The organism is Erwinia magellanica, assembly GCF_039023495.1.
GTDB lineage: Bacteria > Pseudomonadota > Gammaproteobacteria > Enterobacterales > Enterobacteriaceae > Erwinia.
The window spans coordinates 288358-344274 of the sequence record NZ_JBCHVC010000003.1; the positions used below are offsets into that span (position 1 = coordinate 288358).

General features: G+C 50.5%; 64 protein-coding genes and 1 pseudogene (1 of these 65 only partly in view). 24 read left to right on the top strand and 41 right to left on the bottom strand.

The genetic code is table 11. The features are described 5' to 3' along the window. Together AAH450_RS13010 and AAH450_RS13015 are read right to left on the bottom strand one after the other, a co-directional pair. A protein-coding gene (locus tag AAH450_RS13010) for a UxaA family hydrolase (RefSeq protein ID WP_342910604.1) crosses the window boundary here: on the bottom strand, window positions 1-409 show its 5' portion. It extends 1082 nt beyond the left edge of the window; the window shows 409 of its 1491 coding nt (coding positions 1-409); it begins with the start codon at window positions 407-409; the stop codon falls past the left edge of the window. A gap of 10 nt (window positions 410-419) precedes the next feature. Next, a complete protein-coding gene (locus AAH450_RS13015) occupies window positions 420-1868 on the bottom strand; it encodes a tagaturonate reductase (protein ID WP_342910605.1) in 1449 nt (482 codons plus the stop codon). A gap of 578 nt (window positions 1869-2446) precedes the next feature. Between AAH450_RS13015 and AAH450_RS13020 the strand changes: the two genes are divergently transcribed. From AAH450_RS13020 to AAH450_RS13055, 8 genes are all read left to right on the top strand, one after another. Beyond that, window positions 2447-3124 carry a DedA family protein gene (locus tag AAH450_RS13020; protein WP_342910606.1) on the top strand — a complete coding sequence of 226 codons (678 nt, stop codon included), beginning with the start codon at window positions 2447-2449 and terminating at the stop codon, window positions 3122-3124. A 71-nt stretch (window positions 3125-3195) separates the two neighbouring features. After that, window positions 3196-3510, top strand: coding sequence for an EnvZ/OmpR regulon moderator MzrA (gene mzrA, locus AAH450_RS13025; RefSeq protein ID WP_463322732.1), 315 nt, complete (start codon window positions 3196-3198; stop codon window positions 3508-3510). A gap of 156 nt (window positions 3511-3666) precedes the next feature. After that, window positions 3667-4041, top strand: coding sequence for a DUF1090 domain-containing protein (locus AAH450_RS13030; protein ID WP_342910608.1), 375 nt, complete (start codon window positions 3667-3669; stop codon window positions 4039-4041). Between the two features lie 46 nt (window positions 4042-4087). Then, entirely contained in the window at window positions 4088-4393 is a 306-nt protein-coding gene (locus AAH450_RS13035; RefSeq protein ID WP_342910609.1) for an ElaB/YgaM/YqjD family protein, read from the top strand. A 2-nt stretch (window positions 4394-4395) separates the two neighbouring features. Continuing rightward, window positions 4396-4788: a phage holin family protein gene (locus AAH450_RS13040; protein ID WP_318788600.1), complete on the top strand. Its 393-nt coding sequence runs from the start codon at window positions 4396-4398 to the stop codon at window positions 4786-4788. Further along, entirely contained in the window at window positions 4788-5069 is a 282-nt protein-coding gene (locus tag AAH450_RS13045; RefSeq protein WP_342910610.1) for a YqjK-like family protein, read from the top strand. Before AAH450_RS13040 ends, AAH450_RS13045 begins: the two co-directional genes overlap by 1 nt. Window positions 5070-5313: 244 nt before the next feature. Next, window positions 5314-5706, top strand: coding sequence for a DoxX family protein (locus AAH450_RS13050; RefSeq protein WP_306208300.1), 393 nt, complete (start codon window positions 5314-5316; stop codon window positions 5704-5706). Between the two features lie 77 nt (window positions 5707-5783). After that, complete coding sequence (locus AAH450_RS13055; protein ID WP_342910611.1) at window positions 5784-6770, top strand: glutathione S-transferase family protein; 987 nt, start codon at window positions 5784-5786, stop codon at window positions 6768-6770. Between the two features lie 103 nt (window positions 6771-6873). Here AAH450_RS13055 and AAH450_RS13060 read toward each other — a convergent pair whose 3' ends face one another. Then, window positions 6874-7776, bottom strand: a complete 903-nt coding sequence (locus AAH450_RS13060) for a LysR family transcriptional regulator (RefSeq protein WP_342910612.1) — start codon at window positions 7774-7776, stop codon at window positions 6874-6876. A gap of 124 nt (window positions 7777-7900) precedes the next feature. Between AAH450_RS13060 and AAH450_RS13065 the strand changes: the two genes are divergently transcribed. After that, complete coding sequence (locus AAH450_RS13065) at window positions 7901-8605, top strand: pirin family protein (RefSeq protein ID WP_342910613.1); 705 nt, start codon at window positions 7901-7903, stop codon at window positions 8603-8605. A gap of 161 nt (window positions 8606-8766) precedes the next feature. Here the strand turns inward: AAH450_RS13065 and AAH450_RS13070 are convergent, their stop codons facing one another. Beyond that, entirely contained in the window at window positions 8767-9339 is a 573-nt protein-coding gene (locus AAH450_RS13070; protein WP_342910614.1) for a UPF0149 family protein, read from the bottom strand. Window positions 9340-9533: 194 nt separating this feature from the next. Between AAH450_RS13070 and AAH450_RS13075 the strand changes: the two are divergent. Further along, window positions 9534-9734 (top strand): annotated as a pseudogene (locus AAH450_RS13075) (glutathione S-transferase family protein); the annotation flags it as partial. Window positions 9735-9824: 90 nt separating this feature from the next. Here AAH450_RS13075 and fliR read toward each other — a convergent pair. The 13 genes from fliR to fliF form a co-directional block, all read right to left on the bottom strand. Then, window positions 9825-10604 carry a flagellar biosynthetic protein FliR gene (fliR, locus tag AAH450_RS13080; RefSeq protein WP_342910615.1) on the bottom strand — a complete coding sequence of 260 codons (780 nt, stop codon included), beginning with the start codon at window positions 10602-10604 and terminating at the stop codon, window positions 9825-9827. Between the two features lie 3 nt (window positions 10605-10607). Continuing rightward, window positions 10608-10877, bottom strand: a complete 270-nt coding sequence (gene fliQ / locus AAH450_RS13085) for a flagellar biosynthesis protein FliQ (protein WP_342910616.1) — start codon at window positions 10875-10877, stop codon at window positions 10608-10610. 12 nt (window positions 10878-10889) lie between these two features. Next, the gene (fliP, locus tag AAH450_RS13090) at window positions 10890-11546 is read right to left on the bottom strand and encodes a flagellar type III secretion system pore protein FliP (RefSeq protein WP_342910827.1); all 657 of its coding nucleotides are present in this window, start codon (window positions 11544-11546) and stop codon (window positions 10890-10892) included. A 92-nt stretch (window positions 11547-11638) separates the two neighbouring features. Then, on the bottom strand, window positions 11639-12040 hold the full coding sequence (fliO, locus tag AAH450_RS13095; RefSeq protein WP_342910617.1) for a flagellar biosynthetic protein FliO: 402 nt from the start codon (window positions 12038-12040) through the stop codon (window positions 11639-11641). Beyond that, on the bottom strand, window positions 12040-12444 hold the full coding sequence (gene fliN / locus AAH450_RS13100) for a flagellar motor switch protein FliN (protein WP_342910618.1): 405 nt from the start codon (window positions 12442-12444) through the stop codon (window positions 12040-12042). Before fliN ends, fliO begins: the two co-directional genes overlap by 1 nt. Before the next feature lie 3 nt (window positions 12445-12447). Further along, a complete protein-coding gene (gene fliM / locus AAH450_RS13105) occupies window positions 12448-13446 on the bottom strand; it encodes a flagellar motor switch protein FliM (protein ID WP_342910619.1) in 999 nt (332 codons plus the stop codon). A gap of 5 nt (window positions 13447-13451) precedes the next feature. Continuing rightward, window positions 13452-13961: a flagellar basal body-associated protein FliL gene (gene fliL, locus AAH450_RS13110; RefSeq protein ID WP_342910620.1), complete on the bottom strand. Its 510-nt coding sequence runs from the start codon at window positions 13959-13961 to the stop codon at window positions 13452-13454. A gap of 147 nt (window positions 13962-14108) precedes the next feature. Then, on the bottom strand, window positions 14109-15383 hold the full coding sequence (locus tag AAH450_RS13115) for a flagellar hook-length control protein FliK (RefSeq protein ID WP_342910621.1): 1275 nt from the start codon (window positions 15381-15383) through the stop codon (window positions 14109-14111). Next, window positions 15380-15829, bottom strand: coding sequence for a flagellar export protein FliJ (gene fliJ / locus AAH450_RS13120; RefSeq protein ID WP_342910622.1), 450 nt, complete (start codon window positions 15827-15829; stop codon window positions 15380-15382). The genes AAH450_RS13115 and fliJ overlap by 4 nt, the downstream gene beginning before the upstream one ends. Window positions 15830-15849: 20 nt before the next feature. Beyond that, on the bottom strand, window positions 15850-17211 hold the full coding sequence (fliI, locus tag AAH450_RS13125; protein ID WP_342910623.1) for a flagellar protein export ATPase FliI: 1362 nt from the start codon (window positions 17209-17211) through the stop codon (window positions 15850-15852). Next, entirely contained in the window at window positions 17208-17927 is a 720-nt protein-coding gene (locus tag AAH450_RS13130; protein ID WP_342910624.1) for a flagellar assembly protein FliH, read from the bottom strand. The genes fliI and AAH450_RS13130 overlap by 4 nt, the downstream gene beginning before the upstream one ends. Next, window positions 17914-18900, bottom strand: a complete 987-nt coding sequence (fliG, locus tag AAH450_RS13135; protein ID WP_342910625.1) for a flagellar motor switch protein FliG — start codon at window positions 18898-18900, stop codon at window positions 17914-17916. Before fliG ends, AAH450_RS13130 begins: the two co-directional genes overlap by 14 nt. Beyond that, window positions 18900-20555 (bottom strand): flagellar basal-body MS-ring/collar protein FliF, encoded by a 1656-nt coding sequence (fliF, locus tag AAH450_RS13140; protein WP_342910626.1) that lies wholly within the window; start codon window positions 20553-20555, stop codon window positions 18900-18902. Before fliF ends, fliG begins: the two co-directional genes overlap by 1 nt. Before the next feature lie 280 nt (window positions 20556-20835). Between fliF and fliE the strand changes: the two genes are divergently transcribed. The 8 genes from fliE (at window position 20836) to AAH450_RS13180 (ending at window position 28144) form a co-directional block, all read left to right on the top strand. After that, a complete protein-coding gene (gene fliE / locus AAH450_RS13145; RefSeq protein WP_342910627.1) occupies window positions 20836-21168 on the top strand; it encodes a flagellar hook-basal body complex protein FliE in 333 nt (110 codons plus the stop codon). A 200-nt stretch (window positions 21169-21368) separates the two neighbouring features. Next, entirely contained in the window at window positions 21369-22232 is an 864-nt protein-coding gene (locus tag AAH450_RS13150) for a CheR family methyltransferase (RefSeq protein ID WP_463322727.1), read from the top strand. Then, entirely contained in the window at window positions 22229-23275 is a 1047-nt protein-coding gene (locus tag AAH450_RS13155; RefSeq protein WP_342910628.1) for a protein-glutamate methylesterase/protein-glutamine glutaminase, read from the top strand. The genes AAH450_RS13150 and AAH450_RS13155 overlap by 4 nt, the downstream gene beginning before the upstream one ends. Before the next feature lie 88 nt (window positions 23276-23363). Continuing rightward, window positions 23364-23753, top strand: a complete 390-nt coding sequence (gene cheY, locus AAH450_RS13160; protein WP_342910629.1) for a chemotaxis response regulator CheY — start codon at window positions 23364-23366, stop codon at window positions 23751-23753. A gap of 3 nt (window positions 23754-23756) precedes the next feature. Next, the gene (gene cheZ / locus AAH450_RS13165; protein WP_342910630.1) at window positions 23757-24398 is read left to right on the top strand and encodes a protein phosphatase CheZ; all 642 of its coding nucleotides are present in this window, start codon (window positions 23757-23759) and stop codon (window positions 24396-24398) included. A 106-nt stretch (window positions 24399-24504) separates the two neighbouring features. After that, window positions 24505-25650 (top strand): flagellar biosynthesis protein FlhB, encoded by a 1146-nt coding sequence (gene flhB, locus AAH450_RS13170; RefSeq protein ID WP_342910631.1) that lies wholly within the window; start codon window positions 24505-24507, stop codon window positions 25648-25650. Next, on the top strand, window positions 25650-27746 hold the full coding sequence (gene flhA / locus AAH450_RS13175; RefSeq protein ID WP_342910829.1) for a flagellar biosynthesis protein FlhA: 2097 nt from the start codon (window positions 25650-25652) through the stop codon (window positions 27744-27746). The genes flhB and flhA overlap by 1 nt, the downstream gene beginning before the upstream one ends. A gap of 8 nt (window positions 27747-27754) precedes the next feature. After that, entirely contained in the window at window positions 27755-28144 is a 390-nt protein-coding gene (locus AAH450_RS13180) for a flagellar protein FlhE (protein ID WP_342910632.1), read from the top strand. Between the two features lie 43 nt (window positions 28145-28187). Here the strand turns inward: AAH450_RS13180 and fliT are convergent, their stop codons facing one another. From fliT to fliD, 3 genes are read right to left on the bottom strand one after another with little or no spacing between them, the layout of a single operon-like run. Next, window positions 28188-28514 carry a flagellar protein FliT gene (fliT, locus tag AAH450_RS13185; protein ID WP_342910633.1) on the bottom strand — a complete coding sequence of 109 codons (327 nt, stop codon included), beginning with the start codon at window positions 28512-28514 and terminating at the stop codon, window positions 28188-28190. 2 nt (window positions 28515-28516) lie between these two features. Continuing rightward, window positions 28517-28915, bottom strand: coding sequence for a flagellar export chaperone FliS (fliS, locus tag AAH450_RS13190; protein ID WP_342910634.1), 399 nt, complete (start codon window positions 28913-28915; stop codon window positions 28517-28519). A gap of 60 nt (window positions 28916-28975) precedes the next feature. After that, the gene (gene fliD, locus AAH450_RS13195; protein WP_342910635.1) at window positions 28976-30427 is read right to left on the bottom strand and encodes a flagellar filament capping protein FliD; all 1452 of its coding nucleotides are present in this window, start codon (window positions 30425-30427) and stop codon (window positions 28976-28978) included. Window positions 30428-30874: 447 nt separating this feature from the next. Between fliD and AAH450_RS13200 the strand changes: the two genes are divergently transcribed. Beyond that, on the top strand, window positions 30875-31696 hold the full coding sequence (locus AAH450_RS13200; protein WP_342910636.1) for a flagellin N-terminal helical domain-containing protein: 822 nt from the start codon (window positions 30875-30877) through the stop codon (window positions 31694-31696). A gap of 679 nt (window positions 31697-32375) precedes the next feature. On the opposite strand, the gene cheW is transcribed toward AAH450_RS13200, so the two are convergent. The 18 genes from cheW to flgB all read right to left on the bottom strand — a co-directional run bounded on the left by cheW (window position 32376) and on the right by flgB (window position 50064). Further along, entirely contained in the window at window positions 32376-32885 is a 510-nt protein-coding gene (gene cheW / locus AAH450_RS13205) for a chemotaxis protein CheW (RefSeq protein WP_342910637.1), read from the bottom strand. Window positions 32886-32906: 21 nt separating this feature from the next. Beyond that, window positions 32907-34940: a chemotaxis protein CheA gene (gene cheA, locus AAH450_RS13210; protein WP_342910638.1), complete on the bottom strand. Its 2034-nt coding sequence runs from the start codon at window positions 34938-34940 to the stop codon at window positions 32907-32909. Beyond that, on the bottom strand, window positions 34927-35913 hold the full coding sequence (gene motB, locus AAH450_RS13215; protein ID WP_342910639.1) for a flagellar motor protein MotB: 987 nt from the start codon (window positions 35911-35913) through the stop codon (window positions 34927-34929). The genes cheA and motB overlap by 14 nt, the downstream gene beginning before the upstream one ends. Then, complete coding sequence (gene motA / locus AAH450_RS13220; RefSeq protein WP_342910640.1) at window positions 35910-36800, bottom strand: flagellar motor stator protein MotA; 891 nt, start codon at window positions 36798-36800, stop codon at window positions 35910-35912. The genes motB and motA overlap by 4 nt, the downstream gene beginning before the upstream one ends. A 248-nt stretch (window positions 36801-37048) precedes the next feature. Next, window positions 37049-37393, bottom strand: a complete 345-nt coding sequence (gene flhD / locus AAH450_RS13225) for a flagellar transcriptional regulator FlhD (protein WP_342910641.1) — start codon at window positions 37391-37393, stop codon at window positions 37049-37051. 20 nt (window positions 37394-37413) lie between these two features. Beyond that, on the bottom strand, window positions 37414-38166 hold the full coding sequence (locus AAH450_RS13230; protein WP_342910642.1) for an RNA polymerase sigma factor FliA: 753 nt from the start codon (window positions 38164-38166) through the stop codon (window positions 37414-37416). Window positions 38167-38339: 173 nt separating this feature from the next. After that, window positions 38340-40034, bottom strand: coding sequence for a methyl-accepting chemotaxis protein (locus AAH450_RS13235; RefSeq protein WP_342910643.1), 1695 nt, complete (start codon window positions 40032-40034; stop codon window positions 38340-38342). A gap of 87 nt (window positions 40035-40121) precedes the next feature. Next, window positions 40122-41042 carry a flagellar hook-associated protein FlgL gene (gene flgL / locus AAH450_RS13240; RefSeq protein WP_342910644.1) on the bottom strand — a complete coding sequence of 307 codons (921 nt, stop codon included), beginning with the start codon at window positions 41040-41042 and terminating at the stop codon, window positions 40122-40124. A gap of 44 nt (window positions 41043-41086) precedes the next feature. Then, the gene (gene flgK, locus AAH450_RS13245) at window positions 41087-42730 is read right to left on the bottom strand and encodes a flagellar hook-associated protein FlgK (RefSeq protein WP_342910645.1); all 1644 of its coding nucleotides are present in this window, start codon (window positions 42728-42730) and stop codon (window positions 41087-41089) included. 107 nt (window positions 42731-42837) lie between these two features. Then, the gene (gene flgJ / locus AAH450_RS13250) at window positions 42838-43782 is read right to left on the bottom strand and encodes a flagellar assembly peptidoglycan hydrolase FlgJ (protein WP_342910646.1); all 945 of its coding nucleotides are present in this window, start codon (window positions 43780-43782) and stop codon (window positions 42838-42840) included. Continuing rightward, entirely contained in the window at window positions 43782-44903 is a 1122-nt protein-coding gene (locus AAH450_RS13255; protein WP_342910647.1) for a flagellar basal body P-ring protein FlgI, read from the bottom strand. The genes flgJ and AAH450_RS13255 overlap by 1 nt, the downstream gene beginning before the upstream one ends. Window positions 44904-44913: 10 nt before the next feature. After that, window positions 44914-45657 carry a flagellar basal body L-ring protein FlgH gene (locus tag AAH450_RS13260; RefSeq protein WP_342910648.1) on the bottom strand — a complete coding sequence of 248 codons (744 nt, stop codon included), beginning with the start codon at window positions 45655-45657 and terminating at the stop codon, window positions 44914-44916. Window positions 45658-45713: 56 nt separating this feature from the next. Next, entirely contained in the window at window positions 45714-46496 is a 783-nt protein-coding gene (gene flgG / locus AAH450_RS13265; RefSeq protein ID WP_342910649.1) for a flagellar basal-body rod protein FlgG, read from the bottom strand. Between the two features lie 24 nt (window positions 46497-46520). After that, window positions 46521-47276 carry a flagellar basal body rod protein FlgF gene (locus tag AAH450_RS13270; RefSeq protein WP_342910650.1) on the bottom strand — a complete coding sequence of 252 codons (756 nt, stop codon included), beginning with the start codon at window positions 47274-47276 and terminating at the stop codon, window positions 46521-46523. 12 nt (window positions 47277-47288) lie between these two features. Next, complete coding sequence (gene flgE, locus AAH450_RS13275) at window positions 47289-48494, bottom strand: flagellar hook protein FlgE (protein ID WP_342910651.1); 1206 nt, start codon at window positions 48492-48494, stop codon at window positions 47289-47291. 36 nt (window positions 48495-48530) lie between these two features. Next, on the bottom strand, window positions 48531-49220 hold the full coding sequence (locus AAH450_RS13280; protein WP_463322728.1) for a flagellar hook assembly protein FlgD: 690 nt from the start codon (window positions 49218-49220) through the stop codon (window positions 48531-48533). A gap of 11 nt (window positions 49221-49231) precedes the next feature. Further along, complete coding sequence (gene flgC / locus AAH450_RS13285; RefSeq protein ID WP_342910652.1) at window positions 49232-49636, bottom strand: flagellar basal body rod protein FlgC; 405 nt, start codon at window positions 49634-49636, stop codon at window positions 49232-49234. 8 nt (window positions 49637-49644) lie between these two features. Continuing rightward, window positions 49645-50064, bottom strand: a complete 420-nt coding sequence (flgB, locus tag AAH450_RS13290; RefSeq protein ID WP_342910653.1) for a flagellar basal body rod protein FlgB — start codon at window positions 50062-50064, stop codon at window positions 49645-49647. Between the two features lie 282 nt (window positions 50065-50346). On the opposite strand from flgB, the gene flgA reads away from it, so the two are divergent. From flgA to AAH450_RS13315, 5 genes are all read left to right on the top strand, one after another. Continuing rightward, window positions 50347-51054: a flagellar basal body P-ring formation chaperone FlgA gene (gene flgA, locus AAH450_RS13295; protein WP_342910654.1), complete on the top strand. Its 708-nt coding sequence runs from the start codon at window positions 50347-50349 to the stop codon at window positions 51052-51054. Between the two features lie 108 nt (window positions 51055-51162). After that, the gene (gene flgM / locus AAH450_RS13300) at window positions 51163-51462 is read left to right on the top strand and encodes a flagellar biosynthesis anti-sigma factor FlgM (protein WP_342910655.1); all 300 of its coding nucleotides are present in this window, start codon (window positions 51163-51165) and stop codon (window positions 51460-51462) included. 16 nt (window positions 51463-51478) lie between these two features. Further along, window positions 51479-51922, top strand: coding sequence for a flagella synthesis protein FlgN (locus AAH450_RS13305; protein WP_342910656.1), 444 nt, complete (start codon window positions 51479-51481; stop codon window positions 51920-51922). Between the two features lie 286 nt (window positions 51923-52208). Further along, entirely contained in the window at window positions 52209-53258 is a 1050-nt protein-coding gene (locus tag AAH450_RS13310; RefSeq protein WP_342910657.1) for a methyl-accepting chemotaxis protein, read from the top strand. 174 nt (window positions 53259-53432) lie between these two features. Continuing rightward, window positions 53433-54509: a glycosyltransferase family protein gene (locus AAH450_RS13315; RefSeq protein ID WP_342910658.1), complete on the top strand. Its 1077-nt coding sequence runs from the start codon at window positions 53433-53435 to the stop codon at window positions 54507-54509. Window positions 54510-54876: 367 nt separating this feature from the next. On the opposite strand, the gene AAH450_RS13320 is transcribed toward AAH450_RS13315, so the two are convergent. The 3 genes from AAH450_RS13320 to AAH450_RS13325 are packed head-to-tail and all read right to left on the bottom strand — an operon-like array spanning window position 54877 to window position 55418. Beyond that, on the bottom strand, window positions 54877-55128 hold the full coding sequence (locus AAH450_RS13320) for a hypothetical protein (protein ID WP_342910659.1): 252 nt from the start codon (window positions 55126-55128) through the stop codon (window positions 54877-54879). Window positions 55129-55149: 21 nt separating this feature from the next. Next, window positions 55150-55275, bottom strand: a complete 126-nt coding sequence (locus tag AAH450_RS21145; RefSeq protein WP_463322729.1) for a hypothetical protein — start codon at window positions 55273-55275, stop codon at window positions 55150-55152. Then, entirely contained in the window at window positions 55251-55418 is a 168-nt protein-coding gene (locus AAH450_RS13325; protein WP_342910660.1) for a hypothetical protein, read from the bottom strand. Before AAH450_RS13325 ends, AAH450_RS21145 begins: the two co-directional genes overlap by 25 nt. Window positions 55419-55917 lie beyond the last annotated feature (499 nt).

The window sequence follows — 55917 nt, forward strand, 5'->3', positions numbered from 1 at the left end:
TACCGTTTACGCAACCTACCGTTGGCAGTATCCACAGCTCGTTACGGATCCCCACATCGCCATTTTTCCGACGGAAAATCTGCACCTCACGGTCGCCAGCCTGAGGCGGTAAGGTGGCGAAATCGGGTTGATAGCTGTACTCATCCAGATCGTTCAGATTGGTGCGGGTGTTATGCGAATGCAGCATTTCACCAGCGGCTACCGGCACGGTGGCATGTCCGATGGGCAGGCCATATTTAACAACCAGGCTGCCCACGGCCAGCGGCTGAAGAGCGCACTTATGCCCCCGCTCCATGCTCTGCTTGAGGATGACCTCTTCTCCTTCAAAGCTCAGACTCTCGCCTTCAGCGAGATCGGTCAGGGCGACCGCCACGTTATCGTTTGGATGAATTTTAATGTAACGCTGCATCTGTTGCTCCTCAGTTCAAACGAATCAATGCCTGACGCATACCGTCACCGACAATGCGCTGCACATGTTCAGTCAGCGTGGCGGTTAAGCCGCTAACGCCGTTTAAGTCTTCGCCCCAGTGGTCCGACACGCTCAGTACCGCTTCCACCAGCTGTTGCGGTGCCATTTTTCCACTATCAACCTGCTGCCACAGCGTGGCGAATGTTGTCAGCCAGGCTTCATCATCCTGCAAAGCAAAGCTCTCCTGCCCCCGTTTGCCGCGGTAATAAGCCAGCAAGGCGGCAAAAGTAAAGGTGAGACGCGCAGGCGGTTCGCCATGCAACTGACAGTGCTTCAGGATTTGGGGCAGTAAACGGGTGCGAAACTTGGTCATGCTGTTCAGGGCGATAGCCTGTAACTGATGATGGATAAAAGGATTACGGAAACGGCTCAGCACCGCATCGGCAAAGCTGTTTAGCGCATCCGGATGCTGGGAAAGGGTGGGAATAATCTCCTCTCTCAGCGTGCTGTTAACGAAAGCGGCAATATCAGCATCGGCCATCGCTTCCCCAACCGTATCCAGCCCGGCAAGGTAAGCGACCGGCATCATTGCCGTATGTGCCCCGTTGAGGATTGCTACCTTCTGCTCTTTATAGGGTTTGATATCCTCCACCAGCCGGATATTAAGCGGGAGCTTGTCCAGGCAAAGCGCCTGTTCAAGCCAGGCAGGCCCCTGGATTGCCAGCAGGTAATAGAACTCTCCCGCCACCAGGTACTCATCCTGATAACCAAGCTGCTGCTGGATTTCAGCGGCTTCCTGCGGATAGCCAGTGACAATTCTGTCGACCAGCGTTGAGCAGAAGGTATTGTGCTGCTCAAGCCACTGTACAAAGGCAGAGGGGAGCGCCCACTCGTGCGCGTAGCGCAGCACCAGTGCCTTCAGCGCTTCGCCGTTGTCATCAATCAGCTCACAAGGCAGCATCACCCAGCCTTTATCGCTGGCACCGGAAAAGTGCTGCCAGCGGGCAAACAGCAGCTGCGTCAGTCTGGCGGGAAAACTGGCGGGCGGTCTCTCTTCCAGCCGATCGTTTGCATCGTAGTAAATACCGGCTTCGGTAGTATTAGAGAAAACGAAGCGGATCCCCTCCTCTTTTGCCAGCGCCATAAACGCTTCGTATTGCCGCCACGGATGGATCTCGGCATTCACTGCGCGGATTAACCGGGGTTCGCTCACCACTTCCCCCTGTTCATTCACACCCCGGATCAGGGTGGTATAAAGCCCATCCTGCGAATTAAGGCTCCGCGTGGTCTGGCTGTTGCGCGGGCGCACCACGACAATACCGGCGTCAAGGTCGGTATGTTCATTTAACAGGTCAATTTGCCAGCCTGTGAAAGCGCGCAGGAAATTGCCTTCACCAAACTGAATGATTTTTGTGGGGTGAGTCCGCCCTGGGAAATTCCTGCGGTTCAATGCTGACATAGCCACATCCTTTACCTGAAAGCTGAGAATGAGTCAGCGCTGAAGGAGGGCCGACGAATGGCTTCATGTTTAAAAGGTAGCAGCAGGGTTGTCCCTCTCCGCGCCGGGTAATTGCAGGATTGATCACACATTAAGGGTTTAATTGTGTATAAAAACCCGGTCAGCCACGATTTTCGCCAGCAGCAAATAAGAGGAATCAGCCACAACGTTAAAAATAAGCCACTCAGGGCTTTTTTTAGCTCAAAGGTTGATAAATCGCATTTTAAGAAAAATCGTCCCCCCTCAACTCTTTGCAAAACAGACGCTATAATGTCAGCCTGTGTAAAACTTCTTTTACCTGCCCTCCTGGCCCTGTAAAACAAGGTTGGCGACGAGTTTCTCCTGTCTCATTCGCCGCTATTTTGTTACAGTTAAACGCCTTTTCTTACCCGTTAAACGGGTATTCAGGGGGCGTTCCGTTTTGCCTGTTAACCATAATACTGCCTGTGTTCAGACTGGTGCCGCGCTCATAATAACGATTAACTCTTTGCGTCGGCCTCGTGCAGAACACCGTAAACAATGATGTTCGGGAACACCCAATGGATATTTTTAAAGCCCTGGTTCAAGCGCTTTGGCAACAAGATTTTGTCACCCTTTCCGACCCTACTCTGGTCTGGGCCATCTATTTTGTCCTGTTTATGATCCTTTTTCTGGAAAATGGCCTGCTTCCGGCGGCTTTCCTGCCTGGCGACAGCCTGCTGGTATTAGTGGGCGTACTGATTGCTAAAGGGACCTTAACCTTCCCTATGACCTTGTTTATTCTTACCACGGCGGCAAGCCTGGGCTGCTGGGTCAGCTATTTACAGGGAAAATGGCTGGGCAACACCCCTACCGTGCAAAAGTGGCTGTCGCACCTGCCCGCACAATATCATCAACGTGCTCATCAACTTTTCCATAAACATGGTCTTTCTGCTCTGCTTGTCGGCCGCTTTATTGCCTTTGTCAGAACGCTGCTGCCCACTATTGCAGGCCTTTCCGGCCTGAGTAATGCCCGCTTCCAGTTCTTTAACTGGATGAGTGCGCTGCTGTGGGTGCTGATTCTGACGGTGCTGGGCTTTGCGTTGGGCAAGACCCCTATTTTTCGCAAATATGAAGACCAGCTGATGTTTTGTCTGATGCTGCTGCCGCTGGTACTGCTGGTCTTTGGTTTGGTTGGCTCACTGGTCGTGCTCTGGCGCAAAAAGCGCAGCACGAACAATGAGAAAGGAAACTCATAATGCTGGCTCTGCTCAAACCTTATCTCTCTGTGCGGGTGTTATCCATCCTCACACTCTCTGTTGCCGCGCTGATGCTGGTGATATTTCTTCCTTCGCTCTTTCGTAACGAGACGGCGCTGCAAATTCGCGTTTCACGACAGGGCACCACGCTGCCTGATGGTTTTTATGTTTATCAGCGGCTTAATGCCGAGGGGATCCCTATCAAAAGTATTACGCCGGACAATAACTCGCTGGTGATACGTTTTGATACTCAAGAACAGAGCATTGCGGCGGAGAAAGTCCTGCATCAGATGCTGCCTTATGGCTTCGATATCAGCCAGTTCAATCCCCCCGGCTCCTCACAGCTCATGAACCGCCTCAGCCTGCGAAAGCAGTCGGTAGGCTAGTTTTTAGCCGGATCGGCAAGCTATCTCTAAGAATCTTCACTCTTTTTGAGCTTTTCAGGTTTTCTGACTATGCTTATCAGGCCAGAGAGACCCGATTCGTTTTTCAGGAATAGCGGGTCATATAGCGACCCAACACAATGGAAGGTAAAAATAAGCATGAAATACCGCACACTCCTCGGACTCAGCCTGTTTACTCTGACCACTTTTGCCACTGCTGCGGACACGCTCTGTCTGCAAAAAGAGCAGGAAATTCAGCATGAAATCGACCTGGCCAAAAAACATGACAATCAACGTCGTGTCACTGGCCTGGAGCGCGCGCTGACGGAAGCGAAAGCGGGCTGTACCGATGAAAAACTGAAAGCGCAGCATCAGGAAAAGATTGCTGAACTGAAGGAAAAAGTGGCCGAGCGGCAGAAAGAGCTGGCGGAAGAAAAAGCGGACGGCGATGACAGTAAAAAAATTGCCAAGCGTGAAAGAAAACTGGCAGAAGCAGAACAAAAACTGAAGGAAGTTCAGGCTGCACCTTACTGAGTAAGTGGCGCCGGACTCTCATTACTGACCATCAAAGGAGTTTGTCATGTCAAAAGATACTACGTCTGAACATCTGCGTGCAGAACTGAAAACCCTGGCGGATACGCTGGAAGAAGTGCTGAGCAATACTGGTGACAAATCCAAAACCGAGCTGGACAAGCTGCGCAGCAAAGCTCAAAGCGCGTTGAGAGATACGCGTGCACGCCTGGGCGACTCTGGTGAGCGTATTGCTCAAACCTCACGTGAAGTAGCCGATCAGGCAGACGTTTACGTGCGCGAAAACCCCTGGACCAGTGTAGGAATTGGTGCCGCCATTGGTGTGGTACTGGGTGTCCTGCTGACGCGCCGTTAATTATGGCAGACTCTCAACAACGCCACGGCCCCGGCAAAGGGGTCATTGATATCGGACAGCGTATCGTCACCACCATTGTGGGGATTGTGGAAACGCGTGTGCGGCTGGCCGTCGTCGAGCTTGAGGAAGAGAAAGCTAATCTGATCCAGATGCTGATCATGATTGGTCTTACCATGCTCTTCACCGCGTTCGGTCTGATGAGCCTGATGGTGCTGATCATCTGGGCAGTCGATGCACAGTATCGCCTGATGGCGATTGGCGTGACCACGGGCGTGCTCTTCGCTCTGGCCCTTATCTTTGGGTTGTGGACGCTGGCCAAATCACGCCGCTCCACGCTGTTAAGCGTCACCCGTAAAGAGCTGAAGTCCGATCGGAAGCTGCTGGAGGATGAGTAATGAGCCGCGAGCGTGATGAACGCAAAGCCGGGCTGCTGCGTGAAATCCAGCAGCAGCGGCTTGACCTGAGCGCCAGTAAAAAGCGTTTTCTGGCCAGCACGGCCCGCTATGACCACGGCTGGCTGACGCTGGTTGGTCTGCGACGCTATGTGGCGGTGGGAAGCGGTCTGATGGCTATCTGGTCAGTTCGCAACCCCCGCTTTATTACCCGCTGGGCGAAGCGCGGCATTGGCGCGTGGAGCACCTGGCGCATGGTTCGTGCCTATCTTCCCCGCCGTTAGCCCCTTCAGCCCTCGCTGAGAGGGGCTTTTTTATTCCCCGCCCTTTCAGTACCCAGCAACATCTGGCCCGATCCCGCCATTCAATTTTCCTGAAAAACTTCGACAGTTTATCTCGCTTACAATAGTTCCCTTTCGCGAATATTATCTTCTGCAACGACCGGCACTGAGCGGTAAACACGCGTCAGGCCTGAATAAAACGCAGCAGGTGAGATTGCCTGCCTGATAAAACTTGTTAGGGTCAATCATGAAAAAATTAGAAGATATCGGCTTTTTAGTTGCGCGCATTCTGATGCCAGTGCTGTTTATTGTGGCGGGTTGGGGAAAAATTAACGGCTATGCCGGTACTCAGCAATATATGGAACATATGGGCGTTCCGGGCTTTTTCCTGCCACTGACCATCCTGCTTGAATTTGGCGGCGGCCTGGCAATTCTGTTCGGTCTTCTGACTCGCTTCACCGCGATTGTGACCGCTCTGTTTACTCTGATTACCGCGTTTGTCTTCCACGCTGATTTCTCTGTGGATGGTAACTCAATCAACTTCATGAAAAACCTGAGTATTGCCGGTGGCTATCTGCTGCTGTTTATTACCGGCCCTGGCGCAATCAGCCTGGATCGCATCCTGAATAAAAAGTGGTAAGAAACACCCGCTATACTCAGTAGCATCGAAGCGAGGAGACGATATCCTCGCTTTTTCATTTGCAGGAGGAAGGGATCATGGGACAACTGATTGACGGTGTCTGGCACGATAACTGGTACGATACCAAATCCACAGGCGGACGCTTCAAGCGCTCGGAATCGGCATTCCGCAACTGGGTAACCGCTGATGGCGAAGCAGGCCCGACCGGTAACGGCGGCTTTCGTGCTGAAGCAGATCGTTATCACCTCTATGTTTCTCTGGCCTGCCCCTGGGCGCATCGCACGCTGATTATGCGCTCGCTGAAAGGCCTTGAATCACTTATTTCCGTTTCTGTGGTTCATCCACTGATGCTGGAAAATGGCTGGACGTTCGATGATAACTTCCCGGCAGCCACGGGCGACAGCCTCTATCAAAACGAATACCTTTATCAGCTCTATCTGCATGCGGACAAAGAGTATACCGGCCGCGTGACCGTCCCCGTGCTGTGGGACAAGCAGCAAAATACCATCGTCAGCAATGAGTCTGCCGATATCCTGCGCATGTTTAACAGCGCTTTTGATGCCGTTGGAGCAAAAGCGGGAGATTACTATCCTGCCGATCTGCGCAGCAAAATTGATGAGGTGAACAGCTGGGTTTACGACACCGTGAATAACGGCGTCTATAAATCTGGTTTTGCCACTTCCCAGCAAGCTTATGATGAAGCGGTTACCGCGCTGTTCCGCTCGCTGGACCGCCTTGAGCAAATGCTCGGTCAGCACCGCTATCTGACCGGCGACAGGCTGACGGAAGCCGATCTGCGGCTGTGGACGACCCTGGTAAGATTTGACCCGGTCTACGTGACGCATTTCAAATGCGACAGACACCGTATTGGGGATTACCTGAATCTGAACGGCTTCCTGCGGGAAATCTATCAGATGCCGGGTCTGGCAGAAACGGTCAATCTGCCGCATATCCGCCATCACTACTATTGCAGTCATAAAACGATCAACCCATCCGGGGTGATCTCTCTTGGCCCTGCCTTCAACTGGGATGAGCCTCACGGCCGCGACGAGCGCTTCCGTTAAGCTTGATGCTCCCGGCAGAAACGAAAACGGCCTCCTGTTACAGGGAGGCCGTTTTTTCTGGCTGGATGCGCTGTTTCACCCGCATGTTGGCGGAACGCGCGGCTTAGTTGCTCCGCTTCGCCATCAGTTTTGGGATTTCACGCAGGCACCAGGCTTTCGCTTCACCCATGCTGTCACGTCGCCAGGCCATGATAATGTCAACCTCGCGGGTATATTCCGGGCTGACAACGCGCAGCCGCCCTTCGGCAATATCCTTTTCCACCATCGGATAGGGCATGGAAGCCACCCCAAGCCCGGCAAGCAGCGCACGGCGTTTGTCTTCAATGGAGCTGACGGTCAGCCGTTGCTGCTTGTCCAGCAGCTGCACAGTGAGCACCGGACGCTCGCGCGCGGTATCCGCAACGGCAATCCCGCGATATTTCACCCTGGTGACCTCTGACAGCGGCTCTGGCTCGTCATGGATTGGGTGATCCGGGCTGGCAACTATTACGCTGATCATGCTGTAGAGCTTGCGGGTATTTATTTCCGACGAGGCGCGAAAATGCATATCCGGGGCAATCACAATATCCGCCCGGCCTTGCTCCAGCCGCTCCCAGGCACCCGCCAGCACCTCAGTGACCAGCGAAATTTGCGTGTTGGCTTTTTCGGCAAGCTTATCCAGCAGCGGAAACAGGTAGCGGCTGGGCACCAGCGCTTCCGTGACAATTGTCAGGTGCGTTTCCCACCCTCTTGCCAGTGCTTCAGCATCTGTCGTCAGCTTATCGGCCGCTTCCAGCAACACTCTTCCACGCTCAAGCAGCATCCTGCCTACGTTGGTAAATTTGGTACGATGCCCGGAACGGTCAAACAGCACCACGTCCAGCTCTTCTTCCAGCTTCTGCATCGTGTAACTCAGGGCAGAAGGTACGCGGCCCAGCTCATCTGCCGCAGCCGCAAAACTTCCCCGCCGATCAATCGCATCCATCACTCTCAGCGCTTCCAGCGTCAGGGCGCGGTCTTTAGCCATAGCAGTTCTCTGTCAGGAATTTTGAATATACCGAGCAGATTAACTGGCTAACAATCTGCCGTCCAGAAACTTACCATAGAAGGATAATAAACGGTCGGTAAAATGAACTGACCGGGGAGGATATATGATTACCAGTCGCACCGCGCAAGAGTGTGGCAAGGCTGATTATGGCTGGCTGCAAGCGCGCTATACCTTTTCCTTTGGCCACTATTTTGACCCCAAATTACTGGGCTATGCGTCGTTACGCGTGCTCAATCAGGAAGTGCTGGCACCAGGGGCTTCCTTTCAACCCAGAACCTATCCAAAGGTCGATGTACTGAATCTGATCTTACAGGGAGAGGCAGAATATCGTGACAGCGAGGGCAATCATGTCACCGTCTGCGCGGGGGAGGCGTTGCTGTTGTCGACCCAGCCTGGCGTAAGCTACAGCGAATTCAACCTCAGTAAAGAGCAGGAACTGACGCGTATGCAGCTCTGGCTGGATGCCTGTCCTGAGCGTGAGAATGCTGGTGTACAGCGGATACAGATGGCCGAGAAGGCGCGTTATATGCTGCTCGCTTCCCCTGACGGCGCAGATCAAAGCCTGCAACTGCGTCAGCAGGTCTGGGTTCACCACGTCGTGCTGAAACCTGGAGAGACGCAGACCGTGAAGCTTAACGGGCCACGCGCCTATGTGCAGTCGATCCACGGCAGTTTAAATGCGGTTGCCAGCTCCCAGGCTAAAGAAGAGTTAGTCTGTGGCGACGGTGCCTTTGTCTGTGATGAACAGAGCGTGACGCTGGTCGCTGAGACACCGCTGCGCGCGCTGATTATTGATTTGCCTGTTTAATTTAAGCCGGCACCAGGGAAATTTAGCGATCTGAAACAGAATCAGACGAAAACGGAGCTGTGCGTTTATGATAAACAGCTCATTGCAGCACCAGGGAAATTTTTCATATACAACGCAAAACCCCGCTTACGCGGGGTTTTCTTTTTCAGCAGCGGTGAAAATCAGACGTCAGATTTACGCAGTGCCGACCAGTAACCATAAAGCTGCAATGCGGCGGGGCTGATAGCAGCCTGACTGCGTTCGTACTCTTCTGGTGTCATTTTATCAATGATTGCGGTCCCCTCTTCTGAAGCATGCAGCGCAATCGCGTCAAGCGCGGGCAGCAGAGTTTCCGGCAGGGTTGACCAGTCATCCAGCCCCACCCCTCGCAGATAGCCGAAACACCACTCTTCCACCACGATGTAATCTTCCTCATCAACGGTGCTGTAGCCAAACAGCGGATCGAACTGATCAGGCGCCGTTGAGAGTCTTTCGGCAATATCGTTCTTGTGCTGGAACAGGAGGTCGTTGAACCGGGCCTCTTCCGCTTCATCAGCCCAGCGGGGAATATGCTGCTGTCCGCCCCACATCGCCGTGAGCCAGACTGAATTTTCCAGCTTATTTGGCCCGGAAAGCACCGCAGTCAGCATGCCGTCCAGCTCAGAGATATCCAGCACGGACTCATCGTTGCCATACTCCAGCAACACCTCATCCAGCCATTCCAGTTGCTCTTCGTTAAGCGGTCCCGTATTCATACTCTGCTCCCCACAAGGATTTACGAACGATCCCTGAAGTTTACCTGCTAATCCTCTTTCCCGTAACGAAGAAAGCAGAAAGCTTGCATTACCCTGCCCGCTGAAACGCAAAAACCGCGCCGGAGCGGGGTTTCTTTGATTGTTGAAGCTGGCTGGTAAGCCGCTTTTTTTATAAAGAGCGTCATTCATCCGGGCCAGCAAAACTGGCGCATTTCAAATGCGATCCTTATCCCATTGGTGATTACATTAATCTGAGCGGTTTTCTGCGTGATATTTATCAGATGCCCGGTACCGTCGGGACGGTTAATCTGCCGCATATCCCTCATCACTACCATTGCAGCCATAAGACCTTCCCCCCGAACGGCGTGATTTCGCTGGGTCCGGCGTTTGGTTGAGATGAGCCGCATGGCCGCGGTTAACTCCTCCTGTCGCACGCAGAGTCAGGCAGTACTTCTGGTTTACTGCCTGACCAGTAGTCGGGTGACTCAGCCAAAACCGTTCAGAATGGTGTGTACCGTAGTGAAAATGTCATTCATCAAATCATAAAAGATTGGCGGGAAATTATACATTACCAGGAGTAGCGCTCCTGTACCGAGGCTGATCGAAATCGGGAATCCGATAACAAAAATAGAGAGTTGAGGAGTGAGCCGGTTAAGTAAGCCCAGCGTCAGGTTAAGTGCCAGTAATAAGGTAATGACCGGCATCCCGACTCTTAATCCGCAGTTGAAAATAATCGCCGCCGCTTCCGGTAACAGATAAAACCCACTACGGCTGAGCGGCGCGGCGCTGATCGGTAATAAGGTATAACTGTCGGCCAACGCCTTAATCAGGTAAAGATGCCCATCAAACGCCAGGAACAGCAGTGTGAAGATCACATTCAACACTCTGGCCAGTACCGGCATGGTCTGGTTGCCAGAGGGATCAAAAAACGCGGCAAACGATAGCCCCATCTGCAAGCCAATAACTTCACCCGCGTAGCGCATGGCAGCAAAAATAAACTGCACTGTTAATCCAATGGCGGCGCCAATAATGATCTCTTTCAGGGTAACCCATAAACCTGTTAACGACAGCAGCCCAATCTGGCTGTCGGGGAGGTTTTGTCCAATCAGAAAGGCTATCAACATTGCCAGCCCAATTTTCACTTTCTTTACGGCTACTTTTTCGCTGAAAACAGGAGCAGTAGAGAATAATGCCAGGGTTCGGGTCAATGGCCAAAAATAGTGAGTAATAACATCATTAATGTCAGGCAGCGGCAGGCTTTGCATAATTTAACGGATTATTGTGGCGATATTGCTGAATACTGCGTGCATATAATCCATTAACGTCCCCAGCATCCACGGCCCGAGCACAATAAGCACCACAATAACGGTGAGTACTTTGGGAATAAATGAGAGCGTTGATTCATTAATCTGGGTTGTTGCCTGCAATATACTGACGATCAGGCCGGTAAACATCGAGCCGAGCAGTAACGGCGCAGCAACCATTAAGGCAACCTTGATTGATTGAAAACCCAACCCCATTACACTTTCTGGCGTCATTTTATTGCTCGCTTAGCTATAGAAACTTTGTGCCAGTGAACCAAGAATTAACTGCCAGCCATCTACCAGCACAAAGAGCATCAGCTTGAAGGGTAATGACAGGGTTGCCGGTGGCACCATCATCATCCCCAGCGCCATCAGCACACTGGCGACCACCAGGTCAATAATCAGAAAAGGCATGAAAATAGTGAAGCCAATCTGGAAACCACTTTTCAGCTCGCTGGTCACAAAAGCGGGTAGCAGGATACGCATCGGCACATCATCACGGCTGGAGTAATTCGGTAGCCTGGCGATACGGGTAAACAGAGCCAAATCGGTTTGGCGGGTCTGTTCAAACATAAAATTACGCATCGGCAACGCCCCTTTTTCCAGTGCTTCCTGCATAGTGATCTTGTCCTGAGAAAGCGGGAGCCAGGCCGTATCGTAGACCTGTGACAGCACTGGCGACATGACGAAAAAGGTCAGAAACAGCGCCAGCCCAAGCAGCACCTGATTTGGCGGAGAAGAGGCGGTGCCCAGAGCATTACGCAGCAGTCCCAGCACGATGATGATGCGGGTGAAACCGGTCATCATTAACAGCACCGCGGGCAGGAGCGTCATTGAAGTTAACAACACCAGCGTCTGCACCGGTAGCGACCAGTTTTCTCCCTTCGCGCTATGCCCAATCATAATATCGCCGTTGGCAGCCCAGGCTGAGCGTGAGCAAAGCATGACTATCAGCAACATCGGCACCACACGGACGATCCAGCCAACGGTGCGTCTCATGAATTATTCCCCGACTTTTTACTGATACTGCGCAACAGCATCTGTTGAAAACTGCTGTTTAAAGCGTTATCTGCGTCATTGCCGACAGGCTTATCTATTTCGCTCAGCAACGTAATACCGCCGGGTGTAACACCGAGCAATAACCAGCGGTCAGCGACTTCAATCATGACCACACGCTCGCGTTGACCTAAAGCGTAACTGTATTTGACCGTCAGCAGATTTTTTCCGTCAGACAGCCAGCCTCCCCATCGACTACGGCGCAGCAGCAAGGCAGTGATCACAATCAATACGACGATCACAAGTAGCGCACCGCTGAGGTTCAGCAACATTGAGCCAGTCGATGCACGTTCATTTAACAGAGGAATAGCCTCTATCTGGGATGGAATCGGGGTAATCATTATCGGCTCAGACGCTGCATTCTTTCTGAAGGGGTAATAATATCGGTAATGCGTACGCCAAATTTATCCGAGACCACCACCACTTCGCCCTGTGCAATCAGGTAACCGTTGATCAGAATATCCAGTGGCTCACCGGCCAGACCTTCCAGAGGCACGACTGAACCCTGACTCAAACGCAATAATTCTTTAATTGTCATCTTGGTGCGGCCTAATTCCACGGTCATTTTTACCGGGATATCCAGCACCAGATTCAGATCTTCTGACAAACTTACCAGCGGTTCCTCTTTTACGGGTGGTGCCGCAGCAGCGTTTTTTTCAACAGATAACTGCTCATTTAAGGCTTCTCCCCAGAGGTCATCGATTGCTGGTTCACCAGCATCAGTTGGCTGAATGGTGTCACTCATGCGTTATTTTTCCTTGTTAACCGGTAATAAAGAAGGAGCAAAAATATTTTCGACTTTAATTGCCAGCTGTTTATTAAGCAGGCCATATTTACCGCTAAAAACGGGATGACCGTCAGAATAGACCTGTATGACATCAGGCTTATCCAGTGAAATGATATCCCCTTTCTTTAAGTTCATAATTCGGGAAACATGAGTGGGAATTTCCGCCAGCCTGGCAACCAAATCCAGTTCCGTATCCCGCACCTGGTACGATAACGTACTGTGCCATTGCTCATTTTCATGGCGCGAGTTTTCACGTGGCGGATTAGTTAACAGTTCACGTAAAGGTTCAATGATGCTGAACGGGATGCAGATATTCAGCTCGCCCATATGCGAACCAATTTCAATTGAAAACGAAGTTGTCACCACGATATCATTTGGAGATGAGGTGATATTGGTAAATTTTATCTGCGTTTCTGAGCGCACAAATTGCGTCTGGAGTTTAAATATTGAACTCCAGGCCTCGTCATAAGAGGATTGCGCCATTGACATAATACGTCTGATAATACGCTGCTCTGTCGGAGTGAATTCACGGCCATCTACTTTGGTCGGAAAACGGCCATCACCACCAAACAGGCTATCAACCGCCATCGAGACCAGATGAGGTGAGAAAGCAAACAGCGCGGTGCCGCGCAACGGGTTCAAATGCACTAAATTAAGATTCGTGGGCACCGGTAAGTTGCGCGCAAACTCATGATAAGGCTGGATGCGAATAACGCCAGCGGTGACATCCGGATTACGACGCATCAGATTGAACATATCCATGCGAAACTGACGCGCAAATCGCTCATTAATAATTTCCAGCGACTGCATACGATCGCGAATAACACGTCGCTGCGTGTTAGGATCATAGGGCCTGATTTCGTCAGTCCCTGGTGCCACCTTAACAACTTCACTTTCTGCGCTGTTGCCGCCATTTAAAAGACGGTCAATTTCAGCCTGAGATAATATACTATCAGACATAGGATTTACCGTAGAATAAAGGCATTAAATAATACATCTTCGACTTTTGCGCTCTGTTGCTCAGCCAGTGGCAGACTAACAACGTCTTTAATTTTCTTAATTAATTCAAGCTTACCATTATCGGTAGCCAGTTCAGCTCCGGTTTGCTGAGAAAAGAGCAGCAGTAAACGGCTGCGGATCTCTGGCAGAAATTTCGCAATCAGCGCCTTCGATTTCTCGTCTTTAAGCCGCAGAGTCAGGCCAACATACAACACGCGGTCGCTATCATTTTCGACCGGTTTAAGGCTTACGGTAAACGTATCCAGCTCGATATAAATAGGAGACTGTGAAGCTATGTTTTTTTCTGTCGGTGAGGTTATATTTTGCTTTTTCTGATCCTGAGATTTAATTTTATGAAGCTGATAATACATGTAGCCAGAAATCCCGCCCAACCCCAGAATAATTAACATGAGTAGCAAAAAAATAAATGAGCGTTTACTTCCGTTTCCAGAAGCTTTCTTTTTTGTTTTTGGCATTATTTTTTAAATATCCTGTTCACAATTCTGTCAGGTTTAACTTTATGGGACGTTCGGGATGAGCGGAGCATTCTATTCTATTCGACCGTCGGGTTATTGATTTAAAAGATGAAACAACTGTCAATAATTCCCCCTATAACAAGGGCATTATGCAAATGTATTAATGCCATTGTTATAACTCACTGTTCTCACTGCTGTTTCAATCCGCTCCTCCGGGTTCTGGTTACTCCTGACCTGTTGCGCTTGCGCGAAACTCTGCCGCCCGGACTGTTCTGACTGGCCAGAATCTTTCCAGCCAGAAGAGGAATCGGCGCCTACGCTGCTCTGACCCAGCTCAATGCCTGACTCCGCCAGTGAAGTGCGCAGATGGGGAACCGCCGCCTCAATCGCGGCGCGAACCTGATGACTGGGCGAAACAAAGTGCATTTGCGCCTGTTCATTTTTGAGTTGCAGGGTGATCTGAATCGAACCCAGTTCTTCCGGATGCAGCCGTAATTCAGCGTGTTGAATGCCATCACGCGTGAAGCAGGCAATCTGTTGCCCCAGAGATTGCTGCCAGGCTGGTGTACCCATTTGCTGGGTAAGCAGGCCACTGGTGGCTGGCGGCTCAGTCACCGTGGCGCTGGCGGGCTGGCTCACTACAGCGGGCGACAGTGCCGGATCAGGCAGCGAATTCACTCGATCTGCCGGGTGAGAAAGTTCAGCACCTTTCACTGGCATCATGTTAATCCCCGATGGCAATGCGCTACTACCCTGGCCCACCGCCGCAGTAACCGCGCTGAGTTGGGTAATCGCTGCGGTGCCAGTCTGCGGATCCTGCTGGCTGACAGCTGGTTTTAGCCCGGTAGCAGGCGCGGAACGCAAGGCAGAGGCAATAGCCTCGTGCTCGTGCTCGTGCTCGTGCTCTGTAGTTGTCTCCGCCGTGACCGGCAGCAATGACACATCAGCCACCGCCAGGCTATTTTCGTCGGAGGCCGTTGCCTCCATGGTCAGGGGTTCAGCCTTAGCACTCAGCGGTGCTGCATCGGGATGAGTAAGCAACGTCAGTGGCTGAAGGTTGCCAGCAAGTAAGTCACTGCCCGGCAGTGCATCCTCCTGTGGCAACAGCTTCTCTTTTTTAGCGGCTTCCCCTGTCGGCAGGCTAGCGTGAAACGGATTCAGGAAAACCAGCAGTGACAGGTTCGCGATATCTTCCGCTGTCGGGCTACCGGTTTCATCGGTCACTTCAGAAGAGGCGCTGTCAGCCGGGTTGGGGGAGCCTGCCCTGGCCGCCCCTTGTGCCGGAAGCGGTGATTTTGCGGCTGATTCGGCGGTTTTCTCATCAAGGAGTTGGGCAAATGCCTGGGCATCGGCTGGCGAGTCATCCTGCGTCAGGGTATTGCCAGCCACTGGCTTTGTAGCCGCTATTTTGGCAACTATCATACGAATTTCTTCCTTAATAAGGTTTGACTGGCGAACTCATCCATTAATTTTTGTTCCAGACGATTTTCTTTTTGCCGGGCAGCAGCATCAGCGCGACTTTTAAGCGTTGTGAAGGCATTAAGCCGCTGGTGGTCATGTTTCCATGCTGAAAGCGCATGATTGACCGCATTTTCACAGGCCGTTACGTGGGTGCTGTATTGTTTGACCACCTGATTTAACGAGTCGATAAACGCCTGATAACTCAGGATATGTGAAATCAGTAATCCTTTATCCCTGGTGCGGGCGGTAAACTGGTGCTGATACTCATGCTGATAACTCTTCAGTTGATGCAGCTGGGCGCATGCCTTCTCATAGCTCTGGCGGGTTTTACCCAACTGCTGGGTAGTCTCATCCAACTGCTCTTGTGCTTTTTCACGCAGCATTTCCATGGGCGAACGAGTTGCCATTATCTCTACTCACTTTGTTATCAGGTCGAAGGAAACAGCGCGTTTAGCTGTTCAAGGGCGGTTTCATATTCGCTGCATTCATAGATCCCCTGCTGCAAATACCCTTCCATGTTTGGGTAGAGCGCGATAGCTTCATCCAGCCGCGGATCGCTGCCCGATGCATACGCGCCTACACTGATCAGATCGCGGTTGTGCTGGTAAGCGGAAAGAAGCTGTTTAAAACGCTGGGTTTTCTTATAATGCGCGGCGCTAATCAACTCTGTCATTGCCCGGCTGATAGAGGCTTCAATATCGATAGCAGGATAATGACCCGACTCCGCAAGCTGGCGTGACAACACAATATGTCCATCAAGAATGGCACGCGCCGAATCAGCCACCGGATCCTGCTGATCGTCACCTTCGGTCAGTACGGTATAGAAGGCGGTCACAGAGCCACCATTTTTGATGCCATTACCGGCACGCTCCACCAACGCGGGTAGCTTTGCAAACACTGAAGGGGGATAACCTTTAGTCGCGGGCGGTTCGCCAATCGCTAACGCGATCTCTCGTTGCGCCATCGCGTAGCGCGTCAGTGAATCCATAATGAGCAAGACATCTTTGCCACGATCGCGAAAATCTTCAGCGATCCGGGTGGCGTAAACGGCCCCCTGCATTCTTAATATTGGCGAAACATCGGCGGGCGCGGCAATCACTACCGAACGGCTCCGCCCCTCTTCGCCGAGGATATTCTCGATAAAATCTTTTACTTCGCGGCCGCGCTCACCAATCAGCCCGACCACAATCACATCAGCTTTGGTATAGCGCGCCATCATTCCCAGCAGTACACTTTTCCCGACGCCGGAACCGGCGAACAGCCCCATTCGCTGGCCTCGCCCAACGGTCAGTAAACCATTAATGGCCCGAACACCGACATCAAGCACCTGTTTGATCGGGTCACGCAGCAACGGATTGACTGTTGCGGTAAACAGCGAACCCGCACTTTTTCGGCTCAAAGCAGGTAAGCCATCGAGCGGTCGGCCGCTGGCATCCAGCACCCGACCAAGTAATTCAGGGCCAAGCGGTAACTGTTTACCGCTGGTCGTGGCGTCTGACTGGACACACACGCGAGCGCCCGGCAATACGCCATCTACATTTTCCAGCGGCATGATAAAAAGCACCCGGTCATTGAAACCGACCACTTCCCCTTCGACAAACTCTGCGCCATCGGTGCGTTTTCGTTCTATCATGCAGAGCGTGCCTATCGGAAGCTTTAACCCAACCACCTCCATGACCAGGCCAGTGGCGCGAACCAGCTTGCCATACTGCTGGTAAGGCGGCAGCGTCATGATTTGTTGCTCGCTCCGGACAATGGCATCGAGCCAGTTTTTAAGGCGCATGCTCATGAGTAATAATCTTCCTTACTCAGATTGCACAGCCTTTGCCATTGGGTTGACAGCGTTGCGTCCAGCTCGCCCTCTTCCGATGTGATGCGGCAACCGCCCGGCACCATGCTCTCATCTGCACGTAATGCCCAGTTATGGCCAGCCAGAATCTCCCCTAACTGCTGCTGCACCAGCGGCAAATCCTCTTCACTCACCCATAGAACGACATGGTTGATAAACTGAATGTTCTCCTGAAGCAGATGCTCAATCTTTTGCAGTAAAAGTGAGGTATCACACACAATATGCTTACCGAACATGGTACGAACGGCATTCAGAGAAAGCTGAACTAAGCGGGCAGGGATCACGCTATCGAGGCTATCCAGTGCGGCCTGGAATTCGTTGATCAGCATTGAAAACCGGCTGACCAGCTGCTGTTGCTGAGCAATGCCGTCGGCAAGACCCTGCGCCAGTCCCGCTTTTTCACCCTGTCTGAATCCCTCCTGGTAACCCATGGCCTGTCCCTGCTCCATGCCTCTCTGCTCACCTGCCGCATAGCCTTGTTGCTCAGCTCGCTGACGTAGCTGGGCAAGCTCTGCCTGAAACTGCTGATCCGTGGCCGGATCGCCAGCGGGTGTGGTTTGCTGAATGTCATGACTGACAGGGGGATCACTCTCCAGCAGACTTTCCGGCTGCCAGAGCTGCCAGCTATCTGGCGATTCACGATCAGACGTAGACATCTTCACCTCCGCCCAGCACGATCTCTCCACTTTCTGCTAAGCGACGGACAATCAACAGGATATTTTTCTGCTCAGCCTCAACCTGCGACATACGTACCGGGCCGCGTGAATTGAGATCTTCCATCAGGATGGCGGCTAAACGCTTCGACATATTGCGGAAGAAGGCGTCGCGTAACGGCTGATCCGCCCCTTTCAGCGCAATGATCAATGTCTCATTTTCGACTTCCTGCAACAGACGCTGAATGCTGCGATCGTCGAGTTCCACCAGATTTTCAAACAGGAACATCTCATCAATAATTTTCTGCGCCAGCTCCTGGTCAAATTCGCGTACCGCATCGATCACCGCCTCTTCCTGATGTGATTTCATCAAGTTAAGTATTTCAGCCGCCGGTCTTACCCCACCCATTTTGCTGCGCTTCAAATTCTGTCCGGTTAACAGATTATTCAACACCTCAGTGAGTTCCTGCAAAGCAGCGGGCTGAACGCCGCCAAATGTCGCAATACGCAGCATGATGTCGTTACGTTCACGATCGTCAAATTTAGCCAGTACATCCGCCGCCTGGGCACGTTTTAAATGCACCAGAATAGTGGCGATAACCTGCGGATGTTCCTCACGAATCACGTCAAAGACAGTCTGAGGTTCCATGAAGTTAAGCGTTTCAAGACCGTTAACGTGGGAATGAGTATCCAGCAGATCCTCCAGCAAACTGGAGGCGCGTTCCTCGCCCAGCGCTTTCACCAATACGTTGCGCAGATAATCGTTGGTATTGAAGTTCAGCGCAGCGAAGTCAGAGACATCGCGTTCGAACTCTTTCATCACCACCGCCAGGTTATCGTGCGTAATGCCTTCAATATTGAACATGGCGCTACTGATCTGCGTCACTTCATGTGAATTAAGATGTTTGAAGACTTCCGCTGCGCACTCATCGCCCAGCGTTAACATCACCATGGCACACTTCTCGGCTGCGTTCATTACGGCTTTTGCTCCCTAATCAACCACTTGCGAATTACCGCAGCCAGAACATGTGGTTCCTGCTCGGCGAGATGTCGCAAATGCTGGGTAGTAATTTCAGTATCCACGCGCTGTTTGACTTTATTTTTCTCAATGCTCTCTTTGCGGCTTATTTCTGCATCCAGCTCAGCCTGACGCGCCTGTTTTTCCATTTCGAGCCGTTGGAGCGCCAGTTGCTGATGTTTGATCCAGAAAGGCTGCACCGCTTTACTCCACAGCAACCAGGCGATCAGCAGCAGCAGCAGATAGCGTCCAGCTTGCAACGATACGCTGATAACTTCCGGCTGTTTCCAGAGGGGCACCGCGACATCTTCGTCAGGCTGGGTGAACGGTGAATTCACCACACTCAGGGTATCGCCACGCTGCGCCGAGAAGCCTATCGCCTCTTTAACCAGCTGATTTATCTGGTCGATCTGCTCTTTTGCCAGTGCAACCGGCTTGCCATTTTTATCGGGGAGATAGTTGATGACGACCGCAGCAGAAAGTCGTTCAATCTCACCGGGGTTACGCCGGATATGCGTCAGGGTATGATCAAGCTCGTAATTGACGGTTTCATCGTTATGACTGTTGTAAGGAACACGTCTGGCATCGGCTCTGTTGCCCTTCGCGCCCGCGGTAACCGGCGTATCAATTGGCGCGGAAGTAGGCACCGGCGGCTGATTGCTCAGCGCACCAGGCACGCCGCCGACCGCCTCTTTACCCCCCTGCTCACTGCCGCTACTCTGGCGGCTGCGGATAGACTGCTTATCCGGCGAACTGTTGGGCTGATACTGTTCCGCCGTCTGCTCATGGGTGGTGAAATCGATTTTGGCCGTAACCTGCGCCCGAACGTTATTACTACCGACAATCGGCGTCAGAATGGCCTGGATACGCCTCTGAAAATCGCTTTCTACTTTGCTGATGTAGTTAAGCTGGGACGTCTGAGTAGCCCGATCGCCGCTTTGGGTCAACAGGTGACCATTTTGATCCACAATAGTGACATCATCAGCGGACATCCCGGTGACCGCACTGGAGACCAGATGACTAATAGCGCTGATCTGACCCGCATCCAGTACACGTCCACCCAGTAGGTTAAGCGTTACCGATGCCGAAGCGGGTTTCTGTTCCTGAATAAACAGCGACGCTTTTGGTAATGCCAGATGAACGCGTGAGCTTTTTACCGGCCCCAGCGTATCAATGGTGCGGGAAAGCTCCCCTTCCAGCGCGCGCTGGTAGTTAATCTGTTCGCTGAACTGGCTGATACCGAACTTTTCCTGGTCCAGTAGTTCAAACCCAACCGACCCGCCTTTGGGTAAACCCTGCTGCGCCAGTTTTAGCCGTACAGAGTAAACCTGATCTTCTGGCACCATAATCGCAGCGCGCCGCTCATCAAAACGGTAAGGCACGTTCATTTGTGTCAGCTGCGCGACCACCGCGCCGCCATCCTGATCATCAATATTGCTATACAGCACGCGATAGTCTGGCGTTTTAGCCCAGAAAAAAAGAATAATGACTAATGAGATCGCCGCGGCAGCAATAATAATAAAAATGATTCTCGGGTTTGAACGAAACCGCTCAAACGCTGCCAACAGGTTCATGCTATTTTTGTTGTTATTACCGCTAGTTGTGGCATTCATGCCATTTTCCTGTAAAAAATATAATGACACAATGTAAACGCGATATGACTCATTACCGCATTATTCATTGGTAAGCACTCATGCCGTTACAGCATTTCAAATGGCCAAATCAGGCCGCGTATTATGCGCAAGTTTACCGCCACCTTAATCGGTAATAAGCGAAAACTTCTGTCAGCTATTCATATTATATTTTTTACACATTGCCAGTTATCATGCTGCTATTGAACTGGCAACCAGATAACGCCGGATAAAAAGATCAAGAGAGTGAAGGATTCAAGCGATGTCTATTCAGTCAATGGCTGGCATTATCGATCAAATTCATTTTCAGGCCCGCGAACTGTCGGGCCTGAGTCAACCTGATCGTGCAGAAGGGACGACAGCGGCCAGTCATACGCCGTTTTCCGATCTGCTTATTAACAGTATTAACAGCATGAATCAGGCGCAAAACATGGCTAAAGATCAATCTCAGGCGTTTATGAAAGGCTCATCCGATATCGGATTGAATGATGTTATGGTCTCGTTGCAGAAATCATCGCTCACACTCAACCTGGGTATTCAGGTACGCAATAAACTCGTTAGCGCCTATCAGGAAATAATGGGCATGTCATTATAATAACAGCGTGATGGAAGCTAATTCCCGTCAGCAAGTGCTTTCTCTTGCAGCCGGCAAGAATTCCTCGCCACCGGCACACTTTGCCGTCTTATCTGGCTTTTCCAGAAATTTAAGCGTGCATATTTTTCATGTTTTTCCGTCAGCTGAAACTCTGACGGTTGGATATTTCGCCTGACTGATCGACTTAGAGGCTAACAGCCATGCCTGACACAATGAATAAAAGTAAAGTCGTTCTTGCTGACCGCTATGCGCAATGCAACCTTCCGGATCCAGAGTTAGATAAAATTATTAATCTGATATATCAGCGAGCGGGCATCGTTATCACCCGCCAGCGTCGTGATATGGTCTGTAACCGGCTGGCACCGCGTTTACGTGCCCTGGGAGTAGAGAGTTTTCACACCTATTTAAAGCTGCTGGAATCAACGCCTAATCACGATGAATGGCAATTATTTATTAACGCATTAACCACTAATCTGACCTCTTTTTTTCGCGAAGCGTATCACTTTCCGATCCTGGCGGAGCATGCACGTAGCAGAAGTGGTGGTTATACCGTCTGGAGTACAGCGGCTTCAACCGGTGAAGAGCCTTACTCTATCGCCATGACGCTGGACGAGGTTCTGGGTAGCAATCTTACCGGCCCACGCATTCTGGCTACCGATATTGACACCAGTGTATTAAGCAAAGCTAAAACCGGCACCTATCGGCTCAATGATATTAATAACCTGACGCAGGAACAGAAGAAAAAATACTTTTTGCGCAAAGTCACCGCCGGTGAGCAGCAGGTCAAAGTCAGAGATTCTTTGCAAAAAGATGTGCATTTTCAGCAATTAAACCTGATTGCCCAAAACTGGGATATTCCCGCGCCTTTTGACGCTATTTTTTGCCGTAATGTCATGATCTATTTCGATAAAGCAAATCAGAAGCGGTTGTTAAACCGTTTTGCGAAGCTGTTAAAGCCGGGCGGCCTGCTGTTTGTTGGTCATTCAGAGCATTTCAACAATATGGATAGCCCTTTCCGTTTGCAGGGGCAGTCGGTCTATTATCTGGCTAAGGATAAGGTATGAGCAAAATAAAGGTACTTTGTGTTGATGACTCAGCTTTGATCCGTACCATCATGACCAATATCGTTAATCAGCAACCTGATATGGAGATGGTGGCGACAGCGCTGGATCCGATTATCGCCCGCGATTTGATTAAACAGCATAATCCGGATGTGCTAACGCTGGATGTTGAAATGCCGCGCATGGATGGACTCGATTTTCTCGAACGCCTGATGCGGCTGAGACCGATGCCGGTCATCATGATCTCCTCCCTCACAAGCAAAGGCTCCGATATTACCCTGAGCGCGCTGGAATTAGGTGCCGTCGACTTTGTCACTAAACCGCAAATGGGATTGCACGAAGGGATGTTGCAGTACGCGGAATTGATTGCGGAAAAAATTCGTGCCGCCGCTAAAGCGCATATCCGTCGTGGCCTGACTCCTGCACAACGCCCCAGCATCATTAAAACGCCGCTGGTTGGCAGCGAAAAGATTATTGCCATTGGCGCCTCAACCGGCGGCACCGAGGCGATTCGCCAGGTTCTGATGCCCATGCCCGCCTCGTGTCCCGGTATTGTGATTGCTCAACATATGCCGCCGGGGATTACCCGTTCCTTTGCTGAACGGCTTGATAAAATATGCCAGGTCTCGGTGAAAGAAGGAGAAGATGGCGAACGTGTGCTCCCCGGCCACGCCTATATCGCGCCCGGTGGCCGTCATATGGAATTGTACCGCAGCGGTGCTAACTACCATATCCGCTTAAATGACTTACCGCCGGTTAATCGCCACCGCCCTTCGGTGGATATGCTTTTTCAATCGGTCGCGAAAGCGGCAGGCAAAAACGCCGTCGGAGCGATACTGACCGGCATGGGCCATGACGGAGCAAAAGGACTGCTTGAGTTACATCAGACCGGCGCCAAAACCCTGGCGCAGAGTGAACAGACCTGCGTTATTTATGGTATGCCCCGTGAAGCCGTCGCCCTGAATGCGGTGAGTGAAATCGTTGATCTCGATCGGATAGCACAAACCATTCTGAAAAATATTATCGGACAAGCACGCCGAATTTAGGCACGGCATATCGCTATTATGCCGAGTTGCCTGGTGTCATTCACTACTAAGCCCCAAATAAAGGCGAAATTAACAGGACCGTTCTACTATGGCTGATAAAAACTTACGTTTTCTCGTCGTTGATGATTTTGCCACCATGCGCCGTATTGTGCGTAATTTACTTAAAGACCTCGGCTTTAATAATGTCGAAGAAGCAGAAGATGGTCAGGATGCCCTGAATAAAATGCAGCAAACGGCTTTTGACTTTGTCATCAGTGACTGGAATATGCCCAATATTGACGGACTGCAACTGCTGACGCAAATCCGTAATACACCTGCCTGGAGCACCATGCCAGTATTAATGGTCACGGCAGAAGCCAAGAAAGAGAACATTATTGCTGCGGCACAGGCGGGTGCTAACGGCTATGTTGTTAAACCTTTTACTGCGGCCATTCTGGAAGAAAAGCTAAATAAAATTTTCGAAAAAATTGGGTGGTAAGTAGTGGATAGTCAAGCTAATAAGCCAGCGTCGGATAATTTTAAATCGATTTTTTCGCGCATCGGCCATTTAACCCGTGAGTTGCGTGACGGTATGTCCAGCCTTGGTCTGGATCGGGCGATCATAGACGCAGCCGAGGCGATTCCGGATACCCGCGAACGCCTTAATTATATTGTGAATAAAACCTCACAGGCGGCCGATCGGGCATTAACCTGCGTCGAAGTGGCACGCCCATTACAGGATCGGTTAAACAGCCAGGCAAAAGCGCTGACCGGCCGCTGGGATGCGTGGTTTGATGAACCGGTGGAGCTGCCGGTAGCCCGTGACCTGGTAAGTGATACCCGGCTTTTTCTGGCTGATGTTCCGATGCTGGTCGAGCAAACCAATGCGCAGTTGATGGAAATCATGATGGCGCAGGATTTTCAGGATCTGACGGGTCAGGTGATCCAGCGCATGATGCAGCTTATTGAAAATATTGAAAATGAGTTAATTCAGGTACTGATTGAAAACATGTCTGGCATGGTTCTGCCCACCGCCACTGCACCGGAAAGCCTGAAAAATGGCCCGCAGATTGATCACTCGCAAACTGGCGTGGTCGCCACTCAGGATCAGGTGGATGATCTGCTCGCTGAACTGGGCTTTTAAATTGCAGCCCGTGGTCAACAGGGCCGGTAAAGCCGCCTGTTTTTTCCTGACAGCCTGGCGTCTGTCAGCTACTGAGCATTGCGAGTCCGGCAAGCCAGGTTGAGTCATGTCTGAAGAAAGTGATGTAGAAAAAACTGAAGAACCCACCCCCCAGCGACGCCAGAAAGCGCGTGAAGAGGGGCAGATTCCTCGTTCAAAAGAGCTGACATCCTTAATGATGTTACTGGCTGGCTGGTCACTGATTTTTGTCAGTGGTGAAAGAACGGCTGACCAGCTGGCGCAGTTGCTGCATAACGGTCTGATATTTGATCGTCTGCTGCTGAGCGATATCAACAGCATGCTGCATAAAACCAGTGGATTATTATCACTGATGTTAACTGCACTATTGCCGCTGCTGCTGGGGCTATTTTTTGTGGCTATCGCCTCATCAATGTTAATTGGCGGTCTGCATTTCAGCAAAAAGTCGCTGAAGGTTGATTTTGCACGTCTTTCGCCAGGTTCGGGTTTAAAACGCCTGTTTTCTTTTCAGGTTATTTCTGAACTGGCCAAATGCTTAATGAAAAGCGTGTTAGTCGGCAGCGCTTTTATTCTGTTTTTTATAAAGAATAAAAGTCATTTTATTCAGCTGGCCGATGAATCGCTGGCTGATTCACTCAGAGATTCTCACCGTCTGATCTCTTACTGTTTAATTATGGTGATTTGCGCGCTTATTCCCATGATGGGCTATGACGTTTTTTATCAGTTAATGAGTTACATAAAAAAACTGCGTATGACCCGCCAGGAGATCCGTGATGAATTTAAACAGAGCGAAGGGGACCCGCATGTAAAAAACCGCATCAGGCAACTGCGCCGCGCGATGGCACAGAACCGGATGATGGAAGATGTTCCCCAGGCAGATGTCATTGTGAATAACCCAACCCACTACTCCGTCGCGATCAGCTGGAAAGAGGGAAAAATGGCGGCTCCGGTGGTGCTGGCGAAAGGCGCAGGCGACATCGCCCTCCGTATCCGTGAACAAGGTCAGCAGCACAAAATCCCGATGCTGGAAGCGGCCCCACTCGCGCGCGCGCTTTATCGCCACTGTGATATTGGCGAACCGATCCCGGCGGAGCTTTATAGCGTGGTCGCTGAGATCCTGGCCTGGGTTTATAACCTGCGTCGCTGGCGAAAAACTGGCGGCAGTATGCCAAAAAAACCTGTCAATCTTTCGGTGCCTGTGGCGCTGGATTTTGCCCATGAGAGTCATGAATGATGGCAAATTTAAGCACTAAATTACGCTTACCCAATTTTAAAGAGACACAGTGGCAAATATTGGCCGGGCCGATATTGATCATGATGATCCTGGCCATGATGGTTCTGCCGCTGCCCGCCTTTTTGCTCGACATGCTATTTACCTTCAATATTGTGCTGTCACTGATGATATTGCTGGTCGCGATGTTTACCCAGAAAACGCTGGAATTTTCTTCATTTCCGATTGTGCTGCTGTTCGCCACCCTGCTCAGGCTGGCGCTGAATATCGCCTCTACCCGCATCATTCTGATGGAAGGCCATACCGGTGCAGGCGCAGCGGGCCACGTGGTTGAAGCCTTTGGTCACTTCCTGGTTGGTGGTAATTTCGCTATCGGTATCGTGGTGTTTGCCATTCTGATCATTATTAACTTTATGGTCATCACTAAAGGGGCTGGGCGTATCGCCGAAGTGGGCGCTCGCTTTGTTCTTGACGGGATGCCCGGTAAGCAGATGGCGATTGATGCCGATCTCAACGCGGGACTGATTGGAGAGGAAGAGGCGAAGCGCCGCCGTACCGAAGTGACTCAGGAGTCTGACTTCTACGGCTCAATGGATGGCGCCAGTAAATTTGTACGCGGCGACGCCATGGCCGGATTGATGATCATGGCGATCAATATCATCGGCGGCCTGATTATCGGTATCGTGCAACATGATCTTTCCTTCACGGAGGCGGCCCAGACTTATACGCTGCTGACCATTGGTGATGGCCTGGTTGCCCAGATCCCGGCATTGATTATCTCCACCGCGGCCGGCGTGATTGTGACCCGTGTCTCCAATGAAACCGATGTCGGCGAACAGATGGTCAGCCAGTTATTCAACAGCCCACGGGTGATGATACTGGCGGCGGGCGTTATCGGTCTTCTGGGGATGATTCCGGGCATGCCCAATACCGTCTTCTTACTCTTTACTGCGGCCCTGCTGGCCCTGGCCTGGTGGCTGCGTGGCCAGCAGCTGAAACAGCCCGGCGGAGTGAGCGGCACGGCGGGCAAGCTCCAGAGCAGCGTCAATGAGGCGACTCAGGCACCAGAGGCTTCATGGTCAGATGTGGAAATGGAAGATGTGCTGGGGCTGGAAGTTGGCTACCGGCTGATCGCCATGGTTGATGATGCGCAGGATGGTCAGCTATTGATACGAATCCGTGGGATTCGTAAAAAATTCGCACAAAAAATGGGGTTTCTGCCACCCGCCATCCATATCTGCGACAATCTGGATCTCAAACCCACCGCTTATCGCATCCTGCTGAAAGGGGTGGAAATTGGCAGCGGCGAAGTGAAGCCCGAACGTTTAATGGCTATCGATCCCGGCTGTGCAGAGGGTGAACTTGAAGGCATCGCCGGACTTGATCCCACCTTTAAATTGCCGGCAGTCTGGATTGATGAAGTCCTGCGCGAACATGCCCAGATCATGGGCTACACGGTGGTTGATCCCGCTTCGGTGATTGCGACTCATCTGAATCATCTGATTGAGATGCACACCGATGAACTCTTCAGCCGTCAGGAGACGCAGCTGCTGCTGGAGCGTATCGGCCGCGATATGCCCAAACTGGTTGAGGATTTTATTCCCGGCATTTTATCGCTTTCACTGTTTCATAAAGTGTTGCAGAACCTGCTGGCGGAACATATCTCGATTCGTGATATGCGCACCATTATCGATACTCTGGCCGAACATGCCGATACCCAGCATGACGCCGATGAGCTGACTTCTCAGGTGCGTATCCGGCTGGGACGGGCAATTACCCATCAATGTTTTGGCAATCAAACTGATATTCAGGTAATTGGGCTGGATCCCAACCTTGAGGGGCTGCTCATTCAGGCGAAACAGAATGGCAGTCCGTTGGAACCGGGCATTGCAGAGAAGATGATCGAGCAAACCGGCCAGGCTATCAGCCAGCAAAATGCCATGGGCGTCGCGCCGGTGCTGTTAGTTAATCAGTCACTGAGGTTAATGCTGTCGCGCTTTCTGCGACGGGTTTATCCACAGCTGGTGGTGTTATCTAACCTTGAAATCAGTAGCAACCGCACGGTTCACATCTCGAACACCATTGGCGGTTCACAATGAAGCTGCGGGTGTTAATACTGGGACTGGCGGCGCTGAGCGCCGCGGCGAGCGGCAGAAGTGGCAGCTGGAGCGGCAGCAGTATCGGCGGTCGGGTGAGTGTCGGTCAGCAGACGCTGGTCAGCCGCCCCATCAGCCCCGCCGCTCCCTTGCCTGCCACGGCGACCATCAGCACCCTGACATGGCGGATTACCCTGCTCAATTCCCCGCCGCCCGGCTTGCAGATTAAACTCTGCGGCCAGGTCTGCTTTCCGCTACAGAGCTTATCCGGCACGATGCACCTCAGCACGCCGCACACGGCTAATGACGTTTTTCATTTTATCTATTCAGTCAATAGCCGTGGGCCACTGATGCCGGCTCTTCAGGTGGTGAGTAATCAGTTAAACGTGAACTACCAGTAGTAAATCTGAGGATGAGACCAGTGCGGCGCTACTGCGTCGCGCTTTAATCAAAGCGGCGCGGGGTTTGCGCTGCATAATCCCGACATCCCGCTCTGCCCTGCTGTAGCCTGACCATGTTTTGTTCCAGCAGATGCACCCTGGCCCGTAACCGCCCGACGATCTCCGCCTGTTGTACCTGGATCGCCTGAAGCTGTTCGGCTAACGCCTGTTTTTCTTCCGGAATCAGGGCCTGTTGATAAGCGCTCATCATCTGCTGCACTGCCGCCAGATAAGGTGGCGAGCTGGCAGCAACCTCTTCCCACTGCTCTTCTCTCAGCAGCTCAAGCAACCTGTGGCTCATCTTATCAAGGGTGATATGCGCGTCAGTCATGCTCAATTTTCCTGGATCATCGGTACGATTTCTTGCCAGACGGCGGCTATTTCGGTAATTAATTTGTCAGCCTCCAGCAGTTTAGTCACATCACTGCGGGTATTAGCCTGTAACAGCAGGCGTGAAATATATTCATAGAGCCGTTCCAGATCCGCGGCGATCTCTTTGCCCTTTTCATGATCAAGTGAGGCACGCAACCCATTATCGATAATGTTCATCGCTTTGCCGATCATTTCACAACGTTTCGCCACAATGCCTTTATCAAAATAGATTTTTGCCCGCAGCATCGCATTATGCGCGGCCTCAAACAGTATCGCGATCAGCTGGTGTGGCGTCGCGCCCGCCACCCGTGTTTCAAGAGAGACCTGGTTATAAAGCTGAGAACTTTGCATTTTATACATCGTAATATCCTGAAAATAAAACAGGGACGCAGCCCTGTTTAATATAGGCGTCAGTCGGGATCACAACTTGCTGAACATGCTGGTCAGCGTATTGCTCAGATTGTTCATCTGGTTAAACAGTGAATCGGCATTGGCATACTGACTTCTTAATAACTCAACCTTAGAGTCGATCAACGTCTGGGTTTTGGTTATCTGCTCACTGACATTCTTCAGCTGGGTATTAAGGTCATCGGTGGCGGATTTGATAATTCCCTGGGTCTTGGTATCGGTATCACCAAGGTATTTGGTGACAATTGATCCCAGAGTTGTGGCAAGGCCGGCACTGGTACCACTGCCCTGAAACATTTTGCTGATATCGCCCGGATTATCGGCGATGGCCTTATCCAGCTTGCTCTCATCAAGGCTCATCTGGCCGCTCTGGGAATCGATAGTGATGCCCAACTGGGAGAGTGAGCTGCTGCCATAGCTGCCATTGGCTGCGCTACGGAGATCACTGACCAGACCGCGCAGCGTCGAGTCACCCATCAAGGCGCCGCTTTTTCCACCACTGCTGGTATCGCCATCTTTACTGGGTGCAACATATTTACTGTTGGTCGTTGTTTCCGATATCAGCGCATTATATTGCTTAACAAAATCCTGAAGCGTGGTTTTGATTGCGCTGGTATCGACCGTCAGGGTTAACTGCTCAGGATCGCTATCGGTTTTTGATTTGGCATTCAGATTAAGGGTAACGCCGGTAATGATATCGCTGATGTTGTTGCTGGAGCGGGTGTAGTCGATACCATCAACGCTGAGTTTAGCGTCCTGAGCCACAGAGACGACGGTCATTTTATCCCCGTCGCTCCCGGCTTCACCGGGTACTTTTCCGCCATTGCTGGTGTTAAGGATATTGCCGAGACTGTCATCCCCCATAACGCTAATCGACATTTCTCCGTCGGTACCGGTTTTTTTAGAGCTAAGCATCAGCTGGTATTGGCCGCTACCATCACGCTGAACCGAGGCGGATACGCTACCGCCCTGATCGGCATTTTGCTTGTTAATGGCGCTGGCAATTTGGTTCAGTGACGTCTCATCGTCCTTCAAATCTACCGTCAGCTTTTTACCATCCCCCTGAGAGATGGTAATGGTACGGGTGCCGCCGTTTGTAGAGGTACCCAGCTGCTTATCGGCGCTGTCAAAAGCATCCGTTTTCAGTTTGTGCGCAGCAGCCAGTTGTACAACTGTCACCGCATGGGTATCGGCGATAGCGCTGTCTGTCGCGGTCGCGGTAAATGCGGTGTTAGTGCTTACTTTCATGGTGTTAAAGGCTTCACCATTGAGTTTTTTAACGGAGCTTTGCAGATTGGTCATTAAGCTGCTGATGGTGCCCCAGGCGGAGACTTTGTTTTTACAGCTGGTCTGTAAGGTGGTGTAGGGGTTAAGACGCAGCTGTTCATTCGCCGCCATGCCATTTAACAGATCGGTATAATCCCAGCCGCCGACACCCGCACTGGCTGTTGATGATATAGCCATGTTAATCTCCTGTGAACATTAAGAATACCTTCGTTTTCCTTTACTCTTTAAAATATCGGCTCCAGCCAGAAAAAATAAAGGCAGAAGTTAAAATTTGACCTCGATAAAAAACAGTCACGGTACTGCCAGCCTGTTTCCTTTATTTTTAAAATTCCTGCATCGCCTTCGATAAAATCAAGCGAAAGAAATAACTTCATTTCTGTGCGCATTTCCGTCAGTGGGAATATTTGCCACAGAGTGACAACAGGAAATCGGCCTGCCCCGGACTTTACAGGCATATAAAAGAAACGTAATACTTCTGCCTGACAACTGCGCTTAATTACTGGCCTCAATACAGTCGTGGTAAAAAAAATTTCAGATAATCGCATTAAGGCCGATATTTAATATTATGCGAAGTGAACACGCATAACCAAATTTAATAACCCAACACTAGCGAAGGAAAATAACATGGCACAGGTCATTAACACCAACACCCTGAGTTTAATCGCGCAGAACAACCTGAATAAATCTCAGTCAACCCTGGGCACAGCAATCCAGCGCCTCTCTTCTGGCCTGCGTATTAACAGCGCAAAAGATGACGCCGCCGGTCAGGCGATCAGTAACCGTTTCAGTGCCAAAATCAATGGTCTGACTCAGGCTGCCCGTAACGCTAACGACGGCACATCAATCGCCCAGACCACTGAGGGTGCGTTAAACGAAGTCAACGACAACCTGCAAAAAATCCGTACCCTGACCGTTCAGGCAAACAACGGCACCAACTCTGCTTCAGATAAAAAATCCATTCAGGATGAGATTAAAGAGCGTCTGTCTGAAATCGACCGTATCTCTGAACAGACCGAGTTCAACGGCGTAAAAGTGCTGGCTACCGATCAATCACTGAGCATTCAGGTAGGTGCTGACGATGGCCAGTCGATCCAGATCAATCTGATGCAAATGGATTCTGCGACGCTGAAAATGGATAAATATGATGTGACAAAGGTCACGGGTGATGGTGCCGATGCATTGCTGGCTACGGTTGACGCCGCGCTGGATACGGTTAGCTCATTGCGTTCAGGCCTGGGTGCAGTACAGAACCGATTCGATTCAGTGGTAAACAACCTGAACAGTACAATCGTTAACCTGACAGCGTCTCAGTCACGTATTCAGGATGCGGATATGGCAACTGAAGTGTCGAATATGTCTAAAGGCAATATCCTGCAATCAGCCGGTACGGCAGTTCTGGCGCAGGCTAACCAGACGCCACAAAACATTCTGACTCTGCTGCGTTAATCTCCTGACCGCCCCGGCCTGCCGGACGTTTTACGGTAGTCTGGTGAGTCAGTAGCAAATAGTGTGGAAGGCCCGATACAGGTATCAACCTGCATCGGGCTTTTTTATTACATGTTACTGATTCACGGCTGCTATTTATTCTCTTTTATTCTCTTTACCGCGTTGCCCTCTGGTGCTGTTGCCGCTGACCAGCAAACCCTTTGCTTCAGCGCTGAGTGACCACACCGTGACGCTATTCTCTGCCGCAGCTAACTGCGCGTTGCCGCTTAGTCTCCCCACCTCGCTCTTCCCGCTGCTGTTACTGTACGGCGGACACTTTCATCACAGCCACGAGTGCGCCAGGCCCGGTCGGTTAAAGCTGTGCTGTTCAGGCTACCCCTGGTTCGCCCTGCCGTGAGCAAGCGAAACGGCGGATCATGTGAGGTCTTTATGGCTTCAGATTAGCGGACAGGAGCAATAGCGGATGTCGTCAGAAGGAACCGGCCAGGCAGGAAGCGAGAATGAACGGAGATAAAAACGTCCCACACCGACAAGGCAGGGTCTTGATGGGGTCTGGCGGAGAAGAGCATTAGAGGGAACAGTCAGAAGAAATCTGATTGGGAGGAGAGTGTGAACAAAGAGAAAAGTATGCCAGGCCGACACGGAACGCTTGTCATAGCCTGGCGATAAAACCGGGAGATTATTCGCAGGACGCGAGGGTACTATTTTTTTCGACCAGCTCCATCTCTTCACTGTTTAACAGCTTTTCAATATTGACCAGAATCAACATCCTGTCGTCAACCGACCCCAGCCCCTCAAGATATTCGGTGGAAAGCGTGACGGAAAAATCAGGTGCCGGACGAATTTGCTCAGCAGTTAATGACAACACATCAGAGACACCATCGACAATAATTCCAACCACCCGGTTGCCAAAATTAAGTACTATCACCACAGTGTGCTCATTAAATTCGGCGGAGCTTAAGCGGAATTTAACACGCAGGTCGACTATCGGGACAATGACGCCGCGCAAATTGGTTACACCCGCAATAAAATCGGGTGAGTTAGCAATTCGGGTCACTCGTTCACAACTACGGATCTCCTGAACTTTCAGAATATCAATGCCATATTCTTCATCTCCCAACCTGAAGACCAGATATTCATGGCCAGCAATATCGCCAGCATCTTTATTTTCCGAGCCAGATAAATTCATTTTTTCACCTTAAAAAGCACGCTATAAACCAGCTTTGGCTGCCTGTCGCTTTTCTTTTGCCAACATCGCTAATACCGCAACATCCAGTATCAGTGCCACGCTGCCATCGCCAAGAATGGTCGCCGCTGACACACCGGGAACTTTGCGGTAATTCAGCTCCAGATTCTTCACCACCACCTGATGCTGGCCAATCAGTTGATCCACCAGCAAGGCGTACCGACAGCCCGCACTCTGCACAATCACCGCTATGCCCTGATTGTTCTCGTCAGCCTGACCCGGCAGGTTGAAAACCTGTCGAAGTTCAACCAGTGGCAGATACTCTTCACGTACCTGTAGCATCAGTTCATCACCGGCCATGCGATAGAGCGCTTTCTCCGAAGGCAGTCGTGACTCCATCACCGTGCCAAGCGGCAGAACATAAATTTCGTCACCGACCCGTACCGACATTCCATCAAGAATAGCCAGCGTCAGAGGCAGGATAATGCGGATGGTTGAGCCTTTATTCTGTTCAGAATAAATTTCAACATGGCCACCCATCGCCTGAATGTTACGTTTCACTACGTCCATGCCCACACCCCGGCCTGAGACGTCAGTCACTTTCTCGGCGGTGGAGAAGCCCGGTGCGAAGATCAACATCCAGATCTCTTCATCACTGGCATTATCAGCCACTATCAAGCCTTGTGACTGCGCACGGGCGAGGATCTTCTCGCGGTTCAACCCGGCGCCATCGTCAATCACTTCAATAACGATATTGCCACCATGATGCTCAGCAGAGAGGATCAGATTTCCTTTTTCCGGCTTGCCTTTAGCCAGCCGGGTTTCTACCGGCTCAATGCCATGATCGAGACTGTTTCGTACCAGATGGGTCAGTGGATCGATAATTTTTTCAATCAGCCCTTTATCCAGTTCCGCCGAGCCGCCACGCAGGGTCAGCTCAACTTTCTTATTCAGTTTGGACGCCAGATCATGCACCAGTCTTGGAAAGCGGCTGAAAACATACTCCATCGGCATCATCCGAATCGACATCACCGACTCCTGCAAATCGCGCGCGTTGCGTTCCAGCTGGGCGATGCTGTTGACCAGCGCGTCATGCTGAGAGGGATCGAGCCGCGATGAGAGCTGCGTCAGCATCGACTGGGTAATGATCAATTCGCCCACCAGATTGATAATCTGGTCAACCTTATCAACCACGACCCGGATACTGCCGCTTTCACTGGCCGGCGATTTGGCCGGCGCTTTGGGCCTGGCCGCTGTTGATACAGCCGCCCCATCCGGCTGCGCAGCGACGACTGGCGGGGCCACGGCCACTTCGGCGGCAGCGGTATGTTGGGTTGCAACCGGTTCAGCACTGTTGGCAGGGGTAATGACTATCTGATGCGGCTCCAGAACAAAGCAGAGCACGGCGGTGATATCGTTGATGCTGGTGTTGGTATCAAGAATGATATCAAGCTTGTCGCCATCGTGCTGTTGGCTGATAATCGTCCCGAGGTTAGCCAGCTCATCGGTTAACGGCTGTTTATCCAGCTCGTTAATGCCTAACAGCCTGACGGAGAGGATTGTGCCCGTTGCCGGGTTGGGTTGCGGTGTGGAAGCTGGTTGAACGGGAGTCGATTCTGGCTGAGCCGTAGCGGGAGGCTCCGACACTGCTTCAGCAGAGTGCGTTCCGGATTTGTTTTCTAAAGCAATCTGCCGTAATGCTTCACAGATATAACGGAAACTTTCATCATCCGGCTGCTGCGAAGATTTATAGGCATCCAATTGTTCCTGCATAATATCTTTACTCTCAAGAAACAAATTAATAATTTCACTGGTCAGCTTTAGTTCGCCGCATCGGGCCTCATCGAGTAAATTTTCCAGTATATGGGTTGTTTCTTGTAATACCGTAAAGCCAAACGTCCCTGCGCCCCCTTTAATTGAGTGGGCGGCACGAAATATGGCATTCAATAAATCCTTATCGGGTGAAAGGAAGTCAAGGGCCAGCAGATGTTTTTCCATATCTGCCAGTAACTCATCAGCCTCATCGAAAAAGGTCTGATAAAAATCACTTATGTCCATCGTTTTCCCTCTGCTGCTCTATTTTTGCTGAAGAGTTAACTGGCTGCCCAGAGAGATGCGCGTCGGAAGATGTCACTTTTATTTCCGAGGTTAATTTTTCCGTTTCTGGGGATGCAGTGAGTTTATTTAAAAGCGACTGTTCTTTGAGAATTTCTTTCTCTTTTTCTTTACTGTGAACCAATATCGTTATACGTCGATTGAGGGGGTTATCTCGTCCGCTGTTATCCAGGCTGACGCTATCGGACATACCGATAATCCGCAGAAATTTATCAGCAGAAATTCCGCCGTTAATTAATGCCCGCCGTGAAGCATTGGCGCGGTCGGCCGATAGCTCCCAGTTACCGTAAGCGGCATCGCCACCGGCGTAGGGCAAAGAATCGGTGTGCCCGGAGATCGTAATGCGATTGGGCAATTCATTCAGCGCAGGTGCCAGCGCCTCAAGAATGGCGCGCATGTAAGGCTCGGGTTCCCGGCTGCCAACCTTAAACATCGGGCGATCCTGACTGTCAGTGATCTGTACCAGCAGACCATTTTCGGTAAGGGAGAGCCGGAGATTAGACTGGAAATTACTCAGCCTCGGATCCTTTTTAATCAGGCTGCGCAGCTTTTCACGCAACGCCTCCAGATTCTGATCCGCTCTGTTTTTCTTTTTATCCAGCTTATCCAGCGTTTGCTTAAGCACTTCACCATCCTGCTTAATCACATTATCGCCGCCGCCGGGGATCACGCTATCACTCAGGCTCGATTTGTTGCCATGCGCCAGCGCGACCCGTAACGGCATTTTAAAATATTCCGCTATCTGCTCACGGGTTTCGGGGGTCGAGGAGGAGAGCAACCACATCACCAGAAAGAAGGCCATCATCGCCGTCATAAAGTCGGCATAAGCAATTTTCCACGAGCCGCCATGACCGCCGCCATGCCTGGCCTTACGCTTTCGTTTAACCACCACCACAGCATGATTTTTCTTATTCATGCAGGTTCTTCCGCCGCCGGGCTTTGCGGTGCCGCTTTCACCTCACGAATGTGCTCTTCAAGTTCATAGAAGCTCGGGCGCACCGTGGAGTAGAGCGTTTTACGGCCAAATTCAACCGCGATTTGCGGCGCTGATTCATTAATGGCCGCCAGCAATACAGCCTTGATACAGAGCAGGGCTTTGGTTTTTTCGGCACTTTTCTGGCGCAGCAATGCCGCCAGTGGACTGACAAACCCGTAAGCCAGCAGGATACCGAGAAAGGTTCCGACCATTGCATGTGCAATTAACTCGCCCAACTCGGCGGCGGGACGGTCAGCTGATGCCAGCGCATGCACCACGCCCATCACCGCGGCGACAATACCAAAGGCCGGGAAGCCATCGCCCAGTGCCCCTAAACTGTCGGCTGGCATCTCCGCTTCATGTTCAGCGGTTTCAATCTCTTCATCCATCAGCGCTTCAATTTCAAACGCATTGGTGCTACCGCTGATCATCAGCCGCAGATAGTCGAGTAAGAAATTCATCAGTAACGAATCAGCCAGTAAACGGGGATAATTAGTGAAGATGGCGCTGTTTTGTGGATCTTCGATCTCCGCCTCCAGCGACATCATCCCTTTCTGACGACCACTTGCCAGCAGCAGATAAAGTAATGTCAGCAGATCGACATAGAGCGCTTTGGTATAACTCGACCCTTTAAAAAGCAGTGGAATCGATTTAAGCGTGGCTTTTATCGCCTTGGCGCTATTACCGACGATAAATGCGCCGATGCCTGCCCCGCCGATAATTAATAATTCCGTTGGTTGAAACAGCGCGCCTGTTTCGCCACCCGACAGTACAAAGCCGCCGATGACTGCGGAAAAAACCACAATATAGCCCAGAACAACCAGCACAATAACCTCTTCATAATGAATAAACCTTTCGTCTCCCGGAAGAGATTCCGACAGATAAAAAGCTGGATACCTTAATAGCAATGAACTACCCGGTGAGCCAATAAGTGTTTCCCTGGCTGAACAGCATTATTTAATAGTCAACTCAGCATCTGCTACTGTTAACCCGTCATACGAGTTAATCCGTACAGCAGTTTCTGTCAGCATTAACTATGCTGACAACCTTGCTTATCGAATCAGAGACTGACTCTTTATTGTTTGTTGTTTAGGCCATGCAACAAATCGGTCGATAAAATAATACCGGCATGAATGCTTTGCAGTGCTTCAAGGCGCGAGTTTTTAGTGATGCCTTTCAGTACGGCTTCGCTTTCAATCCGTAGTTGACAGATCACTCTGTCCACCGAGGCCAGACGCAATAACTCCGGCAACGGCAGATTGTTTAACAGGTTAAGCAGCTCGTCATCAATGCCTAAATAAAAGCCCGCCGTATACGCGTCCTGCCTGATAAGATGCTGAGCCAGCAGCAAGTAAGAGAGATTGAAGGCATAGATCTTTTGCAGCTGATCATCGTAATTGTATATACCTGCTTTCATCATATTTATGGCTCGCTTAAATTTTATGCCTTCACTGGCGGCTTGCAGTGAGATTCTTTATGTAAATCTAATCTGGCACGTATCCGTTTAATCGCCTGACTGTGCAACTGGCTGACCCGTGTCTCGGTGATCCCCAGAATATAGCCCACCTCTTTCATGTTAAGTTCTTGCTGATAATAGAGATTCAGTAAGGTCTGTTCCCTTTCAGGTAAGTTTTTTATTTCCCGACTAATATGAGTCGTTAACCTGGAAAACAGCGTTTCATTGAGTGGGTTTAAGGCTTCGTGATTGCTGTCTGGCTGTTCGAAATTATCGCCATACTCTTCCTGCAACTCATCCAGTGAATAAATCATGCTATTGTTATTTTCCGCCAGCATTGACTGATATTCTTCCAGCGAAACACCCAGTTCCTGCGCAACTTCCATTTCTGTTGCAGGCTGACCACTCTGCTGCTCAACCCGCTGAATTGCTGTAGTGAGCCGACGGGAATTACTGCGAACCCGCCGTGGCACCCAGTCCCGCTCCCGTAATTCGTCGATTAATGCCCAACGAACCCGCTGGCTAATATAGGTGCTCATGGCAATGCCTTTTTTCGGGTCAAAATTATCAATAGCATTTAACAACCCAACAGCACCGGCCTGGATAAGGTCGTCCAGTTCCACGCTTGCCGGCAATTTAGCCTGTAAATTTAGCGCTTCTCTGCGCACCCAAAAACGGTACTTTAACCACAGCGCATTTTTATCGACCACACCTTCTGAGGTATAGATACCATCCAAAATTAACTATTCCACAACAGCAAAACAGAACACGATTATTAACGATCGGCCAGAAATCAAATAGCCTGATAAGCCAGTACAAATAAGCGCATTTCGCCTGCGTGAAAAACATCATTGATAAACAAACAATAGCGAAATGCCGTTGTTTGTTTATCCGTTTAGTTTTGGTTTAGTTAAAAACTGGCCCAGTCACTTTCCGCTTTATTTTTACCGAACGCTGGCTCACTCTGCACCATCGGTTTTTTGAACGCGGCGGTGCTGACATATTTATTGCTGCGTTCTTCACCTGCCTCATCCTTTTCCTGAAGCGAAAACTGCGCCACTGCCTGTTCCAGATTATGAGCATACTCTTCGACACTTCGCGCGACGCTGGCAGCCTGCTCGACCATGCTGGCATTCTGCTGGGTGACCGAATCCATCTCATTAACTGCCTGTGCGATTTGATTGATGCCGGTACTTTGCTCATCTGACGCAGAGGTAATCTCCGACATGATGTCCGTGACCTGGGTAACCGATTTCACCACTTCGTCCATAGCTGTACCCGCCAGTTCGACTTCCTGCGAACCGGTATTCATGTTAGCGACACAGACATTGATCAACTGGCGAATCTCTTTCGCCGCATCAGCACTCCGCTTAGCCAGGCTACGCACTTCACCAGCCACCACAGCAAATCCACGCCCCTGTTCCCCGGCACGCGCTGCTTCCACTGCCGCATTCAGCGCCAGGATGTTGGTCTGGTTAGCTATGCTGTCGATTACGCCATTAATATCGGCGATCTGGCGCGAGTTTTCGGTAATCTCCCGCATAATGCTGTCGAGGTTGACCATCACATCGCCACCTTTACGCGCGCTGCTGTTGGCACTTTCCACCAGCTGTTTGGCGCTGTGCGCATTATCGGCATTCTGTCGAACGGTAATCTTTAACTCTTCCATGCTGGCCGCAGTCTGTTGCAAAGCGGACGCCTGCTGCTCGGTGCGTGAAGAGAGTTCGTTATTGCTGTTGGCAATCTCCTGGGCGCTGCCATAGATCCTGGACACGCCCATGCGGATATCTGAGACGGTTGCAGTTAGTGAGACACGCATTTTCTCCAGCTCGGCCAGCATGTCGCCAATTTCATTTTCCGCACCAATTTCAATCGGCTGGCTTAAATTACCCGATGCCAGCAGCGCAAATGTTTCCCGCGTCTGATTGAGGCGGATAAATACCGTCTTCTTTAACCAGATACGCGCGATAATAACTATAATGATTGAGACGGCCAGGATAGCAAAAGCGCAGATCAACATGTTTGTATTTTTTTCATCGCCTTCCTGCTTGTGCTCCGCCAGTAGCGTCTTTAGCACGTGACTATACTCATCCATCTGATCTTTTATGGCGATACGATACTGACTGGTTTGTTTCTCCAGCACGCTCACATTGGCTAGCGTTGCTGTTGGCGTGTTCAGCGCATCGCGCATAGTCAGGGTAAAATTCAACAGATCGGTATAAGCCTTAACAACCTTCTGTAGCTGCTCATGCTCCTCTGTGGAGAGAACGGGCTGATTTTTAAACGCTTTAAAACTTAGATTCGCTTTAGCAACAATTTGGTCAATATTGGCGATCATCGCTTTATCAACGTTACGGACGCCTGTTTTCTGAAAGTTCTCATTTTCAATAAAAGTGGCGATAACCGCCAGGCCGACCGCGTTATTCAGATTACTGACCGCATCCTGAATCGGATCGGCGGCAGTGGAAATAGTAATAGCATCCTCCACCTGACGACTAAACTGATGTGCGCTGGTAAAATTGAAAAAAGAGATGATGGCCAAAAAGAGCACAAAAACAATCATCAGGGTATTTAACCCTGCCGAGATTTTAAGATTTTTAAACATGATAACCCTACGGGATTTTAATGAACCTATGTATGATTACGGGTATTTCCGCATTACTGTAAATATTATTTCAATCAGATATTTTTATTATGTGAAATTGAAAATAGAGATTTTCTGCATAGCCTGAAATACCGTCATCGATGAGGTGAGCGCGAATTCAGCTATTTTTGACTGAGTAATCAGGCTAATCTGGGTGTCAGAATCTGACCCCACCGCCTGTTGCAGTCGCGCTGTCACGTTGATTTTTTGCGCATCAGCGCTAAAGCTAAGTGAGTCAAGTTGTTGCAGGTTAGTACCCACTTCTGACTGGATTTTGCCAATATTATCGATATTTTTCTTAACAGTAATATTCACGCTGTCCAGGGTATCATTGAGCGTCTGACGATCCTCCTCGCTGGTGACGGGCTTATTTAAAGCCTCGACCGCCCGATCGATAGCGCTCAGCAGGTCATCGCTGGTGCCGCTCATAAAAAGCTGTTGTCCGGTGTGACCAACCTGCATCTCAATGTTATCGCTGACCTGTTGAGTAAGCGGTGTATCGCCGCCAACATAGCTGCCATCGTCTTTAAACGGCGCACTACCGGTTTTATAACCGGCAAAAATATAGCGACCATTGCTGTCACGACTATTGCCCAGATCCCTCAGATTACTGCAAATCCCTTGTAATTCGGTTGCCAGTGCCTGACGATCCTGATCGGAAAAAGTGCCGTTGCCTGCGGCAATAATTTTTTCAGACAGGTTACCGGTCAGGATGCTTTGAATACTGCTCAGCGAGTTATCTTCCTGACCCAGGGCATCCTGCGCATAGCCTCTGGCCGCGTCATACTGGCTCATACCCGCTAAGGTATTTTGCAATGCAACCGCCTGAGAGGCGCCAGCAGGGTCGTCCGAAGGTGTTAACAGGGTCTGACCGGCGGCAAGGCGCGCATTAATATTATTTCCGCTGGCAATTGATTTAGTGATGCTATCAATATTGCGTTGATACATATAGTGAGTACTAAAGCGCATCGCTACATCCTCTGTTAATGAATAAAAACCGCTTACGGAAAGTTCTATTTTATGTTGAGTAGGGTGTCGAATAGCGTAGTGGCAGTCTGTAATACCTGGGAATTAGCCTGGTAGTACTGGGTATACATCTGCATATTGATATACTCTTCATTAATATCGACCCCGGCTAACGACTGCTGTTGCTGATTCCACTGCTCCAGCACACTGTTTGCAGTAGAACAGTCCGTTTTCAGCGATGTCATCGAAGAACCGACCGAGCTAACCAGGCTGGCATAGGCCTCACTCAGGGTCGATTTACCAATAAGCTGCTGGTTTTGAATATCAAGCATCTGTTTGATATTTTCATTATTGCTTTGATCCGTCGCGTCGGCAGAGCTTGAGGCAGCGATTTGATCACCACCGCCGATCGCCACCTTCAGGGAAGCGGCGGCACCGGCGAGCGGATTAAATTCAAAACTGTCATTAATCTGCGGTGTGCCCTGTGGTTTAACCGTTATTCCATCAAAACTTAGCGAGCCATCATCCCCGATAGTGGGCGTAATGGTTTCTCCCTCATCGTTTTTTACCGTCCAGTCGCTCGCCGACGGGCCGGTGAAGGTCAAGGTATAGTCCTGCGCCTGAATCGCACTGCTGTCGCTACGTGAAATAGCCAGCGACGCATCACTGCTGTTATTGATATTGGCGATAGCCTGAGGATCATCAAAGGAGAAAATGGCCGTGCCGGCATCGCCATTTTGATCGTACCCTCCCTCGTTAACCTGATTAAATTTATTTGCCATCTGCAATGCCAGCTGATTGAGCTGATTTTCGGCATCTTTCAGATCGCTATTACGGAATTTAAACAATCCACCCAGCGTACCGCTGCTCATGGTATCGTCATCCAGCAGCATGTCGTTACCGCTATTATCAGTGTAAGCCACCACTAATTTGTTCGGATCCCCTGCCGCAGGCTGCGCTTTTAATTCACAGACATCGTCGCCATTAACTAATGAATAGCCGTTTGCCAGGGTAACATCCACCCGCCCGGTGGTGCTATTTTCATTCACCTTAATTCCGGTCAGCCCGCTGAGCTGGCCTAATACCTGATCGCGCTGATCCAGCAGGTCTGATGGCAGGGTACCGCTGGACGCCTGAACTTTGGCAATTTCTTTATTAAGATTGGCGAGCTGTCTGGCACAGCCATTAATACCGTCAACAGCCTGACTGATTTTGATATTGGTGCTTTTTTCTAATCCTTTTAGCGTATCGCTGTTGGTCTGATACTGATTGGCAACCGCTTTAAACTGTGAGTAAACCTCCTGGCGCATGGCGGCACTGGCGGGATCGCTACTCATTTTTTGCATTGCACCAAAAATATTTCCCATCGTGACGGAAATATTGTTGGTATTGTCGCCGAACATGTCATCAATCTGACTCAGCTGCTCATAGCGTCCGTTCAGACCCGCAAATTGTGCGTTGGCACCCCGCACCTGGTTGTTAAGAAAGCCGTCGTAGCTGCGCTTAACATCATTTGTCTGCACGCCATAGCCGAAAAAGCCGTAGCTGGTAGCGTGGCCACCCGCTTCCCCCAGAATGATATTCTGCCGACTGTAGCCGTCGGTCATCGCATTACTTAAATTATTACCCACAACATTCAGGGCCGCCTGGGCTGCGTCAAGTCCACCCGAGGCTATATTGAATAAGTTCATTGCTTCACCAGCCTCATATATTATGAGTCGAGGCCACACTCTGGCCAGGAAATTTTATATCGTTATTTATATATCGTGAGTTTCAGTGAAAACTAAAATCTTAATTGCTAGAATAGTTCATCGACTGAATTCCTGTCACTGCCTGCCCGCCGGGCAAGGTTATTCTGGACATAATGAACAATGTTCATTAACTTTTTTGCATAATTTGGATCGGTTGCGTAACCACCTTCCTGTAAAGCATGAACTGCTTTTTCAACTGACTGGCTGTGAATAACTTTCTGATACCGCGGATTGGCAGTTAAAAAAGTGGCATAGTCCGCTAAGGCCTCCGCATAATTTTTATAAACCCTGAACGAGGCTTTTACTCTTCGCAGCACGCCATTGATATATTCCGAGGTGGTGATCTCGGTGGTTTCCCCTTTCCAGTCAGGCGTGGCTTTTATGCCAAACAGATTATGGCTTGGCTTGCCATGGGGGGTCAGGATCTCACGATTCCCCCAACCTGACTCCAGTGCGGCCTGGGCGATAATCAACTGATGTGGTATCCCGCTGTGACGCGCCACCGCCCTGGCGGGTGCCATCAGGCGGGAAATAAAGGTGTCATTTTCCAGCCGGTCATTAGCCGTGGCTTGCTGATACGCTGGGTTGGCGTAGAGTTGTGCAGCCTGCCCAGCGGGGTGAGGATGCAGACTGGTATTGATCAGCGTCGGGATCACTCCCTGCGCAGGCGCGTCGGGGGCTGAGACCGGATCGGTGGCCCCCATCTGCCGCGCGATTTGATCAGCAAACCCCAGTTTTCCCTGTGCCGCGATATCCTGCGAAATCTGCTGATCGTACATGGAAGTAAACATCTGCGACTGTTGATTATCAAAAAGCCCGCCTTTGAATGACGCTTCACGCATGCTTTTTAGCATCATCTGGACAAACAGCCCTTCCATCTGCTGGGCTGCCGCTTTCAGCCCCTGCTGCGGCGAGCGTTTTGCTGTCAGCTTCAGCGCTTCAAGATTGCGTAAATCGAAGGCGGCCCCGGCATTAAATAGGGATTTATTCATTAGTCCGTTTCCAGACGGGCATGGAGACAACCGGCGCTTTTCATTGACTGAAGAATGGCCATTAAATCGTTCGGCGTCGCCCCCAGGCTGTTTAATGCGCGAACCACGCTGTTAAGATCGGCACTGGTGTTGACGCGCTGTAGTGAACCACTGCCGTTGCGCACCGACACCTGAGTGTCAGGCGTGACCACCGTGCGGCCGCCCGCCAAGGGGGTATCGGGCTGGCTGACCTGATTGGAGCGCGCCACCTCGACGGTCAGATCACCCTGCGCCACCGCACAGGCATCCAGCGCGACGTGGCGGTTCATCACCACAGACCCGGTACGGGAGTTGATGATAATTCGGGCATCGCCCGCATCGGCCTTAATCGGGATATTCTGGATATTGGCCAGGAAACGTACCCGCGCGGCACTATCCTGCGGCGCGTTCAAACGAACCGTTCTGGCATTTTCCGCCGTCGCCGTCGCGCCGCCATAACGCCGGTTAATTTCGTCACTGATCTGCTGCGCCAGGGTAAAATCATCTTCATTTAATTGCAGCCGCAGCACGTTATCACCAGCGAAGCTGGTCGGCACTTCACGTTCGACTATTGCGCCATTGCTGATACGGGCACCGTTCAGCTGGTTAACCTGAACCCGACTGCCGCCCCCCTGCGCACCCGCACCGGTGACCAGTAAATTCCCCTGGGCTAAGGCATAAATCTGGTTATCAACCCCTTTTAGCGGTGTCATCAGCAGCGTACCGCCGCGCAGACTTTTGGCGTTGCCCATAGAGGAGACCACCACATCAATTTTATCACCCGCCCTGGCAAAGGCAGGCAGTTCTGCGGTAACAATCACCGCAGCCACATTTTTTAGCTGCATATTGGTGCCAGTCGGCACGGTAATCCCCAGTTGGGAGAGCATATTGCTCAGGCTTTGGGTGGTAAAGGGTGTCTGCATGGTCTGATCGCCGGAGCCATCCAGACCCACCACCAGTCCATATCCCATCAGTGCATTGCTACGAACGCCCAGTACTGAGGTTAAATCGCGGATGCGCTCTGCATGCACGGCGATCGGGAGTAATATATTGAGACCAACGCAGAGCAGAGTCAGATAACGCTTAATATGTGCGATTTTCATAATCAGTGAGTTAAAACGGAGAAAGGTTAAGGAAAAGGCGCTGTAACCAGCCCATTTGCTGCGCTTCGTTGATGTAGCCATTGCCGACATATTCAATTCTGGCGTCAGCGACCTGCGTCGAGGAGACGGTGTTATTGCCACTGATGGTGCGCGGATTCACCACTCCGGAGAAACGGATAAACTCCGTTCCCTGGTTTATCTCAATCTGCTTTTCACCTACCACCCGCAAATTGCCATTTTCCAGTACCTGGTTCACCGTCACCGTTAGCGTGCCGCTAAAGGTATTTTTTGCTGCTGCGCCGCCTTTACCGGTGAAATCATTTTTTGCGTTGATGCTGGTGTTGGCCCTGTCACTACCAAATAAACCGGACAAAAAACGGGGGGTCGCATCAAACGTCAGCGAGTCAGATCCGCCCCTGCTGGCGTTGGCCGAGGAGCTTTTACTGGCGCTGACATTTTCCTGCAATACAATGGTCAGGATGTCGCCGACATTACGCGGCCGACGGTCTTCAAACATCGGCTGATAGCCGTAATTCATCGCCTGACCGCTCTGAAACAGCGAGCCATTGTTCACCACAGGCATTGCGGCTACCGGTTCGGCAGTTGTTTTTCCCTCAATCAGCGGCGGGTGTGGGATATAAGCACAGCCGCTGAGCGCTAACACTAATCCGAGGCTAAAGAAAAGGGTGCCAGAACTGCGCAAAATGCGAGGGGGAGCAATGAGTGTCATCGCCGAAAAAGCCTTACCATTCATGTTATAACCACATCTCTTTTTGCCGCGGTACTGCTAACAGCCCGCGGCGACCTGCGTTATAAATTCGACAGTCGCTGCAACATCTGATCGGATGTTGAAACCGCCTTACTGTTAATTTCATAGGCGCGCTGGGTCTGGATCATATTGACCAGCTCTTCCGCCACGTTGACATTTGAGGTTTCGACATAGCCCTGCTTAAGCGTCCCACCACCGTTCAGCCCTGGGGTCGTTTCATTAGGTGCGCCAGATGCCTGCGTTTCGTGGTAAAGATTCTCACCCAGGCTTTCCAGGCCAGATTCATTAATGAAGGTAGCGAGTGTCAGTTGTCCCACTTGCTGCGGTGCGGTTTGTCCCGGCAGGGTCACACTCACCAGACCGTCGTTGCCGATAGTCAGCGACTCGGCATCCTGGGGGATGGTAATGGCGGGCTGAACCGGATAGCCGCTGGAGGTGACCAGCTGCCCATTCTGATCAAACTGGAACGAGCCATCGCGGGTGTAACCGGTGGTGCCGTCCGGCAACTGGATCTGGAAAAAACCGCCGCCCTGAATGGCCACATCCTTACTGTTATTGGTCTGTGTCAGGCTGCCCTGGCTGTGGATACGTTCCGTCGCCACCGGACGAACGCCAGTACCAATTTGCAGGCCGGAAGGAATGGTGGTCTGCTCAGAGGACTGAGCGCCAGGCTGACGCAGCGTCTGGTAAATCAGGTCTTCAAATACCGCACGCTGGCGTTTGAACCCATTAGTACTGACGTTGGCCAGGTTATTGGATATCACATCCATATTGGTCTGCTGGGCTTCGAGACCGGTTTTAGCAATCCATAAAGAACGGATCATGGTTTGGTTTCTCCTCGCCGGGTATTAGCTCAGCGTTAACAGCTGATTGGCGCTTTTTTCGTTATCATCAACGGTGCTGATGATCTTCATGTGCATATCGAAGCTACGCGCGGTGGCGATCATATCGACCATCGCCTTGACCGGGCTGACGTTGCTGCTTTCCAGCATTCCCGGCATGAGTCGCAGATTGGGATCCATCGGTAATGGCGCGGCATTGCCCGCTGATACGCTGTCACTGAGATGAAACAACCCGTCATCGCCCATCAGAAGGGAGGTGGCTTCGGCCTTAACCATTTTTACCTTTCCTACCTGCGCCAGCGCCGTTGGCCCCTCTCCGGCCCCCAATGCAGTCAGGGTACCGTCGGGAGCAATGGTGACCTGAGACTGGGGCGGCACGCTGAGCGGGCCGCCGTCACCAAGCAAAGGCAAACCATGCACCTGCAATCCGCCTTCGCTGTTCACTTGAATGTTGCCATCGCGGGTATAGGCTTCACTGCCATCCGGCAGTTGAACGGCCAGCCAGCCATCCTGAGGTAATGCCACATCCAGATCGCGATCGGTCTGATGTACCGCTCCCATGGTGGTGTCGTTCCAGGGAGTTGATTCCGCCACCAGGGTTCGGGTAGGCACAGACGGGCCATTCACCGGTACGGCCCGATACGCCATGAGCTGCGCGCGGAAGCCGGTGGTTGAGGCATTAGCCAGATTATTCGCCGTTACCGCCTGGCGGTTGAGCGCAGCATTCGCCGCGCCCATTGCGGTATAAATCGCACGATCCATAATGAGCCGCCGTTAGCCGAGATTAACCAGAGTCTGCAACAGCTCTGATTGGGTTTTGATGGTTTGCGAATTCGATTGGTAGTTACGCTGGTAGACGATCATATTGACCATCTCTTTACTCAGATCGACGTTAGAGGCTTCCAGCTTATTGCCATATAAGGTGCCGAGGTTGCCCGAACCGGAGGTGCCAGTGACCGGCTGCCCCGACTCTGGCGTTTCGCTCCAGCAGTTATTGCCCTGCGACGAGAGTCCCCCTGGGTTGGTGAAGTTGCTTAATACCACCTGCCCCAGTAACTGTTGCTGGCCGTTGCTGTAAGAGGCGATGACCTGGCCGTTATCGCCAACGGTATAACCGTTCATCTGGCCTGGCGCATAACCGGTGGTGGTGGGACTGTTCATTGAAAACTCCGACGCCTGCTGAGTCATGCCGGTCAGGTCTAAGTCAAAATTAAGCGCTTCGCCGCCATCATAAGCCGCCCCCTGGACGTTGAGTTTCGCTGGGTTGGTAGTTAGCTGGCCTGAAGTGTCAAATTGCAGGACGGTCTGCTGAAAACCCTCCCCTGGCGCGGTAATATCTTTGGAGTAGGCCGTCCACTGGTTATCCGCCGTTTTCGCGAAGTAAACGTTGATGGTGTGTTTGTTACCCAGGCTGTCATAGGCGTCAATCATGGTTGGTGCCGTGCTGTAGCTGGTGCTGTCGGTCGGATCAAAGGTGGTATTGGTGACCACATCACTTCCCGAGGGCAGATTGCCGTTAAGCGTGCCGCTGTCCGACGCGCGAGCCGGCATCTGTCCGTTGGGAATCTGAATGGGGCCTACCGCTGCGCCTGGCTGAATTGCTGGCGGTGTGCCGGTGGCCTGATAACCGGTCAGATACATGCCCTGGTTGTTTATGACGTAGCCATTGGCATCTTTCTGGAACTGCCCGTTGCGGCTGTAAAAGACGCGCCCGGCTTCATTCTGCAAACGGAAAAAACCGTTGCCCTGGATACCCATATCCAGGTCGCCTGTACCTGCGCCCAGTACGCCATCGGTGAAACTCTGGTTAACACCAGAGACCTGTACTCCCATACCCACCTGCGAACCGGCGAACACATCGGCGAAGGCGATAGAACCTGACTTAAACCCAACCGTCTGGGAGTTAGCGATGTTGTTACCGACAACATCCAGGGCTTGTGATGCCGCATTCAACCCGCTAAGGCCTTGTGAGAAGCTCATTATTCTTTTTCCTGATCCATCAATAAGTTATTGAAATTATTCGATTTCGTAAACCTGCCCGAGGGTAGCCGTGCCATCAATGCCCAACTCAAGCAGCGAGCCGCCAGAGGAAAAGGCCACACTATTAACTTTGGCTTTTTTCAGGGTCATAATGTTCGGTGCATCTCCGCTGCTATTGGTGGCTGATAATGAGACGTCATAGCAGGTGCCTTCCGGCGGTGAGGCAGGCTCAAAGTTACTCAGATCATCGAGGCTGTAGCTCTGAACACCCGCTTTTACGTTTGGCAGTTCCGCACGATAGGCATTGCCTTCCTTGTCCGTGAGCGTCACTTCGACATTGTCTGCATCGCTATCCAGCGCGAATGAGAAGTTTTTATTCGCATCCGCCTGGTCGCTGTTATTAATGACCGATTTGCCTTCGATCAACACCGTGCGTCCAACCCATGCCGACGCATTCATCTGCTGCATACTTGAGACCAGCGTCCCGACGCTATTTAGCGTATCGTTAAGCTTCTCTACTCCGGCGGCGGTATTAAACTGCGCCAGCTGCGAGGTCATCTGGTTGTTATCCATTGGGTTAGTCGGATCCTGGTTCTGCATTTGCGCAACCAGCAGCGTCATGAAATTGTTCATTAAGTCGGCGCTGCTGGTACCCTCCGTGGCCGCAGTGGCGTTGTAGCTGTTATTGTTATTATTGTTACTGCCCATTATTGAAGAGATTGCCATTCTGTTATTCCTTATTGGCCCAGCGTCAGCGTTTTAAGCATCAATGCTTTCGCCGTATTCATTACATCGACATCGGCCTGATAACTGCGTGAGGCGGAAATGGTATTAACCATTTCACCCGCTACATCCACATTCGGCATATGTACATATCCTTTACCATCCGCTAAAGGATTACCTGGCTCATATATCAGTCGCTCCGGTGCGGTACTCTCCACCACATCACTGACGCGAACGCCGCCAATTTGCTGATCCGGCGCCGCATCAACTTTGAAAATAACCTGTTTGGCCCGGTAAGGTTTACCATCAGGGCCGGCAACACTGTCGGCATTGGCCATATTACTGGCGCTGACATTGAGTCTTTTCGATTGCGCCGTCATGGCTGAGCTGGAAATATCAAAAATAGAGAACAGTGACATATCAACAATTACCCCTGATTAATCGCGCTTAGCATATTTTTAATTTGCGCGCCTAAAATAGTCAGACCAGATTGATATTTCACACTATTGTCAACAAAGTTGGCACGTTCGCGATCCATATCAACCGTGTTACCATCCGCCGAGGGCTGATCGGGAATACGGTATAAAAGATCAGGATCATCAATCACCTGTGCCTTTGCCTTTGCCGCGATATGCTGGCCTGAAGTCAGCGTTAATGCCAGCGGCCCTGCGTGGCTGTTGGTGCGGGAGACGGCAGCTTTTAACTGGGAAGAAAAATCGATATCTCTGGCCAGATAGCCCGGAGTGTCAGCGTTAGCCACGTTTGAAGCCAAAATATTCTGGCGTTTATTGAGCAGAGATAACGCTGTCTGCTGGAAGCCGAATTCGCTGTCGAGTTTATCAAGCATAAAGATTATTTATCTCGCGCCGGTGGAATGTTAATTAAGCTATTTTAAAAGAGAGCAGCGGAAATCTATAATTTGAAAAATCGACAAAAGCAGCCCTACTTGGCCGCTTAACTGATAAGTTAAAAAAAACAGCAAGGGCAATGCCGATAAATAGCAGCATTTATGTCATTATTTTGTTCATCAGAAAATTAACATTTTATCGTACAATTACCTGGCGCTTATTGCTCAGGGCGCATCATTGTTAACCCATAAGCGCTCATTATTGCCGTTCAGGAAACTCGTATGGTGGTGACACAATTAACCGATATCTTTAAAATAATCACGCTAATACTCTTGCTGGCAGCAGCAGGGTTTTCCAGCGCAGCGGAGAGCGAAAATCAACTGACTACAGCTATCACTACCCTGTTGAACAACAATATTAATTTACCGCCATCGGTGAGGCCGATACTGGCAGTGAAATTGCTGACGCCACCGGCGCAGTTAGCCAGTCTCTGTGCCAACCCTGTACTCTCGCTGAGCGGTAATCTGAGCCGGTTAACGGGCATGCACAGCATTATTGCGCAGTGCGCCGCGCGGCGGCACTTTATTCAGATAGATGTTGATGCAACAGCGACCTGGTGGCAGGCAACCCGCCTGTTGCGACCAGGAGAGCAGGTCACAGAAGAGGCTATTCATCCGCAACGCGGTTCGCTGGAACATATGCCTGGCGGACTTATCTTTGACCCACAGCAGATTATCGGGCGCGTAACGTTACGTACCATCCAACCGGGCGAGAATATAGTCGAAAGCCAGCTTCGCCAGCGCTGGGCGATAGTCACCGGAGAGAAAGTGGAAATCCGTTTCCATGGTGAGGGTTTTACTATCCGCGCAACCGCGAAGGCGCTGGACAATGCAGCGCTGAAACAGCGTTTACGGGTTCAGACGGCGACCGGACAGCTCCTCACCGCAACAGCGATTGCCGACGGCCAGGCCGCCGTTGTAGCGAATTAATCCGGGCGGCGTAAAAGATTAGCGGCCTGCTGCCTTCAGTAATTCCCACTACGCCCGATAATTTACTTTAACCAGGAAATATTTTTACCGAACCGATCGTCGAGGACAATGATGAGCATAGAACGCAGCCAAAAGATATCGCCTCCCGTATTCCCCGAAATTCATCCGGAAGCGACGAAGCGTACTGACCAGCGTAACGTACAGGGCACGACCACAGCCAAAAAAACCCTTAACGGCACCAAAGTCAGCCTGAGTAATCAAATCCAGTCGCTGCAAACCAACAACAGCCAGGATATGAACATCAAAAATCTGGATAAGATCAAAGCCGCACTCGCCGCCGGAGAATTGCCTGTTGATACCGATAAGATTGCACAGGCTCTGACAAGGGAAATGTTTCAGATAATCTGACTTGTGTGACTAACTGATGAATGATCTCCGTATTACCTTGCTAAAACTCCACAGTTTATTAGAAGAATTGAAGCCAGTGCTGGCAGAGGAGCTGAGACAACTCAACCAACCGCAGCTTAATCCGGTTACTTTGCAGATGCTATCTGACAATAAAAGTCGCCTGCTATCGACGATTAATTTCTTCGAAGAGCAACGCAAGGCGGAGGAAAATAAGTTGGGTATTGCCGCTCCCTATGATCAGCAGCCAATGCTAAAACCCCTGTGGGAAAACGTACTCGCTATCGCTCGTCACACAAAAGATATGAATATGAGCATCTATCCCCTTTTAGAGCTTCAGATGCAAAAAGCCATGGCCCTGAAAAGTATGGTGAAGCAGGTGAGTAATTGCGTGACGCTATACGGCGCTGATGGCACCGCCCAGCAAAATATCAAGGGAAAGGCGTACAACATCAATATTTAATGGCGCAACTATCCCGGACCAGGTAATTAACGCACTAAAACTACTTAAAAATGGTGAATCAAAACGGGATACCCGCGCTGTAACAGGCCAGGGGGCTTGCTTGTTTTCCCCTGCCGGTCAAAGGCACGCTCAGCGTCTGCCGTACTCTTTCAGCACCGGTGCCAGAGCCTGTCCATCCTGCCCGCTCTTTTTGGCTGGAAACGCGAACATCAGGTGGTATGCCCGTAAAAGATTATCCGCCCTACTAAAATTTTACTGCTGTTTATCATCCTCCAGAGGTCATCTTATGAAAGCCTTAGTCAGAAAAATCCCCTGCTTCAGAGCGTTTTTTCTCTCCACTGACGCGGTCGATAACCCGGAACCCGCTACGCCTGACAACCCTCTTCCCGCCCCGGCGGCACCAAATTATGAACGGATTATTTGTACTCTCTTATTGAAAGGGGTTTCTACTTTAGAAGAAGTAAGGAATGCGCTGCTTAAATCCAGCCAGGAGCTGAGAAATGAGCAGCAAACCATTGATGAATTAAATGCGCGTAATAGCAGCGCCAGACAATCGCTGGAGAATCTGGTTGAGCTGATCAGCCAAATCGATATAAGCGTCAGTCAAAGTACTGATTCACTGGCCCAGTTCAAATGCTCTTTTGAAGAGATCAATAAATATATTAATGAGATCAATCAACTGTCACGACAGACGAATCTGATCGCCATTAACTCGGCTATCGAAGCTGCGCATGTTGGCAGCCAGGGAGCTGGTTTTAGCGTGATCGCTAAAGAGATAAAGTTTCTCTCTGAGCAGGTGAATAACAGCGCTAACAGCATCTCCGCTCTGACCAGGGCAATTGAAAGCAGCGCCGGAAATGTCTGTGAGGTCGTAGCCGATCAGCGGCCAGTGACCGAACGGATCAAAGTTGATCTCAACCACGTGGTGGAATTGATCAAAATCGTCATGTCACGATCCGCCAGGATGCAGTCCATTATCTCGTATATCTCTACGCTGCAATTTCTCAATACCGTTAAGCTGGATCATATTATCTGGAAACTTCAGGTTTATACGCTGATCCTTAATAAGTGTGAAGATTACCAGGTAAATACACATACTGAGTGCCGTCTGGGAAAATGGTATTACACCGGAGAAGGATGTCACTTTAGTCAGCATGCCGCCTTTCAGCAGCTTGAGCAGCCCCACGCTGCTGTACATACCTCGGGCCGACGAGCGCTCGAAGCATTTTTTAATCATGCCATACCGGAGATGACCGAGGAGCTGGAGAAAATGGAAGCGGCAAGCCATCAGGTTGTTCAGTTGCTGGATCAGCTGGCGACCGATATCAGATATTAACGCTGTGCCAGGAGCGGGAATGTCGTCTGCTCTGGGCGGGGGCTGAAGCTGAGTGATCGTGACTACAATCTGAGCCATAAAACTTTCAATACTCTGTAAGAGTATGAATTTTTAAATAATATAATTTTAATAATAATTACAATTCAAAAGAACGTATAATTCCCGAGAGCAAAAATGCAAAAAATATTAATTACCAATAACCATCTCCATGACATTAAAGGGTCAGAATTAGTCACGCTTGAGCTGGCAGAACTCTTCCTGTCTATAGGCTGGCATGTTACTATTTATACCAATCTTTATCTCCCGCCATTAGCCAATGAAATTAATCGCCTCCCCAACAGGGAAAACCTTTCTGTTCCTCTGAATGATGATGAAAGTATACCCACAGATTTTGATATCATTTGGATCCAGCAGAACACGATCCCCTCATCAGTGGCCAAAGCGTTGTCTACAACAGGATTAAATGCTTACATTATATGGCACCATATGTCTTCATTTATTCATATAGAATTACCTATTCTGGCAGAGATAGAAAATCAGCTGAGTGATATTATTACAGTCATCTCCCAGGAAACAGCAGATCGCATTAGCGATTTTGCGATTGATAAAAACAAAATTAACTTATTTGAAAACCCTGCCCCAGATTATTTTTCAGATTATCCTGCCAGGAAAATATCGGCCAAAAAGCCTGCATCTCTGTTAATTGTATCGAACCATACTCCGCCAGAAGTGATCCAGGCTATTCCTTTATTAAAGAAAAATGGCATTACTGTTGACCTCTTAGGTGAAAATAGTCATGTCAGACGGATCACGCCTGACATTCTCTCTCATTACGATGCCATTCTGACTATTGGTAAAACTGTGCAATATGCTGTGAGTATGGGGATACCAGTTTATGAATATGATCACTTTGGTGGTTATGGATGGTTAAATCATGAAAACTTTCATAAGTCCGCAGAAAAGAACTTTTCAGGCCGCGCCAGTGCAACAAAAAAGAAAGCAGGTGAAATTGCAGATGAGATAATTAATCATTATATCCCTGCCAGGGATTTCATCTGGGAAAACAAAGAGGCCCTTGCCGGAAAATATAAATTATCAACCCGAACATCTCAACTACTTCAACTCCTCAGCCCAACCCCCTCATTAAAGAAACTTACACCTCAACAGGCACTCCAGGTTATTACATTTAATGAGCTACACCGTGGATTATACAGAACAATAATGTATTATAAATCTCAGTTCAAAAAATAAACCAATAAATATTTTAGTGAGATCATTTCAGAAGTCGACAGCATGGTTAAAGTAACTATGCTGTGAAAAAAACCTCACTTTACGGAAGAATTGCAGCTTGCCTGCGGCATGCATATTTAAAAAACCGTGAATTTATTATTTATTTCTTTACAGATGCCTGAGAGGACATCTCTTTGATTACTGGTTACACCGTCGCTGAAACCCACATAAATTCACAATATCGGCAAATTCTGAATACCAAAAAAAGGAAATTTCTGAAAGAGGAAAAACCAACCTGATTAAACATCAACCTCAATTACTCACCACTGTTATCTCTGATCCTGTCAGCTTAAGCCAATATATCTTTATTTATCCAGTTGCAGTGATTTCAGTTGCAGGCAGCTTTATCAAAAATAAATATCTCCACACTGGAGAGCTGGTTCTTAGCCTGAAGATTCATTTCATGACTAACAGAAGAGGACTCCTCAACTAATTGCGCGTTTTGCTGAAAGACAATATCCATTTGATTAAGTGCGCTGGCAGCCTGTTTTATTCCCTGGGTTCGCTCATCAGAGGGGCTGAAAATCGCTTTCATAATGTTACTGACCTGCTCTTCTGAAGAGGCAATCTCTTTCATCACAGTGGCCACCTGCGATACCTGCTACGTCCCTTCGCTAACGTTCATCACCGGGATTTTAATCAGGGAACCGATCTCCTCTGCCGTCTCAGAACTGCGCCTGTTCAGATTACGGACTAAAGCGACTACGGCAAAACCCCATCCCTGCACACCCGCTCGCCCGGCTTCAACCGCGGCGTTAGCGCCAGGATATTGGCCTGATTCGCGATACCGTTGATCACACGATTTATATCAGCGTTCCTTTTCGCGCCATGTTCAATTTTCTGCATGCTGTTAATCACCTCCAGCATCATGCCAGCTCCCTTCTATGCCACCTCATTAGCTTTCGCGGCTAAGGTATTGGCTTCTCTCGCGTTGTCACTGTTGTGGACGACGGTGGTTTTGAACCGCTCTATGCCTGGCAACCATTTGTTGTAAAGAGCATGCCTGCGCTTTGGTGTGCGCCGGGAGATTTTCTTACCATGCCAGGAAAATCGAATATAGGGAACAGGCTGACATCGCCAGAAAGCAGCACAAAGATAATACAAGTGCCCCTGTCATTATTATCTTAATTCGACTGTGGCCTGTAACCTCCTTCATCCTTTAAAAGATCATTACAACATTCTATTTTCAATGCCACCTTTAATTAAAAACAATTACATAACAACCGCTCTTGTTGAGTTTAAAATCAATTTTTATGTAACAACAGAAAAGCATGCGCATTAATATAACCCTCAGCCAAGCCTACTGATACATGTGTAACCGTTCTCATTCCCATTAATACCTCTCCGCTATCCTCTAAATAGGACAAAT

Bases quoted from the DNA above. Each gene is read 5' to 3' on its own strand.
- cheY (WP_342910629.1), top strand. From the start codon at position 23,364: ATGGCTGATAAAAACTTACGTTTTCTCGTCGTTGATGATTTTGCCACC.
- fliD (WP_342910635.1), bottom strand. From the start codon at position 30,427: ATGGCTATATCATCAACAGCCAGTGCGGGTGTCGGCGGCTGGGATTAT.
- flgJ (WP_342910646.1), bottom strand. From the start codon at position 43,782: ATGAATAAATCCCTATTTAATGCCGGGGCCGCCTTCGATTTACGCAAT.
- flgM (WP_342910655.1), top strand. From the start codon at position 51,163: ATGATGAGCATAGAACGCAGCCAAAAGATATCGCCTCCCGTATTCCCC.
- AAH450_RS13050 (WP_306208300.1), top strand. From the start codon at position 5,314: ATGAAAAAATTAGAAGATATCGGCTTTTTAGTTGCGCGCATTCTGATG.
- AAH450_RS13200 (WP_342910636.1), top strand. From the start codon at position 30,875: ATGGCACAGGTCATTAACACCAACACCCTGAGTTTAATCGCGCAGAAC.
- AAH450_RS13305 (WP_342910656.1), top strand. From the start codon at position 51,479: ATGAATGATCTCCGTATTACCTTGCTAAAACTCCACAGTTTATTAGAA.
- AAH450_RS13255 (WP_342910647.1), bottom strand. From the start codon at position 44,903: ATGAAAATCGCACATATTAAGCGTTATCTGACTCTGCTCTGCGTTGGT.
- fliF (WP_342910626.1), bottom strand. From the start codon at position 20,555: ATGAATGCCACAACTAGCGGTAATAACAACAAAAATAGCATGAACCTG.
- fliO (WP_342910617.1), bottom strand. From the start codon at position 12,040: ATGATTACCCCGATTCCATCCCAGATAGAGGCTATTCCTCTGTTAAAT.
- fliT (WP_342910633.1), bottom strand. From the start codon at position 28,514: ATGACTGACGCGCATATCACCCTTGATAAGATGAGCCACAGGTTGCTT.
- AAH450_RS13315 (WP_342910658.1), top strand. From the start codon at position 53,433: ATGCAAAAAATATTAATTACCAATAACCATCTCCATGACATTAAAGGG.
- flhA (WP_342910829.1), top strand. From the start codon at position 25,650: ATGGCAAATTTAAGCACTAAATTACGCTTACCCAATTTTAAAGAGACA.
- AAH450_RS13055 (WP_342910611.1), top strand. From the start codon at position 5,784: ATGGGACAACTGATTGACGGTGTCTGGCACGATAACTGGTACGATACC.
- fliS (WP_342910634.1), bottom strand. From the start codon at position 28,915: ATGTATAAAATGCAAAGTTCTCAGCTTTATAACCAGGTCTCTCTTGAA.
- AAH450_RS13115 (WP_342910621.1), bottom strand. From the start codon at position 15,383: ATGATAGTTGCCAAAATAGCGGCTACAAAGCCAGTGGCTGGCAATACC.
- flgA (WP_342910654.1), top strand. From the start codon at position 50,347: ATGGTGGTGACACAATTAACCGATATCTTTAAAATAATCACGCTAATA.
- AAH450_RS13030 (WP_342910608.1), top strand. From the start codon at position 3,667: ATGAAATACCGCACACTCCTCGGACTCAGCCTGTTTACTCTGACCACT.
- fliP (WP_342910827.1), bottom strand. From the start codon at position 11,546: ATGATTGGGCATAGCGCGAAGGGAGAAAACTGGTCGCTACCGGTGCAG.
- AAH450_RS13235 (WP_342910643.1), bottom strand. From the start codon at position 40,034: ATGTTTAAAAATCTTAAAATCTCGGCAGGGTTAAATACCCTGATGATT.
- fliR (WP_342910615.1), bottom strand. From the start codon at position 10,604: ATGCAAAGCCTGCCGCTGCCTGACATTAATGATGTTATTACTCACTAT.
- AAH450_RS13270 (WP_342910650.1), bottom strand. From the start codon at position 47,276: ATGGATCGTGCGATTTATACCGCAATGGGCGCGGCGAATGCTGCGCTC.
- AAH450_RS13280 (WP_463322728.1), bottom strand. From the start codon at position 49,220: ATGGCAATCTCTTCAATAATGGGCAGTAACAATAATAACAATAACAGC.
- flgK (WP_342910645.1), bottom strand. From the start codon at position 42,730: ATGAACTTATTCAATATAGCCTCGGGTGGACTTGACGCAGCCCAGGCG.
- fliQ (WP_342910616.1), bottom strand. From the start codon at position 10,877: ATGACGCCAGAAAGTGTAATGGGGTTGGGTTTTCAATCAATCAAGGTT.
- AAH450_RS13155 (WP_342910628.1), top strand. From the start codon at position 22,229: ATGAGCAAAATAAAGGTACTTTGTGTTGATGACTCAGCTTTGATCCGT.
- AAH450_RS13260 (WP_342910648.1), bottom strand. From the start codon at position 45,657: ATGAATGGTAAGGCTTTTTCGGCGATGACACTCATTGCTCCCCCTCGC.
- AAH450_RS13130 (WP_342910624.1), bottom strand. From the start codon at position 17,927: ATGTCTACGTCTGATCGTGAATCGCCAGATAGCTGGCAGCTCTGGCAG.
- cheW (WP_342910637.1), bottom strand. From the start codon at position 32,885: ATGAATTTATCTGGCTCGGAAAATAAAGATGCTGGCGATATTGCTGGC.
- AAH450_RS13150 (WP_463322727.1), top strand. From the start codon at position 21,369: ATGCCTGACACAATGAATAAAAGTAAAGTCGTTCTTGCTGACCGCTAT.
- fliG (WP_342910625.1), bottom strand. From the start codon at position 18,900: ATGAACGCAGCCGAGAAGTGTGCCATGGTGATGTTAACGCTGGGCGAT.
- AAH450_RS13035 (WP_342910609.1), top strand. From the start codon at position 4,088: ATGTCAAAAGATACTACGTCTGAACATCTGCGTGCAGAACTGAAAACC.
- AAH450_RS13045 (WP_342910610.1), top strand. From the start codon at position 4,788: ATGAGCCGCGAGCGTGATGAACGCAAAGCCGGGCTGCTGCGTGAAATC.
- flgE (WP_342910651.1), bottom strand. From the start codon at position 48,494: ATGAGCTTCTCACAAGGCCTTAGCGGGTTGAATGCGGCATCACAAGCC.
- fliL (WP_342910620.1), bottom strand. From the start codon at position 13,961: ATGCCAAAAACAAAAAAGAAAGCTTCTGGAAACGGAAGTAAACGCTCA.
- AAH450_RS13070 (WP_342910614.1), bottom strand. From the start codon at position 9,339: ATGAATACGGGACCGCTTAACGAAGAGCAACTGGAATGGCTGGATGAG.
- mzrA (WP_463322732.1), top strand. From the start codon at position 3,196: ATGCTGGTGATATTTCTTCCTTCGCTCTTTCGTAACGAGACGGCGCTG.
- flgG (WP_342910649.1), bottom strand. From the start codon at position 46,496: ATGATCCGTTCTTTATGGATTGCTAAAACCGGTCTCGAAGCCCAGCAG.
- flgL (WP_342910644.1), bottom strand. From the start codon at position 41,042: ATGCGCTTTAGTACTCACTATATGTATCAACGCAATATTGATAGCATC.
- AAH450_RS13060 (WP_342910612.1), bottom strand. From the start codon at position 7,776: ATGGCTAAAGACCGCGCCCTGACGCTGGAAGCGCTGAGAGTGATGGAT.
- AAH450_RS13020 (WP_342910606.1), top strand. From the start codon at position 2,447: ATGGATATTTTTAAAGCCCTGGTTCAAGCGCTTTGGCAACAAGATTTT.
- flhD (WP_342910641.1), bottom strand. From the start codon at position 37,393: ATGATGAAAGCAGGTATATACAATTACGATGATCAGCTGCAAAAGATC.
- flhB (WP_342910631.1), top strand. From the start codon at position 24,505: ATGTCTGAAGAAAGTGATGTAGAAAAAACTGAAGAACCCACCCCCCAG.
- flgC (WP_342910652.1), bottom strand. From the start codon at position 49,636: ATGTCACTGTTCTCTATTTTTGATATTTCCAGCTCAGCCATGACGGCG.
- fliI (WP_342910623.1), bottom strand. From the start codon at position 17,211: ATGAGCATGCGCCTTAAAAACTGGCTCGATGCCATTGTCCGGAGCGAG.
- AAH450_RS13040 (WP_318788600.1), top strand. From the start codon at position 4,396: ATGGCAGACTCTCAACAACGCCACGGCCCCGGCAAAGGGGTCATTGAT.
- flgB (WP_342910653.1), bottom strand. From the start codon at position 50,064: ATGCTTGATAAACTCGACAGCGAATTCGGCTTCCAGCAGACAGCGTTA.
- cheA (WP_342910638.1), bottom strand. From the start codon at position 34,940: ATGGACATAAGTGATTTTTATCAGACCTTTTTCGATGAGGCTGATGAG.
- fliN (WP_342910618.1), bottom strand. From the start codon at position 12,444: ATGAGTGACACCATTCAGCCAACTGATGCTGGTGAACCAGCAATCGAT.
- fliE (WP_342910627.1), top strand. From the start codon at position 20,836: ATGTCTATTCAGTCAATGGCTGGCATTATCGATCAAATTCATTTTCAG.
- AAH450_RS13065 (WP_342910613.1), top strand. From the start codon at position 7,901: ATGATTACCAGTCGCACCGCGCAAGAGTGTGGCAAGGCTGATTATGGC.
- AAH450_RS13310 (WP_342910657.1), top strand. From the start codon at position 52,209: ATGAAAGCCTTAGTCAGAAAAATCCCCTGCTTCAGAGCGTTTTTTCTC.
- fliM (WP_342910619.1), bottom strand. From the start codon at position 13,446: ATGTCTGATAGTATATTATCTCAGGCTGAAATTGACCGTCTTTTAAAT.
- AAH450_RS13325 (WP_342910660.1), bottom strand. From the start codon at position 55,418: ATGATGCTGGAGGTGATTAACAGCATGCAGAAAATTGAACATGGCGCG.
- motB (WP_342910639.1), bottom strand. From the start codon at position 35,913: ATGAATAAGAAAAATCATGCTGTGGTGGTGGTTAAACGAAAGCGTAAG.
- AAH450_RS13015 (WP_342910605.1), bottom strand. From the start codon at position 1,868: ATGTCAGCATTGAACCGCAGGAATTTCCCAGGGCGGACTCACCCCACA.
- fliJ (WP_342910622.1), bottom strand. From the start codon at position 15,829: ATGGCAACTCGTTCGCCCATGGAAATGCTGCGTGAAAAAGCACAAGAG.